This is a genomic window from Cryomorphaceae bacterium 1068, from assembly GCA_027214385.1.
Classification (GTDB): domain Bacteria; phylum Bacteroidota; class Bacteroidia; order Flavobacteriales_D; family Cryomorphaceae; genus JAKVAV01.
Window position 1 is genome coordinate 57,672 of record JAPVXR010000012.1, and the last position, 57,671, is coordinate 115,342.

The 57,671-nt window shown below is 43.5% G+C and carries 54 protein-coding genes and 1 tRNA gene (2 of these 55 cut by a window edge); 22 read left to right on the plus strand and 33 right to left on the minus strand.

The window, feature by feature from the left end:
- Both mutL and O3Q51_13965 read right to left on the minus strand, forming a co-directional pair.
- Nucleotides 1–375: the 5' end (the start) of a DNA mismatch repair endonuclease MutL gene (gene mutL / locus O3Q51_13960; protein MCZ4409922.1), read on the minus strand. Its footprint begins 1,482 nt before the window's first position; 375 of the gene's 1,857 nt are visible here — the first part of the coding sequence; its start codon is at nt 373–375; its stop codon lies off the left edge, out of view.
- Between the two features lie 17 nt (nt 376–392).
- On the minus strand, nt 393–698 hold the full coding sequence (locus O3Q51_13965) for a hypothetical protein (GenBank protein ID MCZ4409923.1): 306 nt from the start codon (nt 696–698) through the stop codon (nt 393–395).
- A 328-nt stretch (nt 699–1,026) separates the two neighbouring features.
- Here O3Q51_13965 and O3Q51_13970 point away from each other — a divergent pair, with 328 nt between their 5' ends.
- Nucleotides 1,027–3,984: a serine hydrolase gene (locus tag O3Q51_13970; protein MCZ4409924.1), complete on the plus strand. Its 2,958-nt coding sequence runs from the start codon at nt 1,027–1,029 to the stop codon at nt 3,982–3,984.
- Here the strand turns inward: O3Q51_13970 and O3Q51_13975 are convergent, their stop codons facing one another.
- The 8 genes from O3Q51_13975 to O3Q51_14010 form a co-directional block, all read right to left on the minus strand.
- A complete protein-coding gene (locus O3Q51_13975) occupies nt 3,985–4,632 on the minus strand; it encodes a T9SS type A sorting domain-containing protein (protein MCZ4409925.1) in 648 nt (215 codons plus the stop codon).
- 39 nt (nt 4,633–4,671) lie between these two features.
- Nucleotides 4,672–5,340 (minus strand): hypothetical protein, encoded by a 669-nt coding sequence (locus O3Q51_13980; GenBank protein MCZ4409926.1) that lies wholly within the window; start codon nt 5,338–5,340, stop codon nt 4,672–4,674.
- Between the two features lie 125 nt (nt 5,341–5,465).
- Nucleotides 5,466–5,588 carry a hypothetical protein gene (locus tag O3Q51_13985; protein MCZ4409927.1) on the minus strand — a complete coding sequence of 41 codons (123 nt, stop codon included), beginning with the start codon at nt 5,586–5,588 and terminating at the stop codon, nt 5,466–5,468.
- 117 nt (nt 5,589–5,705) lie between these two features.
- A complete protein-coding gene (locus tag O3Q51_13990) occupies nt 5,706–7,265 on the minus strand; it encodes a hypothetical protein (protein ID MCZ4409928.1) in 1,560 nt (519 codons plus the stop codon).
- Nucleotides 7,265–7,831 carry an RNA polymerase sigma factor gene (locus O3Q51_13995; protein ID MCZ4409929.1) on the minus strand — a complete coding sequence of 189 codons (567 nt, stop codon included), beginning with the start codon at nt 7,829–7,831 and terminating at the stop codon, nt 7,265–7,267. The genes O3Q51_13990 and O3Q51_13995 overlap by 1 nt, the downstream gene beginning before the upstream one ends.
- A gap of 36 nt (nt 7,832–7,867) precedes the next feature.
- Nucleotides 7,868–9,169, minus strand: coding sequence for an MATE family efflux transporter (locus tag O3Q51_14000; protein ID MCZ4409930.1), 1,302 nt, complete (start codon nt 9,167–9,169; stop codon nt 7,868–7,870).
- 200 nt (nt 9,170–9,369) lie between these two features.
- Entirely contained in the window at nt 9,370–11,040 is a 1,671-nt protein-coding gene (locus tag O3Q51_14005; protein ID MCZ4409931.1) for a T9SS type A sorting domain-containing protein, read from the minus strand.
- A 138-nt stretch (nt 11,041–11,178) separates the two neighbouring features.
- The gene (locus O3Q51_14010) at nt 11,179–14,139 is read right to left on the minus strand and encodes an insulinase family protein (GenBank protein MCZ4409932.1); all 2,961 of its coding nucleotides are present in this window, start codon (nt 14,137–14,139) and stop codon (nt 11,179–11,181) included.
- Nucleotides 14,140–14,326: 187 nt separating this feature from the next.
- Here O3Q51_14010 and O3Q51_14015 point away from each other — a divergent pair, with 187 nt between their 5' ends.
- The 3 genes from O3Q51_14015 (at nt 14,327) to O3Q51_14025 (ending at nt 17,093) form a co-directional block, all read left to right on the plus strand.
- A complete protein-coding gene (locus O3Q51_14015; protein ID MCZ4409933.1) occupies nt 14,327–15,217 on the plus strand; it encodes a hypothetical protein in 891 nt (296 codons plus the stop codon).
- Nucleotides 15,218–15,372: 155 nt separating this feature from the next.
- Nucleotides 15,373–16,515, plus strand: coding sequence for an N-acetyl-alpha-D-glucosaminyl L-malate synthase BshA (gene bshA / locus O3Q51_14020; GenBank protein ID MCZ4409934.1), 1,143 nt, complete (start codon nt 15,373–15,375; stop codon nt 16,513–16,515).
- Between the two features lie 2 nt (nt 16,516–16,517).
- A complete protein-coding gene (locus tag O3Q51_14025) occupies nt 16,518–17,093 on the plus strand; it encodes a hypothetical protein (GenBank protein ID MCZ4409935.1) in 576 nt (191 codons plus the stop codon).
- Here O3Q51_14025 and O3Q51_14030 read toward each other — a convergent pair.
- Complete coding sequence (locus O3Q51_14030; protein MCZ4409936.1) at nt 17,077–18,144, minus strand: CoA transferase; 1,068 nt, start codon at nt 18,142–18,144, stop codon at nt 17,077–17,079. The genes O3Q51_14025 and O3Q51_14030 overlap by 17 nt on opposite strands.
- On the opposite strand from O3Q51_14030, the gene O3Q51_14035 reads away from it, so the two are divergent.
- Complete coding sequence (locus O3Q51_14035; GenBank protein ID MCZ4409937.1) at nt 18,143–19,291, plus strand: right-handed parallel beta-helix repeat-containing protein; 1,149 nt, start codon at nt 18,143–18,145, stop codon at nt 19,289–19,291. The two genes, O3Q51_14030 and O3Q51_14035, sit on opposite strands and share 2 nt — an antisense overlap.
- Nucleotides 19,292–19,346: 55 nt before the next feature.
- On the opposite strand, the gene O3Q51_14040 is transcribed toward O3Q51_14035, so the two are convergent.
- Entirely contained in the window at nt 19,347–20,006 is a 660-nt protein-coding gene (locus tag O3Q51_14040) for a sterol desaturase family protein (protein ID MCZ4409938.1), read from the minus strand.
- A gap of 175 nt (nt 20,007–20,181) precedes the next feature.
- Between O3Q51_14040 and O3Q51_14045 the strand changes: the two genes are divergently transcribed.
- From O3Q51_14045 to O3Q51_14065, 5 genes are all read left to right on the plus strand, one after another.
- Nucleotides 20,182–20,265: transfer RNA gene (locus O3Q51_14045), tRNA-Leu, on the plus strand.
- A 93-nt stretch (nt 20,266–20,358) separates the two neighbouring features.
- Nucleotides 20,359–22,371 carry a DUF3857 domain-containing protein gene (locus O3Q51_14050; GenBank protein MCZ4409939.1) on the plus strand — a complete coding sequence of 671 codons (2,013 nt, stop codon included), beginning with the start codon at nt 20,359–20,361 and terminating at the stop codon, nt 22,369–22,371.
- Complete coding sequence (locus O3Q51_14055) at nt 22,371–24,218, plus strand: DUF3857 domain-containing protein (protein ID MCZ4409940.1); 1,848 nt, start codon at nt 22,371–22,373, stop codon at nt 24,216–24,218. Before O3Q51_14050 ends, O3Q51_14055 begins: the two co-directional genes overlap by 1 nt.
- 102 nt (nt 24,219–24,320) lie before the next feature.
- Complete coding sequence (locus O3Q51_14060; GenBank protein MCZ4409941.1) at nt 24,321–25,382, plus strand: AI-2E family transporter; 1,062 nt, start codon at nt 24,321–24,323, stop codon at nt 25,380–25,382.
- Nucleotides 25,383–25,577: 195 nt separating this feature from the next.
- The gene (locus O3Q51_14065; GenBank protein ID MCZ4409942.1) at nt 25,578–26,468 is read left to right on the plus strand and encodes a mechanosensitive ion channel family protein; all 891 of its coding nucleotides are present in this window, start codon (nt 25,578–25,580) and stop codon (nt 26,466–26,468) included.
- A 32-nt stretch (nt 26,469–26,500) separates the two neighbouring features.
- Here O3Q51_14065 and O3Q51_14070 read toward each other — a convergent pair whose 3' ends face one another.
- Complete coding sequence (locus O3Q51_14070) at nt 26,501–27,463, minus strand: sodium-dependent bicarbonate transport family permease (GenBank protein ID MCZ4409943.1); 963 nt, start codon at nt 27,461–27,463, stop codon at nt 26,501–26,503.
- A 149-nt stretch (nt 27,464–27,612) separates the two neighbouring features.
- Here O3Q51_14070 and O3Q51_14075 point away from each other — a divergent pair, with 149 nt between their 5' ends.
- The 4 genes from O3Q51_14075 (at nt 27,613) to O3Q51_14090 (ending at nt 29,507) form a co-directional block, all read left to right on the plus strand.
- The gene (locus O3Q51_14075; protein MCZ4409944.1) at nt 27,613–27,837 is read left to right on the plus strand and encodes a hypothetical protein; all 225 of its coding nucleotides are present in this window, start codon (nt 27,613–27,615) and stop codon (nt 27,835–27,837) included.
- 30 nt (nt 27,838–27,867) lie between these two features.
- The gene (locus tag O3Q51_14080; GenBank protein ID MCZ4409945.1) at nt 27,868–28,032 is read left to right on the plus strand and encodes a YqaE/Pmp3 family membrane protein; all 165 of its coding nucleotides are present in this window, start codon (nt 27,868–27,870) and stop codon (nt 28,030–28,032) included.
- Nucleotides 28,033–28,194: 162 nt separating this feature from the next.
- Nucleotides 28,195–28,794, plus strand: a complete 600-nt coding sequence (locus tag O3Q51_14085) for a SatD family protein (protein ID MCZ4409946.1) — start codon at nt 28,195–28,197, stop codon at nt 28,792–28,794.
- Nucleotides 28,791–29,507: a DUF3307 domain-containing protein gene (locus O3Q51_14090; GenBank protein MCZ4409947.1), complete on the plus strand. Its 717-nt coding sequence runs from the start codon at nt 28,791–28,793 to the stop codon at nt 29,505–29,507. Before O3Q51_14085 ends, O3Q51_14090 begins: the two co-directional genes overlap by 4 nt.
- A gap of 3 nt (nt 29,508–29,510) precedes the next feature.
- On the opposite strand, the gene O3Q51_14095 is transcribed toward O3Q51_14090, so the two are convergent.
- Both O3Q51_14095 and O3Q51_14100 read right to left on the minus strand, forming a co-directional pair.
- The gene (locus O3Q51_14095; GenBank protein MCZ4409948.1) at nt 29,511–30,347 is read right to left on the minus strand and encodes a 5'-nucleotidase, lipoprotein e(P4) family; all 837 of its coding nucleotides are present in this window, start codon (nt 30,345–30,347) and stop codon (nt 29,511–29,513) included.
- 5 nt (nt 30,348–30,352) lie between these two features.
- On the minus strand, nt 30,353–31,726 hold the full coding sequence (locus O3Q51_14100; GenBank protein ID MCZ4409949.1) for a PAS domain-containing protein: 1,374 nt from the start codon (nt 31,724–31,726) through the stop codon (nt 30,353–30,355).
- 265 nt (nt 31,727–31,991) lie between these two features.
- Here O3Q51_14100 and acs point away from each other — a divergent pair, with 265 nt between their 5' ends.
- Together acs and O3Q51_14110 are read left to right on the plus strand one after the other, a co-directional pair.
- Nucleotides 31,992–33,893, plus strand: coding sequence for an acetate--CoA ligase (acs, locus tag O3Q51_14105; GenBank protein ID MCZ4409950.1), 1,902 nt, complete (start codon nt 31,992–31,994; stop codon nt 33,891–33,893).
- Between the two features lie 63 nt (nt 33,894–33,956).
- Complete coding sequence (locus O3Q51_14110; GenBank protein ID MCZ4409951.1) at nt 33,957–34,463, plus strand: DUF4442 domain-containing protein; 507 nt, start codon at nt 33,957–33,959, stop codon at nt 34,461–34,463.
- A gap of 21 nt (nt 34,464–34,484) precedes the next feature.
- Here O3Q51_14110 and O3Q51_14115 read toward each other — a convergent pair whose 3' ends face one another.
- Entirely contained in the window at nt 34,485–35,276 is a 792-nt protein-coding gene (locus O3Q51_14115) for a DUF6503 family protein (GenBank protein ID MCZ4409952.1), read from the minus strand.
- A gap of 146 nt (nt 35,277–35,422) precedes the next feature.
- On the opposite strand from O3Q51_14115, the gene O3Q51_14120 reads away from it, so the two are divergent.
- Complete coding sequence (locus O3Q51_14120; GenBank protein MCZ4409953.1) at nt 35,423–36,013, plus strand: hypothetical protein; 591 nt, start codon at nt 35,423–35,425, stop codon at nt 36,011–36,013.
- A 30-nt stretch (nt 36,014–36,043) separates the two neighbouring features.
- On the opposite strand, the gene O3Q51_14125 is transcribed toward O3Q51_14120, so the two are convergent.
- The 5 genes from O3Q51_14125 to O3Q51_14145 form a co-directional block, all read right to left on the minus strand.
- Nucleotides 36,044–36,667, minus strand: a complete 624-nt coding sequence (locus O3Q51_14125) for a hypothetical protein (GenBank protein ID MCZ4409954.1) — start codon at nt 36,665–36,667, stop codon at nt 36,044–36,046.
- A gap of 51 nt (nt 36,668–36,718) precedes the next feature.
- Entirely contained in the window at nt 36,719–37,120 is a 402-nt protein-coding gene (locus O3Q51_14130) for a response regulator (protein MCZ4409955.1), read from the minus strand.
- Nucleotides 37,121–37,271: 151 nt separating this feature from the next.
- Nucleotides 37,272–40,001, minus strand: coding sequence for a phosphoenolpyruvate carboxylase (locus O3Q51_14135; protein MCZ4409956.1), 2,730 nt, complete (start codon nt 39,999–40,001; stop codon nt 37,272–37,274).
- A gap of 190 nt (nt 40,002–40,191) precedes the next feature.
- Nucleotides 40,192–40,860, minus strand: a complete 669-nt coding sequence (locus O3Q51_14140; GenBank protein MCZ4409957.1) for a metal-dependent transcriptional regulator — start codon at nt 40,858–40,860, stop codon at nt 40,192–40,194.
- Between the two features lie 2 nt (nt 40,861–40,862).
- The gene (locus tag O3Q51_14145) at nt 40,863–41,837 is read right to left on the minus strand and encodes an acyl-ACP desaturase (GenBank protein ID MCZ4409958.1); all 975 of its coding nucleotides are present in this window, start codon (nt 41,835–41,837) and stop codon (nt 40,863–40,865) included.
- 340 nt (nt 41,838–42,177) lie between these two features.
- On the opposite strand from O3Q51_14145, the gene O3Q51_14150 reads away from it, so the two are divergent.
- The 5 genes from O3Q51_14150 to O3Q51_14170 all read left to right on the plus strand — a co-directional run bounded on the left by O3Q51_14150 (nt 42,178) and on the right by O3Q51_14170 (nt 46,730).
- Nucleotides 42,178–42,690 carry a rhodanese-like domain-containing protein gene (locus O3Q51_14150; GenBank protein ID MCZ4409959.1) on the plus strand — a complete coding sequence of 171 codons (513 nt, stop codon included), beginning with the start codon at nt 42,178–42,180 and terminating at the stop codon, nt 42,688–42,690.
- Nucleotides 42,677–43,282: a TIGR04282 family arsenosugar biosynthesis glycosyltransferase gene (locus O3Q51_14155; protein ID MCZ4409960.1), complete on the plus strand. Its 606-nt coding sequence runs from the start codon at nt 42,677–42,679 to the stop codon at nt 43,280–43,282. The genes O3Q51_14150 and O3Q51_14155 overlap by 14 nt, the downstream gene beginning before the upstream one ends.
- 112 nt (nt 43,283–43,394) lie before the next feature.
- The gene (locus tag O3Q51_14160) at nt 43,395–44,681 is read left to right on the plus strand and encodes an NAD(P)/FAD-dependent oxidoreductase (GenBank protein ID MCZ4409961.1); all 1,287 of its coding nucleotides are present in this window, start codon (nt 43,395–43,397) and stop codon (nt 44,679–44,681) included.
- Nucleotides 44,682–45,037: 356 nt separating this feature from the next.
- Nucleotides 45,038–45,634, plus strand: a complete 597-nt coding sequence (locus O3Q51_14165) for a sigma-70 family RNA polymerase sigma factor (GenBank protein ID MCZ4409962.1) — start codon at nt 45,038–45,040, stop codon at nt 45,632–45,634.
- Nucleotides 45,627–46,730 carry a gliding motility-associated C-terminal domain-containing protein gene (locus O3Q51_14170; protein ID MCZ4409963.1) on the plus strand — a complete coding sequence of 368 codons (1,104 nt, stop codon included), beginning with the start codon at nt 45,627–45,629 and terminating at the stop codon, nt 46,728–46,730. Before O3Q51_14165 ends, O3Q51_14170 begins: the two co-directional genes overlap by 8 nt.
- Here the strand turns inward: O3Q51_14170 and O3Q51_14175 are convergent.
- The 12 genes from O3Q51_14175 to O3Q51_14230 form a co-directional block, all read right to left on the minus strand.
- Complete coding sequence (locus tag O3Q51_14175; protein MCZ4409964.1) at nt 46,720–47,787, minus strand: DUF3810 family protein; 1,068 nt, start codon at nt 47,785–47,787, stop codon at nt 46,720–46,722. The two genes, O3Q51_14170 and O3Q51_14175, sit on opposite strands and share 11 nt — an antisense overlap.
- A complete protein-coding gene (locus tag O3Q51_14180; GenBank protein MCZ4409965.1) occupies nt 47,784–49,931 on the minus strand; it encodes a prolyl oligopeptidase family serine peptidase in 2,148 nt (715 codons plus the stop codon). The genes O3Q51_14175 and O3Q51_14180 overlap by 4 nt, the downstream gene beginning before the upstream one ends.
- Before the next feature lie 117 nt (nt 49,932–50,048).
- Nucleotides 50,049–50,393 carry a tetratricopeptide repeat protein gene (locus O3Q51_14185; protein ID MCZ4409966.1) on the minus strand — a complete coding sequence of 115 codons (345 nt, stop codon included), beginning with the start codon at nt 50,391–50,393 and terminating at the stop codon, nt 50,049–50,051.
- A gap of 112 nt (nt 50,394–50,505) precedes the next feature.
- Nucleotides 50,506–51,429, minus strand: a complete 924-nt coding sequence (gene miaA / locus O3Q51_14190) for a tRNA (adenosine(37)-N6)-dimethylallyltransferase MiaA (protein ID MCZ4409967.1) — start codon at nt 51,427–51,429, stop codon at nt 50,506–50,508.
- Nucleotides 51,407–51,928 (minus strand): hypothetical protein, encoded by a 522-nt coding sequence (locus tag O3Q51_14195; protein MCZ4409968.1) that lies wholly within the window; start codon nt 51,926–51,928, stop codon nt 51,407–51,409. Before O3Q51_14195 ends, miaA begins: the two co-directional genes overlap by 23 nt.
- Nucleotides 51,929–51,969: 41 nt before the next feature.
- Nucleotides 51,970–52,782, minus strand: coding sequence for a DUF481 domain-containing protein (locus O3Q51_14200; GenBank protein MCZ4409969.1), 813 nt, complete (start codon nt 52,780–52,782; stop codon nt 51,970–51,972).
- Nucleotides 52,783–52,789: 7 nt separating this feature from the next.
- Nucleotides 52,790–53,701 carry a DUF6263 family protein gene (locus tag O3Q51_14205; protein MCZ4409970.1) on the minus strand — a complete coding sequence of 304 codons (912 nt, stop codon included), beginning with the start codon at nt 53,699–53,701 and terminating at the stop codon, nt 52,790–52,792.
- 160 nt (nt 53,702–53,861) lie between these two features.
- Entirely contained in the window at nt 53,862–54,473 is a 612-nt protein-coding gene (locus tag O3Q51_14210) for a porin family protein (protein ID MCZ4409971.1), read from the minus strand.
- 53 nt (nt 54,474–54,526) lie between these two features.
- On the minus strand, nt 54,527–55,774 hold the full coding sequence (locus tag O3Q51_14215) for an FAD-dependent oxidoreductase (GenBank protein MCZ4409972.1): 1,248 nt from the start codon (nt 55,772–55,774) through the stop codon (nt 54,527–54,529).
- Between the two features lie 51 nt (nt 55,775–55,825).
- On the minus strand, nt 55,826–56,065 hold the full coding sequence (locus O3Q51_14220) for a hypothetical protein (GenBank protein ID MCZ4409973.1): 240 nt from the start codon (nt 56,063–56,065) through the stop codon (nt 55,826–55,828).
- A 33-nt stretch (nt 56,066–56,098) separates the two neighbouring features.
- Nucleotides 56,099–57,256, minus strand: coding sequence for a tetratricopeptide repeat protein (locus O3Q51_14225; protein MCZ4409974.1), 1,158 nt, complete (start codon nt 57,254–57,256; stop codon nt 56,099–56,101).
- Between the two features lie 73 nt (nt 57,257–57,329).
- Nucleotides 57,330–57,671, minus strand: the 3' portion of a protein-coding gene (locus O3Q51_14230; protein MCZ4409975.1) for a fibronectin type III domain-containing protein. The gene runs 150 nt beyond the window's last position; the window shows 342 of its 492 coding nt (coding positions 151–492); its start codon lies off the right edge, out of view; the stop codon is at nt 57,330–57,332.

Consider the following 57,671-nt stretch of genomic DNA (forward strand, 5'->3'; position numbering starts at 1 on the left):
GATTTTTGTTCCTATTTCGTTTTCGCGCAAACGCGATCTCATTTCCATATGAGATATCGCGGCAATTGATGCCAAAGCCTCTCCGCGAAAGCCTTTCGTGCGAATCTGCCAAAGCTCTTCGGCTTTTTTGATTTTTGAAGTAGCGTGGCGTTCCAAGCTCATTCGAGCGTCTGTTTCGCTCATGCCACAGCCATCGTCTATAACCTGAATCAGTGTCTTGCCCGCATCCTTGATGATAAGCTGAATATTTTCAGCACCTGCATCCACGGCATTTTCCAGCAGTTCTTTCACTGCCGAGGCAGGTCGTTGAACTACCTCACCCGCCGCTATTTGATTAGCGACGGCATCCGGAAGAAGTTGAATAATATCGGGCATTAGCGAATGGAGAAGGTTTAAGCCAATAAGAAGTAATAAACAACAGCCATAAGGGCCGCCAAAATTAGCAAAAGTCTCAAGCCTGAGTTGCGTTGAACACGTCTTGTTTCTTTCCGAGACCAAGATTCGCTAATTCGCTCCCTAAGGTGCTCTTCGTATTTCTTTCCAAGCTTCTGTTCCAGCGCCAGTTCCTTCTCTATTTCCTTCTTTCGTTTTGCCAATCGCTCCTTTCGCTCATCGAAGGTGCGCGGCTCATAGTTGAAACTCTTGTAGCGGTTGTGCTCAGTTAGTTTAAATACAGATGGTAATCTCGGTGGTCTCATCGATCGAGGTTTTTTACACTTTCCAATTCCAAATTTCGTTCTACCTAAAGGATTGGCAAAGTGATGTGAATAAAAATACTGCCTTTCTTCGGCGATGGTTGACAAGCATACTACATTCGTCATGATTTGTGTGAAGAGAAAATTCTGTCAATTCGAGTGAATTTCCCGAGTGTAAGGAGGGAAATTTGTATCGAGAATCAGAATTTTCGTGTGCAAGGCTGTTCTCGATACTATTCGCTTGGCGCGAATCACTCGAACTGACATTGCCGCCATTCATGTTCAATTGACTTAATGAGTTCATTCAATATTGTTTAACAAATATCCATTGATGAGAATTGCCTTGAGGACACTTTTTTTCTTCTTTTTTATTGCATTTGCCTTGTCGGCGAAAGCCCAACCGATATTCGATAAGTCTGAAACACCTTGGGCTGACAGCCTGTTGGCTACACTTTCCGTGGAAGAAAAAATCGGGCAACTCTTCATGGTAGCTGCTTATAGCAATCGCGATGCCAAGCACGAAAAGGAGCTTCTCGAGTTGGTGGAAAGATACAAAATCGGCGGCTTGATCTTTTTTCAAGGTGGCCCCGTGCGTGAAACCAAAATGTACAATCGACTTCAATCTGCTGCTGAAATCCCCTTGCTTATTGGGATGGACGCCGAGTGGGGACTGGGCATGCGGCTCGATAGCACCATCAGCTTTCCCCGACAAATGACCTTGGGCGCTATCAGAAATGATTCGCTGATTTATGCCATGGGAAAGGAAATAGCCCGCCAAAGCAGACGAATTGGCATACACGTCAACTTTGCACCCGTCGTGGATGTAAATAATAATCCGAACAATCCCGTAATCAACAACCGCTCTTTTGGTGAGGACAAAGAAAATGTCGAAAGAAAGGGACTGGCCTACATGCATGGAATGCAAGACAATGGCGTATTGGCCAATGCAAAGCACTTTCCCGGGCACGGAGACACCGATACCGATTCGCACTACAATCTACCCGTGATCAAACACGATATGAATCGATTGAGAAGTGTCGAGCTCTATCCTTATTCTAAAATGTTCAAGGAAGGTCTTGGCTCCATAATGGTAGCGCACTTATCGATCCCGTCATTGGATTCTACTCCCAATCGGGCTAGCACGCTTTCGCCGAATGTGGTAACGGGGCTGCTCCAAGAAGAAATGGGTTTTGACGGATTAATCTTTACTGATGCTCTCAATATGAAAGGAGTCTCCAAATTTTACGATCCCGGTGAGGTGGACTTGCTTGCCGCGAAAGCAGGAAATGACGTATTGCTTTTTGCGGAAGATGTACCCAAAGCCCTCGACAAGATTAGAGACGCAATCGCCGATGGGTCTTATTCTGAGGCTGATTTGAATCGCAGTGTTGCCAAGATTTTGAAGGCTAAGGAATGGGCTGGAATTCACCGTGGGGAAGTGGTATCGGAGTCCAATATCTTTGAAGATCTGAATACTCCCGAAGCTGATTTTCTCAAACAGAAGCTGAGCGATGCCGCCATGACCTTGGTGCAGAATAAGAATGGCATTTTGCCCCTCGGCGACTTGGACAGCCGAACCATCTCGGTGGTGACCATTGGCGGAGACGGCCAAATTTTCAAGAACCGATTGGCCAAATACACCGATTTCAAATCGGTGGAAACAGTGACTTCTCCCGAGCCTGTCGAAGCTCTGCGCGTTCGCGATTTTGCGCTGAAGAGCAATACCGTCATCATCAACGTCGAGGGAACGTCTAATTCACCATCGAAGAACTTCGGGCTATCAGGTGATGCCATTAATTTAATCGAAACCATCGCCGCTGAGCGAGAGGTCATTTTGGTATTTATGGGCAATCCATACGCTTTGGCCAAGCTGAATCATCCCGAGCGTCTTAAGGCTATACTCGTGGGTTATCAAGATGATGCGCATCTCAATCGAGCGGCGGCCGAAGCCATTATGGGAGCCATTCCCGTAACGGGAAAACTGCCTGTTTCGGTAGGAGAGTACTTTAAGGTGAAGGAGGGAATAGAGTTGGCCGAGGCCACTCGACTTCACTACACCTCACCGATGGAGTTCGGTTTATCGCCCGAGGCTTTCGCCAAAATAGATTCCATTGCCATGGATGGCATCCAAAAACGCGCCTATCCTGGAGCGCAAATTCTCATTGCTAAAAAGGGAAAAGTCATCTTCAATCAGAATTATGGGTTCCATACTTACGATGATCAAACTCCCGTGAGAAGCACTGACTTGTACGATCTGGCATCGATTACCAAGATTGTGGCTTCTACCATCAGTCTGATGAAACTCGATGACTTGGGCAAGTTTGATCTCGATGCCCCATTGAGTAATTATTTCCCTGAGATTCGGGCCGATAGTCCCTACTATACCATGCAGCCGCGGCGGATGCTGGCGCACGTGGCGGGCTTGAAAGCTTGGATTCCGTTTTATGTGGAAACCATGAACGAGGGGGAGCCCAAGTGGGATGTGTATTCCAAGAGCGAATCGGCCTTGTACTCGCGTGAAGTAGCGCGGCAGATGTACATCAATAATGTGGTGAGTGACTCGCTCATGTTCCGCATTCTGGCATCTCCCTTGAGGCCCAATAGAGATTACAAGTACAGCGATTTAGGTTACTACTTTATGCGCGAAATCGTAAAGCGACAAAGCGGTTTACGATTGGATAGTTTTGCTGCATCCAATTTCTATGAGCCAATGGGATTGCAAACAATGGGCTATCAGCCCTTGGAGCGTTTTCCAAAAGAGCGAATCGTTCCGACTGAGTACGACACCTATTTCCGAGGTCAGCTGGTTCACGGTTATGTGCACGATCCCGGTGCGGCGATGCAAGGAGGCGTTGGCGGTCACGCAGGGGTGTTTAGCAATGCTGAAGACCTAGCGGCTATTATGCAAATGCTCATCAACAAAGGCGAGTACGGCGGAGAGCGCTTTTTAAGTGAAGCGGTGGTGAGCGAGTATACCCGCTGTCAGTTTTGCGATTCGGAACTCGATGAGGAAAGGAGGGGAGCGGGGTTTGACAAACCTGTGATTCCAGATGGTCCCGGCCCAACGTGCAAATGTGTGAGTTTCGACTCTTTCGGTCACTCTGGATTTACAGGTACCATTGCTTGGGCTGATCCTGTAGAAGACATTGTTTATGTCTTCCTCTCAAATCGTGTTTACCCCAGCGCTGAGAACAAGAAATTGGCTCGGATGGATATCCGCACGAATATTCAAGAAGAGATTTATCGGGTGCTGAGCGAAGAGAAGATTGGAGAGGGTGAAGCACCCTAATCACCTCACAACAAACTTCCCACCTTCAAAAGCCCTCCCATCAAAGGGCCTCATGATATAAACGCCGGGAGCCAATCTAGCCGTCGAAAAATGAAACGGGCTTCGGTCGATTCTGAACTTCTTAAGTTCTTTTCCCAGTAAGTCATAAACGGCAGATTCGCCGCGCCAATCGGTCTCGACAAAAAGGTCTCCATTACTTGGATTGGGATAAATCTTGAGCGCTGAAAGAGTTTCGTGACCATTTGTTGAATTTACTCCTTGGACGGAAAATTCGGTGTAAGCCGTGTCGGCGATGCCAACCTCTCCGAAAACGCCCGAGATCATCACATACTCGACTTTGTAGGTTCCGGGTGCATAAGTTCCCATTGAGGTGGTATCTATGGAATTGCATATAGCCGTGGCCAAGCCTAGCTCGTGTTCCACCACGATGGTAATGGTGTCTTGACTGTAGAAAAATTCCGTTTCTACTATCGGGCAGCCTTGGCTGGGATGCCAGGCCGTGGCTATTACAGAAACTACATCATCTGTGGTGATGGGGGCTCCGGGTATGATTTCAAGTTCTTCAATACCTTGCCCAATAGCTGTAATGGTGCTCAAGGCAAATATGAGGATCAGAAAGGGTCGGGTGAATGGGGTATTTCTATACATGATTGGTCGATTAGGTAATGCTAAATTAAGTATTGATAATTACCGAAGTAGCGTGTATCCATCAATGGAAAATGAAGTACCCATATCTCGAAGCGTGTGACTCATCTTAAGCTGACTTTCGTCATAGATCAGGTAGGCATCCAGATTTAAAATAATGGGAGGCACACAAGACACGATTCGGTTATTTTGGTAATCAATGTCTTGATAGTTAAAAGTGGGCAGAAATCCGATTTCCTCACCGATAAAGGGCTCTCCATTTTCGTACTCAATAAAGCAGGTACCTTGATTGAGGTTGAGGTCTTCGGGTTTGGTCAAGTAGATGGTGTCATTGCCGTAAAAGAAGAAGAGTTGGGAGAATTGCCTTTCGGGAATTAAAATATAGCCTTCACGAGAAATAACGCGGGTTTCGGATGGTTCCAATCCGCCAAAGTTGGTCGATCCTTCAGTGAACTCTTCGTAAAAGACGAGCCCTTCGGTTGTCGAGTGGATTTCGACTACTAAAGTGTCACCGCTGTAGGCGAAACTTCCTTCGGGGTCGGAACAGTCTGCCGTGTAGCGCAGATAGCGATTGATTTGGCCTTCTTGGATGTTATCGAGTTCGATGGTGTTCTTTGGAGTTGGATCCGCAGGAGAATTTGAATCCTTGTCGTCGGAATTGCATGAAATAGCGAAAAAAGGGATGAGGAATAATGCAAGATATTTTTTCATGTCGGTAGGTTTAATCGTTTGGTAATAGAGTGCCGAAAATTGGAAATGGTTACAGGGTGTTGTGTTTTTTTCGGTGAGCCGAAAGCGGTCTGCAAGTCTCCAGTGGTTAAGTCTGCAGTGCGTTTTTAAACGCAGAGCACTCCGAGACGGCGCGGAGATCGCTGAGAGATCCCGTTGAATTCAACTTGGTTTTTTCGGTTGTAGAGATTGTCCTTTATGGCCATTTCTTCGCGCGCTTTGCGCCTCATGAGTGCACTTTGCGGTTAGACAAGTCAAACAGATGCGGGCCACTAGCATTTTACCTAAAAATCGGTTGATCGAGTGCGGTCAGTGAGCAAAGCCAGACCGGAGCCGAGATAACCGGCTTAATCACTCAACCGATAAATCAATCCCGCTCTCACGGCTACCCCAAATGGCAGCGTTCTGATTTGCTCATTTTCGAAAATTGGTGTCATCCAACCGCGGTAACTTGGGTTGAGGCGCAGCGACATGCGTTCCGAGATGCCATATTCCACCGCTACACCTGCTTGAAAGGCCAGGTAGGTTCCTTCTATCTTTTTCATCGGTGCTATCTCCAAATCAGGTGAGCCATCTTCAAGTGTGTAGTCCATGCTTGAACCAAGGATGTGATTTACTGAGAGCCCGCCGCCTGCGGTAAACGTGAAAGGGTATAGGTTGTAGACATACTCCAAACTGATTGGAATAGAAAGATAGTTGATCTGTTGACGCGCTTGAATATTGAATTCAACAGGATCGGCATCAGGAGAAAGCGTCTCAAAACCAATTCCAAATGGGTTTTCACCCGAAGTTGAATTGTATTGTGTGCTTCCAAATGAGCTCTCGACACTACCACCGAAATCAAACTGCTCTGATCCTGTTGCCGTGTTGATCATCACTTCTACATCGCTGAATACAACCTGTGCCGAATAACTGCCTTCTTGAATCCACTGATTGTATTCCACACCTATGCTCAAGCGGAATTTTTTTCCGAGTTCGCGACTTAATTGCAATCCCGCTCCGGGAGTGATCAACCCGTTTTCAACTTTGTCGAGTTGGTTGGGAATGGCTTCGGCTCCCTCGGCTTGGGCCACAACGCGACGGTGCGTGTAATTGGCCATTCCGTATGCAAAGAGATACCAGTCTTTTCCGGGCTCGTCGAAATAATCAATTTCCCTTTCGCGACCGGTGAATTCGGGATTGACCAATGAGAAAGGAGAAATGCTCGAAAGCAGGGTGGGGTTGTATGCCAAAGATGAATGACTTCGCGAAGTCGTCGGTATCACTTCAAAATTGCCTGTTGAATTTGGTTGACTTTGAGTTGGCTCAATCGGCGTTGAAGCGTTTATGCCGAGAAAGGATTCCGAGTCACCTTTTGATTTTCCTGGATTCGGAGTTGGCTCAAAGGTGTAGCCCGCCTTTGCGGCTTGATCCGTTTTTGAGGTCGATCTATCAAGGTCGCTCGATCGATTTACCGTTGAAGCAGCTTTAGCAAAATCCTCTCCTTGCGGATTTTCAACTAAATCTTTTCCTTGATTTGATTTCTTTTCGTTTTGCTCAGCTTCACGAATTTCCTCTGAGGCATTTCCTGCAATGTTTTTCTCATTGGTCGCCGAAGCTTTCTGAGCATTTTGGTCTGAGGTTCCGGTGGATTTCTCCTGAGTTTCGGAAGTCGATTCGCTCTTCTCCGTCTTGATTTTATTTTCCAATTCAGCCACGCGTGAATCCATATCGTAAAGACGGATGCCTATAAAGGCAGCCCCACCAATGGATATGAGCAAGAGCAGCAAGAGGAGGTAGCGCTTATTCCATGCGAATCCACTTTTGGACAATTCAGAAGAGATGCCTTCCCATACGGCGGGTGGCGGCTCCTCGGTATGACCGGCCAGCTTTTCCTGAAAGTATTTATCCAAATTGTTTTCTTCCATTACCCGTCAATTTCAAAAATCAAGGCTATTTTTTCTTGCAGCATGGCTCTGGCTCTGGTGAGCCTCACTTTGCTGTTGCTCTCGCTGATCTCCAGCTTCTCGGCCACCTCTCGGTGTGAGTACCCTTCTAATGCCACCAAGTTGAAAACCAGTCGAAAGTCTTCGGGCAGGCTTTGAATCACCGCCGTCAGGTCTTTTGCATTCATCTCGGTGGAGGGATTGGTATGCGTTACCGAATCCCATGCCATCACTTCTTGCCCGCGACTTTGCGGACGTCGACTTTTTTTGCGAATATTTTCCAAAGCGGTGTTGACCATAACTCTGCGAATCCAAGCACCAAGTGGTGCATCGGGTTTGTATTGATGCAAATCGCGGTAGACCTTCAGAAAACCATCCTGTAAGATGTCCTCCGCTTCTTCTCGGGAGGACGCATAACGCAGGCACAAGGCGAACATGACACCCTTGTGGGTATCGTAGATCGCCCGCTGGGCGTTCTTTTTGCCTTTGAGGCAAGCCTTTATAAGCTGTGTTTCATTCAGGATATTAAGAGTTGCTTCTGATGGCACCTACCAGACTAGTGCCATAAATTCAGAATGGTTACTCTAATGACGTGATTTTTCTAATTTCGCTGCAAAGCGATTCAATAAAGTCCTGAAACGGAACGATAAAAGAAGAGCGGACAGGGTCAATCCTCCAGCTAAGGCATACCAAATTCCCATGGCGCCCATAGCCGTATGATGAGAGAGGAGATAGGCTACCGGCAATACCAGTATCCAATATACTCCAAAAGTAATCCAGGTGGGTACTTTTACATCGGTCAAGCCCCGCAAGGCGCCAAGTGCAACGGCTTGAATACCGTCGGAAAGTTGAAAGACTACCGCCACGATCAACATTTTGGTGGCCAAGGCCAAAACATACGGGTCGTTGGAATAGAAGCCCGCCAATTGATCACGAAAAACGAAAATGATGATTCCGGCGACAACCATGGCAATCGCGGCCATCTTGAAAATAGTCGTTCCTGCTCTTCTCAAATTGACTGAGTCGCCTGAGCCTGCCTGGTTGCCAATACGCACGGTGGCGGCCGCCCCAAGCCCAGTCACGGCCATATAGCTCACACTCGCGATATTGATAGCCACTTGGTGCGCGGCCAGTGCCGTAGCGCTGATCATTCCTGCGAATATCGCAGCAAGGGCAAAAGCGCTAACCTCAAAAATGTACTGCAAACCCATTGGAACTCCCAGCTGCAATAGCTTTCTAGCAATCTTTTTTCGAAAAGTGAATCCGACAAGCCTTAGCCCGTTGGCTCTGAATTTTTTGCTTTTCAATACATACCAACCCATCCAGAAGACCATCAGAATTCTAGCGATCAATGTGGCCCAGCCAGCACCATTTAGACCTAGTTCAGGAAAACCGAATTTCCCGTAGATTAGAACGTAGTTCAGGGCGACATTAATCAGATTGCAGACAATGATCACCTTCATGGCCTCCTTGGTGTCGGAGAGTCCTTCGGCGAATTGCTTAAAGGTTTGAAAGAGCATCAGCGGAACGATGGTAGAGCCGATAATGATAAGGTAGGGCAAGGCGAGAGGCAAGACGCCTTCGTCTTGCTTAAGCAATGGGAGCAGGGGCAAGACCGAAAGCAATCCACCGAAGAGAAGCAGGCCCACGAGTAAATTGACCCGCATGGAGTGGCGGAGCAAAGTGCCTTGAAGGTTGGTTCTTTTTTTCCCCGCTGCCTGTGCTACGAGCGGCGTGATCCCAAATGTAACTCCGATGCCGAAGACCATAAAAATAATGTAGACGCTATTGCCAAGTGCCACGGCTGCCAAAGGCAAGGTGCCGAGCTGACCTACCATAATGCTATCGGCTACGGAGACCATAATTTGACCGAGCTGGCCGATCATAACGGGTAGCGCAATTCGTAGGTTGAGACGATAATGTTCGGCGATGGTCATTGGGGCTGCGAAAGTACAGCCATTTTGAGAAGCGAAAAGAATTAGCCCTGAGTAATTTTCAAAAGGAGTCAGTAATTATGCTAGTGGCAAATTAATCTTGACCACGTCATTTTGCAACCAACCAATACGGACTCCTTATTTTTCGTAGACTAATCAATGACGATCTTCTTTGTCACTTGCCCTTGTTCTGTTTCTATTTTTAAAAGATAGAATCCAGGTATGAGGTGGGAAATGTCTAAGTGTCCTTGGCCATTGAATATCTTGGTTTCCACTATCTGACCGAGAGAATTGAACAATCTAATTTCCGAGTAGGCCAATTCTGAATCGATGCGCAAAATATTTTGGGCAGGATTAGGGTAAATTTTAATGTATTGACTAAGGTCAATGTCGTCGGTAGACAGGTAGAATATTTCGTTGATACAAATTAGGTCGTTCGAATTGACTACGTCCACAGTACCTAAAGGGCTTGTCAGAAAAATGCAAATATTCAGCTGAACGCTGTCGCCTTGCAAGGGAGGGCCTACGCCAGTAATGTTTACCAGAGTAATGGAAACTTCATCTTGATTTGGAACCGATGTTTCAATAAGTTGCTTTCCATAAAAATCAAAACAGATCCCATCGCTTTGAACGTAATTGAGGTGGTATTCTGACGAGGGGAAAGTGCCATCGTTTTCCACTGTAACCGTCACAGTTGCTTCGAATGGGGTGTTTCCAATTTGATTTTCAATTTCCAATGCATCTATTGAAATATCTGTCAAGCCAAGATCGACATGCCACAGTGGCGCGGGCCCTTCCACACCGTGCATCTGCCAGGCTGCATGAAGATGCCAAACAGGAAATATGAAGTTGGGGACGATAAGTCCTTTTTCCCCTGAAAGAATAAAGAAATCATCATTTCCAGAAAATCCGCGGAATTGCAGTCCAGGTAAAAGTTGCAAAGGAGTGCTCATCTCAATTTCACCGACTTCATTCATTCGGTACATTGTACCGTCTTCGTAAAAATGAAAACCGTTGGGGCTACTGAATATGGCAAATTCATCTCCGCTATGTGAGATTGAACTCATCAATTCAAAATCATCATCGTAAAAACGCAGGAATTGGTTATCCAGAGTAGCCAAAGTATTAGCGCTAGCTGCCAATTGAACAACTCCATCTTCAAGCAGTATTGAATCCAATTCATTACCCAGCTGATCATATCGGTAGACGTTGTTTTGTTGCTCCATGACATAGTCTCCGATAAACCCTGTTACTCTGTCCCCACCTGCAGGTAAAGTATAGCTGCCAAGCAAATCTCCTTGTAAGTTGAAGTTGTAAACTGTTTTTGCATCACCATTAAAGTTGGCCGCCACAAATCCCCAAGAGGTGAGTGCTACATCAAAATCTTCATTTGTGAATGCAGTATTGAGCGCTCCTTCGGGTAAGATTTCATTTACTTCATTAATCAACGAGCCGTCTTCTAAGGACCTGACCTGATAAAACGCGATCGGTGCCGAACAATCACAGCAATCCTGACGGTAACCTAACACGCCAAAGTTGGAATCGTCAATGGGAATGAGTTCATTAAAAACAAGTACTTCAATTTCTTCCTCGGTGATGATTTCCCAATGATTCACCCCGAAAGGACTTTTGGCTGTGAGAGCGGCTCTGCGCGCTCCATTTTCTTGAATAGACTCTGAAAGGATAAAACTCGAATCGGGGTAAAGCAGAACATCAGTGTAATAATTAGACATTCCGCGATGAAATGTGCCCTGATCAATTTGCCCAAAAAGGCTCGCGGATACAAGTACGAGTATGCTGGAAAGGTAGAGATAGTTTTTCATCCTATGAAAATAACATTCTTGAACAGCATTTCAATGAAAAGAAATGACCTTTCTCGGATTTCTATTAACTAATGTGCTTCTAACAAAAAACCCCTTCCGCAATCTGCGAAAGGGGTTCATTCTTCTAAATGGTTGGCTTTATTTCTTTACCAAGACTTCTGACTTGTCCTTTTCGGGGTAACCGAAGAGTTCTTCCAAAGTAAGTTCCTCAAGAGTACCTAGTTCTTCCAAGACTTCTTGGTTTACCAATTCTTTGTTACCAATTACGCTGAACGTGTATGGCTTTCCTTTGATGTTGTTGTCAAAGAAAGCTTGGAGATCTTCAAAACTCATTGTCTGAAGGTTCTCGTATACTTTTTCGTTCAAGTCGTAGTCGAGACCACGCTTCTGAGCGCTGAGGTAACTCCAAAAGATAGAGGCACGCGAGGTGCGATTCGTTTCGATTTGCTTCATGGCGGCATCGCGAGCTGACTCGAATTGAAGATCGGCACGTGGCATATCGTTCATCAAAGTCATCATGGCGTTGGTAGCCTCCGGTAATTTATCTACCTGAGCACCAATGTAGGCACGCACGTAGTGGCTGTCGTCTTTTTCAGAAGGCATCGTAAAGTAGCTGTAGGCTGAGTAAGCCAAAGCTTTTGATTCGCGAATTTCTTGGAAAACGATCGATGACAATCCGCTGCCGAAGTACTGATTGAAGAGGTTTACTTCGGGAGCCAATTCAGCATCAAACTTAGGTCCTTTGGCAGTCATCAATAGCTCGCTTTGTACCATGTCGTAATCCACGAAGTATACTTTGTTGTCGTCAATGGCAATTTCCTCGTAAACTTTCGCTTCAGGGTAATCCTTTAATTCAGCAGGAACCTTGTGATACTCGTTGATGGTCGCCATTGCTTCCTTGTAGTCTTGCGGGCCGTAGTAGAACATCTTGTGCTTGTAAGAAGTGATTTCTTTCAAGCGGTTCACCAATTCTTCAGGCTTGATGTTTCTCAACTCTTCCTCAGACATGATGTTCTTAAGCGGATTGTCAGATCCGTACTGGGCGTATTGCGACATGGCATTGAAGAGAATCTGTCCTTTGCTTTTCATTGCATCCTGGCGCTCTTTGAGCATCCCTTCGATCATATCGTTCATCGCTTGCTCGTCAGGCTCTACATTTGCCAATACTTTCTCGAAAAGCTGAACGCCTTCTTCCAAAGACTCATTGAGTCCTGTAAGAACCACGTAAGAACGATCGCGTGAGCTGAAAACGTCGAAGCTCAATCCGAGTTTGAACAATTCCTTGCGAAGCTCTTCGGCCGTCATGTCTGACGTTCCCAAGTAGGGGAGGTACTCAACTGCCAATGGCAAAAGTTGATCATTGTCCGTTCCCATATCGAGAATGTAGTAAAGGCTGAAAAGGTCGTTGTTTTCGTTTTTGATATTGTAAAACTCAACACCATTGTCAAATGCATCTTTGGTGATGGCTTTATCGTAATCTACGAATACGGGGTCAATTCTTCCCGACTCAACGCTATCCCATGCCAAGTAAAAGTCTGACTGAGTTTCACGATCTATTTCCACGGGAGTGATTTGAGGCTTCTCAACTTTAGTGGCATTGTTCTCTCCTAAACGTTTGTTTACTTGCACGTAGTTTTCGCCAAACCATTCATTGGCAAAAGCCACGATATCTTCTTTGGTGAGCTTGGCCATATTGTCGTATTGACCAACCACGGCATCCCACTCTTCGCCGTAGATAAAGGCGTCAACCATTTTTCCTGCTCGGCTCCAGTTGCTTTCAGACTGCTTAAGCTCTCTTAGCTTCATATCGTTTACCACGGCTTCCACCATCCAGTCTTCAAATTCTCCGTTTTTGATCATCTCTACTTGGCCGCGAAGCAATTCTGCCACTTCGTTCAAGTCCTGACCATCACGTGGATTCCCGCTAAGCATCAACATGCTGTAGTCCTTTAGAATAGTAGGAGAACTGTATGCGCGAAGAACTTTTTGCTTTTGTACCAAATTAAGGTCGATCAAACCGGCTTGGCCGTTCGAAAGAATTCCATCCATGACTGAAAGCTTCATCGCTTCAGGAGTTCCGGCTCCCGGCAGGCGGTAACCGATGTTCACAAACTCGGCCTGAACACCGGTGATGTCTTTCACGATGGGTTCTGCAATCGGAGCTTCTTGAGCTACTTCGAATGCAGGAACAACTCCTTTTTCATAGTCGCCGAAGTATTTTTCGATAAGCTCAACCGTTTCGTCAGGATCGATATCTCCCGAAAGAACGATCGCCATATTGTTTGGCAAGTAACGCTCCTTGAAGTAAGCGTGAATTTTCTCCATTGAAGGATTCTTCAAATGCTCACTTGTACCAATAGTCGTTTGCGTGCCGTACTGGTGAGTTTTGAACATCTCGCCCATCATCATGTAATATGCCTGACGGTAGTCGCTATCTTGAGTTCTATTGTACTCTTCGTATACTGCTTCCAGCTCTGTGTGGAAGAGGCGAAGAACCAATTCTTTAAACCTTTCGGATTCGAGTTTGGCCCATTTTTCCAATTCATTGGCAGGCACATCGTTGATGTAAACAGTCTGCTCGTACCACGTATAGGCATTGGTTCCTTGAGCACCCAGTGAACCGATCATTTTGTCGTATTCATTAGCGATGGCGAATTTTGCCGCTTCACCTGATATGCTGTCAATCTGCGCGTAAATCGCTTTTCTTTCAGCCATGTCCGAGGTGTTTCTGTGGGCCTCGTAGAGATCAGAAACTTGCGAAATGAGCGCTTGTTCGGCATCCCAATCCTTTGTTCCGTATTCGGAAGTACCCTTGAAAAGCATGTGCTCTAAATAGTGAGCGAGTCCCGTAGCGTCGGCAGGGTCTTGCTTGCTTCCCGTGCGAACCGCAATTTGGGTGACAACGCGTGGCTCGTCTTTGTTTACAGACATGTAAACTTTGAGGCCATTGTCCAACGTGTAGATCATGGCACCGAGTGGGTCACCTTCTACCGTTTCGTAAGTGTACTTGCTGTTTTCAGCGTCATTTCCTCCCTCTTGAACACAAGAAACTAAGAAGAGAACAGGCAGAAGCCAAAGCATTTTGAGCAGATTCTTCATGGTTTTACTTTGATTTTTTCGTAAATGGATTTAGCGCGCGAAGCTAAGTGTTATCTATGAAACCGAAGCGTTTCGGCTATTAATATTCGTTAAATACCAATCAGGAATACAGGGGTAGTCATTTCTTAAATTTGCCAAGGGGTTCTAAATTTCTATTTTCCATCCCTACTTTTAATCCCATTCTACCATGAGACAGATTTTATTATGCACTGCAATATTTTTTCACTTATCATCATTCTCTCAGGAATGGGAGGGTATTTGGGAAATTGAAGAATTTGGTGATACCATCAATTTCGAAGAAGAAACATTTCAGATTCAAATTGATACCTCCTCAACCAATCTTTGGCAAATTGGTGTGCCTTCTAAACCCATCCTTGACTCAGCGTATTCGCCGGTAAACGCACTAATTACAGATACGATTAATTCATATCCTACTTCCAATCATTCTTACTTTGATGTGGTTTTTGTTTCTGAAGACCATCCTTATTTTTTAGCTGAGCAGCTACATTTTGGTTTCACTCATAAATACGATACTGACTCTTTAAGGGATGGTGGTTTTGTCACAATTTCGGTAGATAATGGAGTAAACTTCGACAATGTATTCGAATATGACGTTGCATCCTATTTTATACCACCTGCAGATAACTCTGTAAATCTTTACACTGAGACTGATACATTGTACACAGGCGAGCCCGGTTTTTCAGGTTCCAGCGATGGATGGGTAAATACAATGATGGGTTGGAGTACTCTGTATTTGTCAACAGATGAAATCGGTTCGGCCAAAGGAGGTTGGGAAATCGACACTGTTCTCGTGCGTTTTAATTTCATTTCCGATTCAATAGCAGAGTCTAAGGACGGATGGATAATTGATGATTTTTATATTTTCAAGGTAGACGTTCTTTCAAACGTCAGAAATACTACAATCGCTCAATTCAAGATTTTCCCAAATCCGGCTACGGATATGATAACGGCTGAAACAGAAAAGGATTACCAGAATTTGGAAATGAAGATTCGAAGTATTTCGGGGAGTGAAGCTGTAAGAAGGGCTTATGGAAATGGTAATAGAGTTCAATTGTAAAATTTGAGCTTGGAGTCGGGAATTTACTTGATCTCACTATACGGTGATGGTGAATTTATAGGCACTGCACGTTGTGTGATGCAACGGTGAACAAGCAAGCCCCGTTGAGAGTTGTCAAATGGAAACCTCTATCTTTGACCATCTGACACTTTGATATGAAAATAGGAATAGTACTTTACCCCACATTTGGCGGTAGCGGTGTAGTGGCGACGGAATTGGGGAAAGCGCTTGCGCAAAGAGGACACCAAGTTCATTTCGTCTCTTACAATCAACCGGTTCGGCTTGGTTCGTTTACCCAAAATCTCTTCTACCACGAGGTGATTGTTTCTGAATACCCATTGTTTGACTACCCGCCTTATGAGACGGTTTTGGCTAGCAAGCTCGTGGATGTCGTGAAGTTTGAAAAACTCGATTTGCTTCACGTACACTACGCGATACCTCATGCATCCGCAGCCTATATGGCCCAGCAGATTCTGGCTGAAGAAGGCATTCACATTCCATTTATTACGACTTTGCACGGAACAGATATCACACTGGTAGGTCGTGACAATAGCTTTGCACCTGCCATTACTTTTGCCATTAATAAGAGCAACGGTGTAACGGCAGTTTCGGAGAGTTTGAAAAACGATACTTACGAGCACTTCGACATTAAGAACGAAGTTGAAGTGATTCCCAACTTTATCTGTCCGGAACATTACCTTCCTCGTCCCGAGAAAGACTTCAGAAAGGATTATGCTCCTAATGGAGAACGCATTGTAACGCATATCTCGAATTTTCGTCCTGTAAAACGGGTAGAAGATGTAGTGCGCGTTTTCAAGAAAATACTTGATGAGGTTCCGGCTAAGTTACTTTTGGTGGGTGATGGTCCTGATCGACATCGAGTTGAACAACTTTGTCGAGAACTCGGTACTTGCAAGCATACGCACATCATTGGTAAATTGAAAAAGCCCGAAGAGGTACTTGGTATCTCAGACCTCTTCATTCTCCCTTCTGAGAAGGAGAGCTTTGGGTTGGCTGCGCTTGAGGCAATGGCTTGCGGAGTCCCCGTAATATCGACCAATACGGGAGGACTACCCGAACTAAATGTGGAGGGTCTCAGTGGACACTTAAGCCCTGTGGGTGATGTGAATGATATGGCTGTGAATGCCATTAAGATTCTGAAGGAAGATGCTGTTCTAAATGAGTTTAAAAGCAACGCTAAGGCTCGAGCATATGACTTCAGTATCGACAAAATATTGCCGCTTTACACCAACCTTTACAACCGCGTACTGGAAAAGCAAAAGGAAATGATCGCATAGAAATGGCAAAACCTTCTGTAAAAGTTCTCGACCCGAAAGTGAGTTACACAAAGACGGGGGAGCAGCTCAGAGTTATCGTATTGGGAAAGATCGAACGCTGGAAAGAGGCGCTACTCATGGCATGGGTAGCTGCTTGGATTTTCTGCGGAGGGATTGTCTTCCTTGAATGGCAAAGAGCCACAGACGATGAAACACAAGTCGCCTTTTTTGCTTTCTTGGTCTTTTGGGCCTATTTCCTTTGGCGTGCGGGGCGCACCATGCTCTATCGTATGGGTGGAAATGAGTTGATTGAAGTCAACGCGGATGAACTCATTTTGAAAAAGAGCTTCTTCACTTTTGGCAAAACCAAGTCGTACTTTTTGGAGAATATTGATGATTTCAAACCCGTTAAACTGTCGAAGACCTCATTTGTCTACACCTACGAAAACGGTTGGTGGAATCTTGGAGGCGAGAAATTGAGTTTTAGGTACCAAGGACGATACGTAAAGTTTGCCATGCAAGTCGACGAGAAAACGGTGACTACCATTTACTCATTAATCCATCGACAAATCAAAGAGAACATCAAAAGGAAGTCTTAAAGGCAATTCCGGAAAGCCTTGTCGTAGCCGTTCCCTCCTGATTTTCTTCCAATGTCAATTGACGCGCAGTCTCTCCATCCAGCACTAAATCAAGTCCTTTGATTTCTCCGAATGGTATTCCCTCCTCATTCATCTTTTGGGACAAATCGGAAAAATCAAATTGGGCAATTGCACCTCTTAAAATTTCATTCAGTTTTATACGATTTTGAACCCGCGAAGAGTTTGTCCTGAAGCGTGTATCAGCAAATATGTTGGCTAAATTCAATACTTTGGTCAGTTGACCGAAGTGTTTCTCGCTTCCGATAGCAAGGACAAATCGTACTCCGTCTTTGGTTTCAAACCAGTCGCCATATGGAGCGATGTTGGGATGTGCCGTTCCAATGGGTTGAGCCACTTTCCCCGCCATCAAATAATTGGAGGCTTGATTAGCCAATGCCGCAAGAGAAGCGGCTTCCAGAGAGCAAATCGTATAAGAGCCTTCCCCTGTTCGTTCTCGATGAAGCAAGGCCAAAAGTGCCGCTTCCTTTAGTTGGTGTCCCGCGAGTACATCGATCAGTGCCACCGGAAGTTTAGCAGGATTATCAGAGTCTGTACCCGTCATAGATATCCATCCGGTTTCAGCCTGGAGCACCACATCGTAGGCGGGCCTTTCTTGATTCTCATACCCTTTCAGGTCGAGGAAAATCACTTTTGGATTTTCATTTTGAACGGTTTGGTAGTCGAGCTTAAACTTCTTTGCTACTCGCGGCTGGAAGTTGGAAATGATGAGGTCTGCTTCTTTGACTAGATTCGATATTTCGGCTATATCTTGTTTGTCAGTGAGGTCGGCCATGAGAACATTCTTCCCATAATTCACTGAGGCGTAATAGGCCGAAGTACCGCTTTCCGATTCTCCCGTCACGCGCCACCCGCGTGTCACATCCCCTTTCGTGCGTTTATTTTCTACTTTAGTGACCTCGGCGCCAAGCTCGGCAAAGAAGGTGCCCACAGCAGGGCCTGCCAGAACGCTGGCCAATTCCACTACCTTTAATCCCTTGAAAAAATCTCTCATGAATCGAATGGTATTTCTATTTGGATTGAGCTCGGCCATTTGTCTTTTGGCTTGTGCTCCGACTAATGTTCACAAAGATGTGGAATCTGTACAAACGACTGTTCCTGTTCATGAAAAAACAGCGTCGAGTTCGCATTCTGAAGTGACCATAGGCCAAGGCGATAACGTTTCGGAGATTTTTAAAAATCTTTCCTCTGACGTGAGGACGATCAACTTCGAACCGGGTGAGTACATCGCTTGGGATACACTACATCTTCCACGCACGGGTGGACTGGTCATCATTAATGGAAATGGATCCGATCTGAAGCTTACAAGTATGGGGTTTTACTCCATGCCCAGCTCAAAAGATGAAGCAATGCTTTACAATCATACGCGCTATTTGATCAAAGACTTCTCGTCGATTTCTGGAGGAGAGAAGGGCGTTATGCTCGGATCATCGTTCAACACGGTTATCCAAAACATCGAATTTGTGGGGCAGAAAAATGCCGCTGTTGATTTGGTCTTCTGCCTGATGTGCATCGTTGAGAATATTCTGGTTACGAATAATTTCCACGACGGAATAGTGTTGCGGACGGGAAGAAATATTGACACCAAAGAGATAGAGTGGGACAGGGCAGGAGTAAACAATTCACAATGCAATCATACTGAAGTCCGCTCGTGCAGGGTCTATAATCGCAAGGGTTGCACGGGCACTTCATTTAAAATACTTCAGAGTTCAGGCGTGCGATTGGTCAATTGCATTTCTGAAGGTTGGCCCAATAAGCGAGCTGTGTACTTCGACGCCCTCGGAGCCACAACTGCTAAGTATTTTACCATTGAGAATTTTCACTTAGAGCATATTCCCGAAGAAGGCGGTCTCTGCTTTCGGAATTTCGGAAGCTTAATTGAAGTGGATGGTTTCTTCGTTCAGAAGGGAAGTGCGACTTCTCCCGTCATTAAAATTGAGAATAACGGCAGCTATGTCTTCCGCAACTTTCCGTATTGGCCGGGAAGGGCTTGGATTGCTTCCAGCAAATCACCCAGCGTAGTGATGGAAAACTGTCCTGTCGGAATGTATAAGATTGACAGCTATTGGAGGAATACCGATAAGGAAGGCGAGAAGATTTTTCAAGGGTATTTCAAAGCAGATAAAATGTTGCGGCCATAAAAAAGCCGACTCTCTCTCTGAGTCGGCTTGAAACTAGTATACTTCTTAGTTTCTTTTAAGCTGCTTGAGCCGTCTGTTTATTGACGGGCTTCTTACGTTTCTTGTAAGTTTTCTTTGGCATCGTGCGGTAAATCACATCCCAAAGTGGAGTGGATACACCAAAGGCGATGGTATCATCCTTGTAGTGGTGAATACTGTGGTTGATCCAAAGCACATTCAAGCTATTTTTTGGTGGCTTAAAGGCGTGTATCGAGTAGTGCACGAAAAGATAAAGAGCGTACCCCATGATAAAGCCCGGAAGAAAAGTGAATACGTAGGTTCCAATTGTAAAGCGAAATGCAAAGAATAGAACGGTAAGTATCATAATTGCTGCCGCGGGAGGCATGGCGAGTCTGGTTTTGTCTCTTGGGTATTCGTGGTGAACGCCATGAAACATGTATTGGATGCGTTCTTTGATCTTATTGGTTGGAAGCATGTGAAAAATATGTTTATGCATAACATATTCAAACCATGTCCAGAAAATCAGTCCGAAGAAGAAGATTCCAATTCCTTCTAAAACTCCGGTGTAACCATTTGAAAAATTGATGTACAACATAACAGCCGACCCTACAAAGTAGATTGTTAAAGGCACGGAGATATGAGTCCTAGCTAACTTCTCAAGAATGGGATTCTTAAAAAGAGCAGTAGTTCCTTGTTCCTTGGGTGAGTGTTGCATTTAAAGTAATTTTAGACAAATATATTTTGATTCTTTAAACTGTCGAAGTTTTCAATCCTGATTTTTCCTTTTAGAGCGGTTTATAACCTAAATGTGGTATAGAATTTTCCATTCTGAGAGAAGTGTTGAAAAGTTTGTGAATCCGGATTATTTCCTACTTTTGCCGCTCAATTTTGCCCGGGTGGCGAAATTGGTAGACGCGCACGCTTGAGGGGCGTGTGAGCTTACGCTCATGCTGGTTCGAGTCCAGTTCCGGGCACATCAATGAAAGTCGGTTCAGAAAGAACCGGCTTTTTTTGTTTTGAGCTCTGACTTTCTTAATCTTGCTTCACCTTTTTGATTGGCTATGAACATGAACAACCTCCTGTTTTGTAAGCGACAATACGTTAGCATTTTGCACGTCTGCATTTTGTTCTTTATTCCCTTTTTTCTCAAAGCTCAATTGGCTGAAAATTCAGAGTTTAAAGCGGTTGAAATCGAGAAAGTCACTGAGTTGGACTTCGTCGTTTCCGATTCTTTATATGAAGAAGAAGATGGTGCGATATACCTCTACAATACGGGTCGTTCAAAGTTAGAATACGACCCGAGAGGGAAGCCTGAGTTAACATTGGTAAGAAAGTTTCGCATCTTGGTATTAAATGAGAAAGGACTAAATATGGCTGACCGAGCCATTTTTCTTTACATCGGTGAAAATGATGCCCAAACCATTTCGGGTGTGCATGGAAAGGTTTATAACTTGGCAAACGGGCAGGTGGAAACGGAGAAGCTTAAAAATTCAGATTGGCAGTTACATGAATACAACGATGAGTATAAAATCGCTCGGATCACATTTAGAAATGTGAAAGTTGGCAGTATAATCGAGCTCGAATATGTGGTTTATGATCCCTTCGTATTTCGTATGGATGATTGGGATTTCCAGCTTGAAGAACCTGTGGTCTACAGTCAGTATCAAGTTTCATATCCGGGCAATTTTGGCTATAAAATCCTCAAGTTGGGTCATCACCCATTGGATCAGTCAAAGACTTTTACTAAAAGGGTTCTGCGTGGTGCTGGCGTAGCCGCTAGTTTTGATTATGATCAAGTGAACTATCTCTTTTCAGCGAAGAATATACCTGCATTAAGGTCAGAGCCTTTTATTGATTCTCCCGAAAATTACAGGGCCACTATTTTGACCGAATTGCATTACTTCGATAATGAACGGACGGGGGAACGGACGTTCTTTTACAATAATTGGCTCGACTCGGTAGATGAGTTTTATAAAAACGGTAAGAACCAATTTTACCTTGATGCAGAAGATTTAGGTGGATATTTTAAAGTCGAAAGTGATGACCTTTCCGAAAATGAAAAAATTAAAGATATATACGATCAAGTTCGTTCTGGTTTGCGCTCTTCGGGAGAAGAGGGCCGGATTACGATGGACCGTCGCCCTAAAGAAGTCGTTCTTTCAGGAACCGCTTCGGCCAATGAGATCAACATGATTTTGGTAAGTGCATTACGCAAGAATGGCATCGAAGCTTATCCCTTTCTATATGCCAAGCGAAACCGCAAAAAGGTATTGTCAGAATTTCCCATTTTCACTCAGTTTTACTCAATTATGGCCATTGCCTATGTGGACGATTCATATACTTTGCTAGATGCTTCTGATATAACCCTCACTCCCGGAGAGATTGGCGAAATGTCATACAATGGTGAAGGACTTTCGGCAAAACCGAAATCCCCTAGATGGTTTCCTCTCAAGAGCAGGCTCCCATCAAATCAAAGATGCTCTGTTGAGCTCTCGGAGGTGGACGAAACATCTGTAAATGGAGAAATGAGAGTAACCCTTTCGGGAATTTATGCAGATAGAGTAAGGCACAAATTGTCTGATACCGAGGTATCTGATCTGGGAAATTATTTTAAACTTTCAGAAGGCGTGACTTTAGAGTATGTGGATAGCAATGTAAACGAGTATGTTGACAAGCTGGAAATCAATTTTAAAATCTCAATTTCTTTGGAGACGTTTGGAGGTTCTTATGTTTTTCCTGCTGTTGTCGTAGAGCCTATCACAGATAATCCATTTGACAAAAAGAATCGAAAATACCCCGTTGTGTATCCGGACAGATGGCAAGAGTCCTACACCTGTTTGCTGCGACTTGACGCTGAAAAATACGATGTGATTGTACCGGATTCTAAGAATCTCATCCTACCCGGTGAAGAAGCAGAATTGAGTTTTGCCGCGTCATACAATTTTGGAAGCTTGGTGGTGAGAAGCACTGTAAAAATGAATGAGGATCAATACTCCTTGGATAAGTACACCTCCCTTCGAACATTCTATGACCATGTTGTAGGAGCTCAAACATCATTTATAGAAATCCAGAAAAAGTGATGCGTTTTACCATTCTCCTCGCTGCCTTAATGACTGGTCTGAATACGCAAGCAATTAGTATCAATGCGATTATTGAAAAATCGAATACAACCCTTGAGGTTCGGTCGGAGAAGAAAATTCGAGAAAGCGTCCATCGAAGAATCCGGATTATTTCCGAAAAAGGAAATGAACATGCTCAACTTGCATTTTATGAAGACGATTTTAGAGAAATGCGTCTATACGATGTCAATGTATTCAATTCAACAGGTCAGTTGGTACGCACCTTCCATAAAAAGGATTTTTCAGAACAAATGGGTCTGGAGCAGTTAAGCAGTTATGATGAATTGAGGATTTTCTATCTGGACGCTTCGCTATCGAGATATCCATATACCATAGAATACACCTACACCTTTGAAAGAGACTATATCTTCGATTACTCTTGGTCGGCAGCCATGTCTGACTACACGATAACGGTAGATCGGGATCTCACTTTTTCTTTGCCTGAGGAAATGGAAGTCAGTATGTTTTTCGACAGTACGGAAGTCATTCATAGCCAAGTATTGGATGATGGAATTGTGATTCATTCGTTTCGTGCTGACTCCGCGAGAAGCTTGGTCTATGAGCCCTACTCACCTCTCAACGAAAAAGGCAGGGTTCAATTAATTTTTAACACGTTCAATTTCAACGGTTACAAGGGGTCTTTTGAATCGTGGAGTACTTTCGGGCTCTGGATGAATGATTTGTGGGCGGATCGCAATCAGCTTTCTCGCAGTGCATTCGATGCTGTTTATCCAAGTGGCTATGAACACTTGTCTCCTAAAGAACGGGCAAGAGTGGCTTATCGCTATATCCAGAAGAATATGAGGTATGTGGCTATTACTTATGGTATGGGTGGATTTCAGACCATGGAAGCCAATGATACCTTTAAGAAAGGCTACGGCGACTGCAAAGCACTCACCAATTTTATGCATTCGGTTCTGGCTTATGCCGATGTTGAATCTTTTCCTGCACTGGCTTATGCAGGTAGCAACCCGGTTAAAATCTATCCGGATCGTCCCACCAACTCATTTAATCATGTGATTCTTTGCATTCCCTTGGATGGTGATACCCTTTGGACTGAATGCACGAGCAACAGGTCACCATTTAATTATTTGTCTGATTTCACCGATGACCGCTACGTGATGTTGATGACACCTACAGGCGGAAAGCTTGTGAGAACTCCTAATTATTCAGAGATGGATAATTCACAAGAAAGAAATGTACTAATCGATATCTCCGCAAATGGTTCGGCAATGGTGAACTTTGAAGGTACTTATAGAAATTTGGCTATTGATCGTTCTCCCTTTTATAGAAAAGAAATGGCCGGATTTAAAAATGAGCGAGCAATGGAGTTAGCTTCCATTATGAAGTCATTTGATGTGGAGGAAATTGAAGTTGATCTGTTTCCACAAGACCAGCCCATTATGAATGTCAATGCTCAAGTGAAGGATCGGTTGTTTGCGAAGCGAATGGGGAGTAAAATGCTGGTCAAACCTTTTCTTTTCAAAGATCGTTTTCCTGTTTTTGAAGATGATGCCCGAGAAAATGATATCTACTTTCGCAGGGGATACTCATCCATAGATACCATTCAAGTTCTTTTTCCTGAGCACTTGCATCTGAACGGCCCCATTGAAAACCAATCCATACACACGGAGTTCGGTGAGCTTGAATTAACAGCAGTAGAGAGTGATCAAAAAGATGGGGTCATGCTCATTCGAAGGTTCTCTTTTCCGTCAGGATTATACGCCAAGGATGAATATGCCAAAGTCAAAGAATTCTTTGAAGCCATGGAGCGAACCAACACGATAAGCCTTGTTTTAGTTCCTTAATTGATTCACTTACATCAGTCTTTGTTGGCAGAGGACTTTGATTCGACTATCTTTATGGAGTGGTAAAATTGCTGTGCAGTTTTAATTCAAAATCTTGCTTCCATGCCTGCCAAATCACGCCCAATCAACATACTTTTTGCCGTCACGATCATTCTGGCGTTAATGTTTTTCGGGAGGTCTGTTTTAGTACCATTGGCATTTTCGGTTCTCATCGCTTTTGTGATATATCCAATTTGCCTGAGGTTAGAACGATTTGGCCTTGGTAGAGTCGGCTCTATCCTAATTGGCGAGTTGCTGGTTTTTATACTCTTCGGAGGATTGGTGCTTCTATTGATCTGGCAGTTTAGTGAATTCCTTGATCAATGGCCTATGATCAATGCCAAGTTGCAGGCAGCTATCAATCGAGTAAACGAAATTGCAGTCGAACAATATGCCGTTCCTGCAGACGAGCAGCTGGGCTATTTGCAGTCTCTGCTATTTGAAAACACCAATCGTCTTTTCGCTTTTTTGCAAAATCTTCTTTTTGTTTCTGCTACAGGATTGGTGATGCTGGTACTTATTCCATTTTATACCGCTTTAATCCTTTACTACAGAGGTTTATGGATCAAGTCTCTGGTAGCTGCCACCGGTGAGCAACATCGACAAAAAGTACTTCGGCTGGTGAAAGGCTCCATTCAGAAGTATTTCGATTTCGTAAAAGGAATGCTTTTGGTTTATCTCATTGTGGGTATTTTGAATAGTTTCGGACTAGCCATTCTTGGTGTTCCCCACCCAATTCTTTTTGGTGTGATTGCCTCCTTACTCACTTTCATTCCCTATTTCGGAATAGTGGTCGGCGCGCTCTTGCCAATGGCCGTGTCATGGGTGACTTTCGACAGTATATGGTATCCCATCGGTGTAGCTGCCATATTCACCATAGTTCAGTACTTGGAGGCCAATTTCATTTTTCCTCTGGCGGTGAGCGTAAAGCTGAAGGTCAATACTTTGGTCAGCATAGTGGCTATTTTTGCGGGAGCCCTTATCTGGGGTCCTGCGGGTATGATTCTATTCGTTCCCTTTCTGGGCATTCTCAAGCTTATTGCTAAGGAGGTGGAAGGCTGGGAGCCACTGGCTATTTTTCTGGGAGATGGAAGCGAAGACAATCTTGAAGAACTTTCGGAATAGATTCTGAGCAAAGTCTTTCATCATCATCTTTTCGATCTGCTTTAAGTGGTGATTCACTCCTTCTCAGTTTCTCTCACAAGCAGGTAGAGAGCATTGATTTGCCTTAACTGAGAAGAATGGAATTGGTTGATTCTTTGACCAATATTTTTCTACATCAGTTTGTGTTGCTTTCCAAAAATTGCAGACTTTCGTCCCATGGAGCATCTTAAAGATTTTATGGAGTACCTCAAGGTGGTTTGGTTTGCCAATAGCTACGCAAGGATGATCGTGGCTGTGGGTATACTCATCCTCACGATAGTGGTGAATATGCTGTTCGTAAAGGTTTTCAACAGCTTTATCCGTCGAAGGACAGATGATATGCACAATGACCCCACCAATTATAAATTTTTACGGCATGCTATTGTGGCCCTTATATATGTCGTCGGAGTGAGTGCAGCGATTTATTCCATACCTAGTTTAAGGACACTTGCCAGTTCGCTTTTGGCAGGTGCAGGAATTTTGGCAGTAGCAGTAGGTTTTGCTTCGCAACAGGCTTTGAGCAATATGGTAAGCGGTATTTTCCTCATTATGTTTAAGCCTTTTCGGGTAAACGATCGAATTACTATTCAGAGTAATATATCGGGCGTGGTTGAGGATATTTCACTTCGACACACTGTCATCCGTAATTTTGAAAACCGACGAGTCATCATACCTAATTCCATTATTGGAAATGAAGTTTTGGTGAATGCCGATTATGAAGAGGCACTCATTTGTAAGTGGATTGATATGGGGATTGGCTATGGAGCAGATTATAAATTGGCCAAAAAGATCATCCAGGAAGAGGCGATGAAGCATCCCTTTTTTATCGACAACCGCACTCCTGAAGAAAAGGAAGAAGGTGTTGATGCCGTTCGTGTACGTGTATTGAATTGGGGCGATTTCTCCATAAATATCCGCGCTTGGGTTTGGACGGCCGATAACGGTGCCGCTTTTCAATTGGGCTGCGACTTATACGAGAGCGTCAAGGAGCGTTTTGACGCCGAAGGAGTGGAGATTCCTTATCCGTACAGAAATGTGGTGCATCACAATTTGCCAAAAGACGAATAACCTCATTCCAAAAAAAATGCGAAGTGTCGACCTTATGTACTCTGAGCGATGTATAGATAAAGCGGCATTCCCAAAGTGATGTTAAATGGGAAAGTAATGGCCAGAGCCATTGGTAAGTACAAGCTTGGGTTAGCCTTAGGCGCAGCCAGGCGCATGGCTGCAGGTACGGCGATATAAGAAGCACTCGCCGCCAAAATCGCGAAGAGTAATCTGTTTCCCAAACTTTCGGTAAAAGTACCGCTGAATACGGCTACTGCACATCCATTGATCACAGGTATAACAATGGCAAATATCAGCGCAAACCAACCTTTTTTCATAAAAGAGGAAAGCTCCTTTCCGCTGGTAATTCCCATATCCAGTAGGAATACCGCCAAGAACCCTTTGAAAATATCGGTAGTAAATGGCTTGATTCCTTCGGCTTGGGCATCACTGGCCAGATAGCCTATCACCAAACTTCCGATGATGAGTAATACACTTCCATTGGTGACTGAGTGTTTTAATACCTTTCCCAGTGGTGGCTTATCGGTATTGTCTTTATTAAACAGGCTAATGAGCAGTACACCGATAATAATCGAAGGAGCCTCCATTAGTGCCATTACGGCTACCATATGTCCGTCAAATGGTATTTTTTCCAACTCCAAAAAAGAGATAGCCGTCACAAATGTCACCGCACTCACAGATCCATAGGCGGCGGCAATAGCGCCTGAGTTCCACACATTGAACTTGCGGCGGAGAATGAAATACGCGTAAATCGGTACGACCAGAGCCAAGAGAATTCCAAAAAGGAGTGAATAAGCTATTTCCGTGTCAAAGTGGCTGTGTGAAAGTTCTTGTCCACCTTTGAAGCCGATGGATAGGATGAGGTACATCGAGATAAACTTCGAAGAGTTGGGAGGTATCGCTAAATCGCTTTTCAGCTGAACGGCTATAATGCCTAAGAAGAAAAATAGTAGTGCCGGATTGGTGAGATTGTCGGCTAGTAAATGCAGGTCCATAACTACTCTGAATTTCCCCGAAGTTAAACTTGGAAGGAAGTTGTGCGATAGGTTTTAGGCTGCAGTTATCAACGACCTTTGTTAGGAATTTCTGTTTTCGTTCAACCACATGATTCTCTGCACCTGTATACATGTATATATTTGTTCTCATGTCTGAGAAATCGAATAGAGCGAAGTTTTACATCATTCCATGGGCCCTGAGTGCTGCTTTTCTCATCCGAGCCATGATACTTCGCGATAGCGCGGCGACTTATGCTACGGATAATCTGAGTATTTGGCAATCGACTTCTTTTTACTTTGTGCTCTCTTCAGTTGGTTTCATTTTGGGGCTCTATTTTCTCACACGGAAAGGTGGGAAATCAGAATCAGATTAAATCCGATATCAACCGTATTAAACTATGTTCATGAGTATTGTAAGAATCATTTTCGCCATCATTTTGCCACCACTGGGAGTATTTCTCACGGTAGGATTGGGTAAGCATTTCTGGATTAATGTGCTTTTGACCATTCTGGGCTTTGTACCGGGCATTGTGCATGCCGTCTGGATTATTGCCAAGAATGATGCATAGATTTCGTCATTGCAGGCCAACTGTATCATTTCAAATGACAAACAGGAGTATCGGTCTGAGAACCGATAACATGAAATATCGCCTCTAGAACCGATATTTGGTATTATCGGCTTTAGAGCCGATAAATTAGATTATCTGCTGAGAAGCCGATATATTCGTGATATGATTGCAATCATCACAGGAGATATTATAAACTCCACCGAAGACGATTCGACTCAATGGCTGTCGCTCCTTAAGAAGGTTCTGAATCGCTATGGGAAAAGTCCCGAACGATGGGAGATTTTCAGAGGAGACAGTTTTCAGTTGGAGGTTGAACCCAAAAATGCCTTGCTCACAGCCTTTCATATCAAGGCGTGTATCAAGCAAACGGGTAGCAGAGATGTCAGGATGGCCATTGGCATTGGTGAGGCCACCCACAAGGCAGCGCGCATTTCAGAATCCAATGGTTCGGCCTACGTACGATCGGGAGAAAGCTTCGAGGAATTGAAAAAACAAACCCTTGCCATTCGCACAGAGAACGAAGACATTGATGAAACCATCAACCTTATGTTGCAACTGGCTCTGCTCATCGCAGATAATTGGAGCTCGGCGGTGGCGACAATAGTCAATGCATCCATCGAGAACCCCGACAAGCCGCAAAAAGAACTCGCGAAGCTTTTGAATAAATCTCAAAGTAGTGTGAGTGAAGCCATGTCGCGCGGAGGATATGGTGAGATGATGAAAGTGCATCAATATTATTCCAAACGAATCGATAGGCTATGACTCTCCTCTTTATAAAAATGCTTTTGGCCCATGTCTTGGGAGATTTTGTTTTTCAGCCAAAGGGGTGGGTAGAGCATAAGCTAAAACGGCGGCATAAATCCAAGTATCTATACTTCCATATACTGATTCACCTGGCCGCCCTATTAGTCGTATTTCGTTTTGACTTCAGTTATTGGCCTGTCTTTGTGGTTGTCCCGATCAGTCATCTCGTTATCGATTTGATTAAAATAAACCTAAATAAAAAGGTGAATATCCGTAGGCTGTTTGTGTCTGATCAACTCGCTCATATCGGGGTGATTTTGGCCCTGACATTCTATTATTTTCCTGATTTTTCAATTTCACAAGAACTGTTTTCTGAGGGAGCTCTTCTTCTATTGTTGTGTCTAATTGTTCTCACTTCCGTGGGATCAATACTTATACAGGTGTTGATGAGTCGATGGGTAGTTGCCGAGGACAAAGAAAATCAGTCGCTTCCTGCAGCAGGAAAGTACATTGGCATTTTAGAGCGACTCTTTATATTCGTTTTTGTGATACTAAATCAATGGTCAGCCATCGGATTTTTAATCACTGCAAAATCCGTTTTTCGGTTTGGCGATCTGTCTCGGGCTAAGGACCGAAAACTAACCGAGTATATCCTCATCGGGACACTTCTCAGTTTTGGCTTAGCAATTCTGACGGGGTTGGTATTCAACCGATTTTATGAAGGACTTTAAGGCTTAAAGAGCATCAGCTCCCCATGGGTCTAAATAGATTCTCCTTAAGGAATCTCGCTCCGTGTTGTTAAACGAACGATCGTAATTGTAAACAGCCCCTTCCCAGGTGCCGTAAAGAGAATTTGGCAAAACGATGAAATTCACTCCCATTTCGTCTCGGTGGACTTGCACATTATTTAGTCGTTCTTTGACATTGGCAGGTTTGTCCCATACCTCTGAGTAGTCACCCAAATTATCTCCAATGTAGAGGATGATGTCTGCCGATCCTGCTTTCACTTTCGCCCTTCTTTCAGATTTATCTGAGGTATTCGTTTTTAGAAAAATATGACTTGAATCGGCTTGAGGTACTCCGAGACTTTGGAGATTTTTAATGGTCGCTTTCAAACCATCGGTGCTACGGTTGCTGATATAGTAAAGCTCAACTCCGTGGCTATGCGCCCACGTTAAAAATTCGATTGACCCGGGCACAGCTTCCGCACTGGCATCTTCCACCCATTTTGCCCAAGTATCAGGCGAGTAGGGGTTGTTGGTTACTATTTGCCAAGCTGTGTATGGACTATTGTCCAAAACCGTTTCATCCAAATCGAGAATGACAGTCGGCTTTTTAACCCCTTTGGCCAAAGCCCTCTCGAGCTGAATTCCTGCAAGCTCATAAGCTTGGTAGCAGAGGGCTTTATACTCTGCAGCGCTTTGGGCGTAGAGCGTAGAGTGGATGAGGTAATCTTGCGATTTTATTTCTGTAGAGTCTTTTCTCGCAGGCTCTGTTTGCTGGACGGCTATTTCTTCACAGGCCGTCAGGGCAATGAAAATTGAAAGAGCAATGGCGCTGATCTTATTCATTTTTACTACGCGTTCAGAGTTTTAAGAAATTCAAAGAGCCCGTGATGGTCATCAGATTTTAGAATGATACCATGTACACAGGTATTTCTGTTGAGACGGTCTATGAGGCTGATATCAAATCGTGAAGCCAAAATATAAACCGGAGTATGCGGGTGAGCGGCCTCAAAATCAGTTAAAAAAGACCAGAGGTCGTCGCAAGAATCTTCGTCGAGAATGACGACTTCCGCTATACCCGTATCTTCATTGGTAGAGAGATATTCATCAAGATCTTTATTCAGATCAAAATTCATTTCGAGTGCAATGTCCTCTACTGTGTTTTTGAGGATCATACTCTGCAAGCTATCCTTGCAAATAAGGCTAACCTTTTGAATATGTGCGCTTATGATTCCACTTTCCTCTTCAGTAGATTCTATCATATTATTAATCTCGTGGATTCTCTCATCCAGCTTAATAGCCGTTTCTTTTAAATGTTTAAGATTGTCGGCACTGTATTCCTCAGAAAGCAAGTCTACTAAGCCGATAACGGAAGAGGCAGGGCCTCTCAATAAATGTGAATTCATAAACGCATAGTCAATTAATTTTTGCGTTTGTTCCATGATGATCTGTTCTTTCTTCTTTTGCTCATCGATGTTGCGAATTATTCCCGATATTCTGAGTGGACTTCTTTTGGAGTCGCGCTCCATCACCTTACCATCTGAGTGCACCCAGATGTACTCGTTATGATTATTGAGAACTCTATACTCGATGGAGTAATCGTCGTTTTGGCTTTCCAGTACATTGAGCCAATTGAGCTTAACTCGTTGGCGGTCGGTAGGGTGTACTTTCGAAAGGAAATATTCTTGATCGAACTCAACCACTGTCATTTCTTTTTCGAAGATACCGACATGTGCGTCATAGACGGAAACTTTTTCAATGGATGAATACCACTCCCAAACTGCTTGATTTGAAGCTTCAAGGGAATTTTTAAGCTTCGTGATCATGTCTGAGAAAATCTCTGCATCAAGATTTCCTTTGCCCATCGATCGCATCACTCCATAGTAATAATCAGTCTTTTCTTCAAATGGCAATTTGGTCAATCGAAGTTCGTAAACACCGGTCTGACCATCTTTGCTCTGCATGTGCCAGGTCACGATTTTCGCTTCCCTTGGCTCAAGACCTTTGTGAATTTCTGTTAGTGTATTGAAATTGTTTTGATCCATGCTGAGATCATCAAATCCAACATTGAGAAGATCATCTCGATCATACCCGGATAATGCCAGAAATGCTTCATTGAACATCACAAATTTTGATGAGTTACACCAAAACATGGGGATGAGAGACTTATTAAATGTCTCGTTGAAGAGCTCGATTTTAGAATGATCGGATAATGGCCCTGTCATTGATGGTTGGTTTGATTAGCCTTTGCTCAATATCTGATGGGGGTGAGTCATATCCATCAGCCAATGTTATTTTTTACAAAACTATTCTAATTCTCGAAAGATAAGCGCTTTCGAGGTTTTTGGCCTCTCATCAACTAAACTCGAATGTTTCTTTTAACTTCACTTCATCTCATTTATATTCCTTTTTTTTAGAGCCCCACATTTCTGATTCTTTTTTAAATTGCCTGTTTTCACCATCACCAACAATGTGATAGATTAAAATATTATGATGGATTTCCAAGTAAAGAGTTTTGATGATTACAAAGCCACGTATGCCAAAAGTGTCGAACAACCTGAAGAATTTTGGAACGGAATAGCCGATCAATATTCTTGGATAAAAAAATGGGATAAAACACTCGACTGGGAGTTTGAAACTCCCTCGGTTAAGTGGTTTTTAAATGGTCAGCTCAACATTACTGAAAATTGTCTGGATCGCCATTTAGAAAAAAGAGGAAATAAACTGGCGCTTATTTGGGAGCCAAATGATCCCAAAGAGCGATTCATCAGATATACGTACCGGGAGCTTCATGAGAAAGTCTGCAAGTTTGCCAACGTCCTAAAAGCAAAGGGAATTCAAAAAGGAGATCGTATTGCGCTCTACATGCCGATGATCCCTGAATTGACAATCGCTGTTTTGGCTTGCGCCAGGATTGGAGCTGTTCATTCGGTCGTTTTCGCGGGCTTTTCGGCCAATGCCCTAGCCGATCGAATCAACGATTCAGAATGCAAAATGGTAATCACCGCTGACGGACTTTACCGCGGTACAAAGGAGATTCCCGTTAAACTGGTGGTGAATGAAGCACTGAAGGAATGTTCGTGTGTGGAGTCTGTTTTGGTAGTCGAAAGAACTCAATGGTCTGTGAAAATGGAAGAAGGGAGAGACTTTTGGCTTCATGAAGAATTGGAAAAAGTTGATGCCGACTGTCCCGCAGAACCAATGGATTCGGAGGATATGCTATTCATTCTTTACACTTCGGGAAGTACCGGGAAACCCAAGGGAGTGGTTCATACTTGTGGTGGATACATGGTATATGCGGGTTATAGTTTTGCCAATGTGTTTCAACCTGAAGAGAGTGATGTGTACTGGTGTACGGCCGATGTGGGTTGGATTACCGGTCACACTTACATTATCTACGGACCGCTTCTCAATGGAACGACTACGGTTATGTTTGAAGGTGTACCTACTTATCCGGGGCCTGGTCGTTTTTGGCAAGTATGCGACAAGCATGGAGTCAATCAATTCTACACCGCACCCACCGCGATTCGCGCTTTGATGGCCCATGGAGAGGATCACGTATTAAGTTATGGCCTGTATACTTTGAAAGTACTTGGAACGGTGGGAGAGCCCATCAATCAAGAGGCATGGGAATGGTACCACATTCACGTAGGAAAAGAAAAATGTCCTGTTGTAGATACTTGGTGGCAAACCGAGACAGGGGGGATTATGATTTCGGGATTGGGAAATCACAGTCCGATGAAACCGACTTATGCGGGGTACCCCTTACCCGGAATTCAGCCGGTCCTGCTCGATCAAGAAGGGAATGAGATTGAAGGCAATGGAGAAGAAGGTTACTTAGCGGTAAAATTCCCTTGGCCAAGCATGCTAAGAACGACCTACGGTGATCACGAGCGCTGCAAGAACACTTACTTCTCACATTACAAGGGATACTACTTCACTGGCGATGGAGCGCGTAGAGAAGAAAATGGTATGTATCGAATCATTGGAAGAGTAGACGATGTGATCAATGTATCAGGCCATCGATTCGGAACAGCCGAAATCGAAAACGCGATTAATGCCAACGATCATTTGGTGGCTGAAAGCGCGGTGGTAGGTTATCCTCACGATATCAAAGGGCAGGGTATTTATGCCTATGTCATCACCAAAGAGAAGCCCGAAAACCCGGATAAGCTGCGTGCTGAGATTATAGAAACGGTGGTTGCTCAGATTGGGAAGATTGCCAAACCGGACAAAATCCAATTTGTGAGCGGTCTGCCAAAAACCCGAAGCGGAAAAATCATGAGGCGAATTCTACGAAAAGTAGCTGAAGGAGACACGAGTAATTTGGGCGATACCTCCACGCTGCTCGATCCGGACGTGGTAGAAGAAATCAAGACAGGAGCTCTCTGATTTCTTAATCAAATGAAAAAATGATGGAATAGGTTACTTTTAGTTTATATTTTGAATTCACCTATGGAACCTGAGGTAACCGTGCCAATACTCAACAAAGAAGCTAAAGACTACATTCGTAAGGCTTCCAATCCTTTCCTCTTCAAATTGGGTTTGGGACTTAAGCTTCCTTCGGCATTGTTCTGGAGCTTACGCATAAAATCACTAAGTCTCGAAAAATGCGAGGTTACGATTCCATTTAAATGGCGCACTCAAAATCCGTTTAGGTCCATCTACTTTGCAGCTATGGCTGGCGCGGCTGAACTCTCGACGGGTGCGCTTTGTCAATTGAGTCAGGCAGGAAAGGGAAGGTACAGTATGTTGGTCGTTGATTTTCGTGCCGAGTATTATAAAAAGGCCAACCAAAAAATCACCTTTACTTGCAATCAGGGATTGGAATTAAATGCCTTGGTCGACTCCCTCGAAATAGGCAGTTCCGATAAACTTACTATGATCTCTGCAGGCACCAATCCCGACGGAGAGGAGGTGGCCAAGTTTTTTGTTACGTGGTCTTTTAAAAGAAAGAAATAGTCTGGGATCAACGTTTTTGATCTACTTGATTTTTACCATTCCCTCAAGTGCCGAGAAATCAAACTCATCTTCCGTCATAAATTTTAATCCGCTTAGCCGGGCTTTACCTAACTGTCTTGTTAGTCCGGAGTCTTTCCTCCATTCCCAAAATTTCCAAGAGTGAGCCAAGGCAACACCATCCACATCCTTGTAGTCATGATACGAAATCGCATGCGGATCTTCCTCGGCTTCTTCTATAGTGGAACCTCCTGCGGTTACGATGTAAGCGGCCACTTCCATAAGGTGCGTTTCAGTATCTGAATAAGTGATGTACCAATCGTCGGGAGCATCGCCTACGCCTTCTCCGAATGTAAGCTTTTGGGAGTTGTAGGTTTCGCCATTTAGGGTAGTTTGTTCTTCATCAGACCAATTGGTACCGGGATCACTTAGTTTGTATGGAAACAAGAAGAAGTAGGACCAGGTGTAAGCAGCAAATCGTGCAGAACCGTGATTGTTAAAGCTCGTGTCTGCATAGACCAGGTCTTCGTCGTAATACAATTCACGACCATCTTTATAAACTATTTTTCCTTTTGAAGAATTGGTAGCTAGGATCATGCTTCCGTTAAGTCGCTCCGTTCCACCAAACTCTAAGACGATATCAAATTGAACAATCTCATTTGAGAGAAAAGCCGTTTTGGAATGAGCGGCTTCGATTCTTTGAGTTGCACTTAGTTCAACAACAGTTGATGGATTATCTGTTGTTTGTTGTTTCGAATCGTACTGAGTACATGAGATCATAGCTACAGCGGACAGTATATAAAGTATTTCTTTCATGGTGGCGAATGTATGAATAAGGCATAGCAAATAATACGCGGTAAGGCGACATATTATCTGAATTCAGTTGGCGTCCAATTATTACTTTCTAGAACTAGCGGTAGAATACAAGTTTTGATTTTTAGTTTTGTGGCGAATATAGATCGATGAAAAGAGCTGAAATCATTCTAACATCCTTGGTCGTTATAGCCATGACGATGAACTATCTTAAGCTTCCTTTTAACGGGGTGCTGTCCGTGCTTTCCATAACAGGTTTGGCCGTTTATTATTACCCGTTTTTCCCGCTAATGGTGACGGGAAACTCTCTGAAAACTCTTTTTTCAGGAACTAAATCAAAGTCTGTGCTCTTTATGGCTTTTGTTACCGGAATCGGACTTTCTACTCTTTTGGTGGGCCTTCTCTTCAAAATACAGCTTTGGCCAATGGGCGATACATTGCTGACTGTTGGGTTGTTTTCTACCGTTGTGCTCATGGCAGTCAATGCCTTCCGATTTAAGAAAACGGCTGAAGATTTGTTTAAGGGCCTGTTGATACGCTGCGCTGTTGCTTTCTTTGTGGGGGCATTAGCCTACCTGATTTCAAACGATGCTTTGCTGGAACACCATTTTGGGGATAATCCCGAATACATGGAAGCTTATAAAGAATGGACAGAGAATCCTGATGACGCCGAAGCTATTGAGAGACTTCAGCGAGAGCAGATGAAGCTTCAAGAAGTGGAGCGTAAATCTGCAAATTAATTTGGATCAACTAAATAGGTGATGCAGCGATCAATCCATACGGATCCCTGACTGGTCTCTGACGCGATAGATGTACAGTTCGGGTACGAAGGGTCTGATTACCTCAATCTGATTAAGTCCTTCGTTAGGTGAGTAAATGTAAGTGCTTACACTTCTTTCGCTTCCATTTTCAGAGAGAGCATACTTTTGAACACCTTGAATGTCTAGCTCCTTTATTTCTCCTTCTGTTTCCGAAAGACTTATTTCCTCGCCAATAGGTTCATGAAAATAGAGCTTGGCTGAGCTCGACCTGATTTCACCGGCGTAGATTTTACTCTCGCGGCCATCCTTTTCGATAGTGTAGAATCCATTTCCTTTTTTAATCCTGGTGTCAGAATAGATGCTTCCATTCACATAAAGTATAGCCGTTGAGTATTGAAGCACTCCGTCTTCAAAAACAGCCAGAATCTTATTGGTCATTTGTACCTTAAATAAAACGCGAATAGTGACGTCCGAAGAAATTTCAAACTTAGTCACGTTGCCATCATGTCTTTTGGTGGCAGTGAGGTATCCTACATCTTTTTTGTCTGATGTGATCTTGTAATGCCTCTTATACACTTGTCCATTGGCCAAGCCTACAATCAGCAACAGGAAGATGATTAAGCTTTTTTTCATGTTTACACCCGGTATGACATGTTCTGATTTTAATGTTACGTATTGAGTTGCCTAAAGGTTAAGGTTTTCAATATCTTCTTTTGATAAAGGTTTCTGTAGATAAGCTTTGATAGAGGCGTATGAAAAGGCCCTTGTTTTATCCTTAGGGTTAATACTCGAGCTCAATAATACCATGTGACTTTTGTTGAATGAAATGCTCTTGCTATTAATGAAGTCCAATACTTCCCATCCATCTTTTTGAGGCATATTGATATCTAATAAAATCAAATCAGGTTCTTCGAACCCTATATTCTCCTGTTCTGTAAGTTCCAAGATGAAGTCTGATCCATCGTGAAATTCTCTGTAAGAACCGAATAGATTTGTGCGTTCCAGAGTCTTCTTAATCAATAATCGTGATATCGGATCATCATCTACAATCCAGACTGTTTTTGATATCTCATATGATTCTGTCATGAATGACTAACTTTTATCTGAATATCTTACGTGTAAGGTATAAAAATTTGAATGTGATGAATTTTAAGGATGTGCTTGCCTAGCGGATTATTTTTATTTCAATGCCAGTATCATTTTTCAAAAAATTAAAATAGACAGATTAGAGCTTTTGCTATCCCGTATATCCCATCACCCCCGAAATAGCATTAATGCTAAGCAAGAGTGAGAGCAATAATTCCTCTTCTTTTTCTCCATAACCATACTCTTTTTGCTCCCGCCAAGTTTTTAAAAGTCCAATCTGTTTTCGCTGCAGCGGAATTAGTAACTGTTCTCGGATAGAGTCGAGCTTAAAGAGCTCATCATCTTCATCTACTTCAAAAATTGCCGCAAATTCCTTTACTGTTTTATTTCGTTCTGCTTCGAACATAGAATGAAAGCGATTTCTGATTTCATCATTTTCTACGAGCGAAGAGTATTCTTTCATCATGATAGGATCGCTGAAGGATACTCCTGTTGCCGAGATGCTAAAGAGGTATGAAACGAATGGATCTTTACTCGCAGCTTTTTTTATTTCTGCATATTCTGCACCTCTTTCTTTTCTTAGGCTCTCCAATGTTGAGCCTAACCCATACCACGAGGTCATATTAAATCTTGACTGTGCCCAAGAGAATACCCAAGGTATAGCGCGCAGATCGCTCAGTGAATTGGCCCCCGTTCTTCTGGCGGGTCTGGAACCTATTCGGCCTGCTTCTATAGCATCTATGGGAGTGGCGCTGCGGTAAAATAGCATGAAATCCTTGCTAAGAATCAGTTCTTCATACACCGATCTGCTTTTCTTCGCCATCCATTCAAGCGTGTCAAATAAGTAGTGTTTCTCATTTTTTGATTTGGAGGAAAGAACTGTCTTTGCCAAGGTGCCTGCCATGAGCAATTCCAAATTGTAGACGGCGTTCACTCGGTTGGCATATTTTTGTTCTATGGTTTCCCCTTGTTCAGTCAAGCGGATATCACCTTTCAGGCTGTTTGGTGGCAGAGCATTGATAAAATCCTTTGTAGGTCCACCGCCGCGACTTATAGAGCCCCCTTTACCGTGAAAGAATCGAATGGTCACACCATGTTTTTCGCCAATCTCGGCAAGTTCTTGCTGCCCGCGATGCAATCCCCATTGGCTCGCCAGAATCCCGCCGTCCTTATTGCTGTCGCTGTAGCCTACCATCACCTGTTGCACTAAGTAGTCATCGTCACGTAATCTCTTTTGGTAGGCGAGGGTATTTTTAGTGATGGAGTGGGAGAGAAACTCATCGAGAATCTGAGGGCCTGCCACTAAGTCATCAATTGTTTCAAATAGAGGAACCACAGGTAGTTTGCAAACCACACCCTCTTGTTCTTTAACAAGTAGCCCTGCTTCTCTTGCTAATATGTATACAGCGAGCAAGTCAGAAACATGCCTTGTCATGCTAACGATAAGAGAACCTAAGCCTCTGCTTCCATAATTCTCCATAAAGCCTTCTAGCACTTTATAGACTTCAACTACGGCTTTTGCTTGTTCACCTTCAAGATCATTACCTCCTGTGAAGGGCCTCAGAGTTTCAAGTTCGTTTTGAATGAATTCTGTTCTCGCTTTAAATTCACAGCTTACATAATGATCTCCGTCCAGATCAGCTGTATTAATCAATTGAGCAATTGCTTTTTCGTGAAATACTGAATTCTGACGAATGTCCAGTTCAGCGAGGTGAAACCCAAAGGTCTCAACCAAGCGAAGCACATCGTGAATTTCTTCCTGAGCGACAGTTTTTGCACCGTAGGCCAGTAGAGATTTTTGAAGGATTCGTAAATCTTCAATTAGCTCTCGCCTTAGTCGATAATCTGTATGGTCCTTTCGAAGGGTAGTAGAGTGCCCTCTCTCAATATTAAGCGGGACTTTGCTCAGAACTAAGCCTAGAAATTGACGAAAGGCTTCTCCTTTGTTGCGAGAAAGTATTGAATCAGCTTTGCCACCCAATTCTTCCTTCATCTCCTTCACTCGAACCTGAAGGACATCAGGTGCTTTGTTCATATGAAGCTGAAAGCTGAGTGATTTAATGAGGTTTAGGAGGCTTCTACGAATTACCACAAACGCATAAAGACGAAACATCATGAGTGTTTCTTGGGTGATTTCTGCCGTTACAAATGGATGGCCATCTCGATCTCCACCTACCCAATCGCCGAAACGGTACCTGGGAAAAGCATTTTCCTTTTTCAAGTCTTTTGAGTCGAACCCATTGGCTTCGAGAGCGTACTTCAATCTTCTATCCAATACAGGCACAACTTCAGGGAAAACTTCTGAAAAATAGTGAAGTACATTTCTTCGTTCAGAGGGTACATCGGGCTTTTCAATAAAAATTTCTCCTGTGTGCCATAGCTTATATAGATTGCGACGCAATCTCGCTTCAGCACTCTTTTTTTCACTAGCCGAGAGCTGAGAGCTCAGCAAAGCTTTAAAGCTCAAGAATACAGACCTATGGTGCTCTAGAACGGTTGCACGTTTAGCTTCAGTGGGGTGAGCAGTAAGCACAGGCTCAATACGAAGCGAAGGAAGAGTATCAAGAATTTCGGATTTGCTAAAGCCATTCTCCAGAAGAATTTGAATGTTTTTGGCGAATAGCCCCTCCACTTTTCTCATATCGGGGTTCTCCTTTTGGCGGCGGTCTTCTACGCTAGCTTTCACTTCTACCATGTTTAGCAAGTGCGCCACTATGCTAAAGAGTTGAATATGCTTGTCTTCAAAGGTCTCTCCTCGGTAGTCTTTTATTTCGCCTACAAGAGGAAGCTGCATCGCAGTGTCTCGTTCTCCGTTTTCTTCTAGACTAATCTTGAAGTTTTTCAATAAATCGATAAAGACCATTTCTCTTTCAAAACCCATCTGTTTTTATTTTTTCCGTAGATGACGAATATAAATGAAAGTCAATAAACTTTATTAAAATCTAATATTAATTCACTGTTCCATCATTTTATCTTATGTGATGCTAGCCTGGTTCATAAATCTTACTTATGAATTCAACGAAGATAGTAACTAGCTGAAAGCGGATTTATTAGAATTAATACCGCTCAATTCAAGGTAGAGGACTAACCAAAAGCCTTTTTGTAGCCTCTGGGCTAAGGACTAGCGTCTTGTTTTCGGAATGGCCTATTTCCATGGTTTTGTCAAAGGGTTCCACCTTGAAAATCTCCAAAAGACTGCCTAGCTCTATTCCCTTGCTATTTAGGTACTCCAAAAACTCTTTGGAGCTGTCATTTAATCCTTTGATTACAACTCTCTGTCCTGCTTTCATTGAAGAAAGCGGGCTGTAGTTATGTTGATGGATTTTTCCATTCTTGTCTGGTATAGGCGAGCCATGGGGATCTGTTATGGGAGAGCCAAGAATCTCATCCATTCGATTGAAAAAGGTGGGCGAATGAATGTGTTCAATTTGTTCGGCTATTTCATGTACTTCTTCCCATCCGAACCCCATTTTCTCAACGAGATACATTTCTGTAAGCCGGTGCTTTCTGATGATGGATGCGGCCAACTCCATTCCTTTTGCGGTAATTCTGATAGGGCGGTACTTCTTGTAATCTACCCACTCTTTTTCACTGAGTCTCTTTACCATACTATTGGTGGTAGGATTACTCACATTCAAAGCTTGACTGAGATCCGAAACACTCACTTCATTTTTCTCATTTGCCAATGAGAAAAGGGCTTTAAGGTAGTTTTCTTCGGTAGGAGAAGCTTTCTTTTTCATGATTAGCGGAGCCACTTAAACTGATGCCTTTCCGTAGGTATTTTCGACCGTCGAATCACCGCATCCAGCCTTTTTGGTAGTTTTAATAAGTAGTCTCTCACCCGCTCAGCATTATCGTCCAATCCTCTGCGGTTTTCTATATCCCAGCGGTCAAGAAGCTTCTGTAGTAAATATACATAGTCTTGGCCCGTATATATTTCTAATCTGGTTGCTGCATTTGAGAAGTGTTCAAAAAGCTCACCTTGCGGCGCGCCTGACTCTCGCATCATATGTCCCGGCATAAGTATGCCATGTTTCATCATCGCACCAAAGGCACGCATTACTTCAGAAGGGTCATATTCAAAAAGCAAACTGATAAAATCCATGTATGCATTGGCATGACGCATTTCGTCTGATGCGATGGCTCCACAAATCTTTGCTAAATGTGCATTTCCCTGCTTTTTACAAGCAGTAGCAACCCTCCTGTGTGTAATATTTGTCGCCAGCTCTTGGAAGGAGGTGTAAACGAAACTCTTATACGGACTATGTTCCATTCCGACGAAAAAACCATCCTGCAAAAGATAATTAATGGTCAGTTGAAATTCCCTCATGTCTACCCTTCCGGAAAGGTATAAATACGTGTTCAGCAAATCACCGTGTCTGTTTTCTTCTGCAGTCCAACCACGCAGCCATTGGGCCCATGAGTTGGAGTTCTGCTGGTCAAAACCCTCTGTCTGCATCAACCATGATTGATAGGTAGGGAGAGCTTCTTCAGTAACGGTATCTCCAACAAGTACAGAGAAAAGATCGTAATCGAGGGCTTGCGACAATTCTTGAATCTCTTCTACTTGAAATTGAAAGTTATCACTCTGGCTATCTGGCAGAAAATCTGCCGGTTGCCACAGATCTTCTGGTTTTGGGAGGTATTGATCGACAATGCGGAGCGCCCTGGGTTCCGCGTCCTTCATGATTTCGAGTACCTCGAGGATTTCGGTCATGCCCAAAGATGCTGTTATTCCTGAAATCTGACAAAAGAAATGGCGCTCAATATTTAGTGGCTAGTGCAAATCAATCGTTTTCAGATGGTCGAACGTGCATTGAAAAGGTTTGGATATTCTGCTTTCAAACCATTTGAATAGTTAAGAATGTAGTCCACAATATAGCAGGTCTTTCAAGTTTAGCACGAAGGCGACGAGAATTGCACGCTCTGTGATAATCCAATTGAAAATTCAATTAAATAAGACCGCTCACGAGTTTTTTCGAATAATTCGGATTGGTCAACTTTTCAAATCCAATTTCTCTTGATTTTGAAATCTTCATACCTTGGCGCAAACAATGATGAGAACCAAGTACCTTCTGATGCTTATGGCCTTTTTTATAATATCGCTTTCGAAAGGCCAGAACAAATGGGGTTTCGAGACCATGGTCAATACTATGTTGACAAATGTGGTTGATACCATCTCTTCTCAGGAGCTTTCAGAGATGCTAAAAAATGAGGATGTACTTCTATTGGATTCCAGAGAGTTGAGCGAGTATGAAGTCAGTCATTTGGAAGGAGCGAAGTTCATAGGGTATGACAATCCCGAGTACGAGGTATTGGAGGGCATAGATAAATCAACGCCCATAGTGGTATACTGCTCCATCGGTAAGAGGAGTGAAAATATCGGGATCGAGCTTGAAAAACTCGGGTTTACCAATGTTTTCAATCTTTTTGGAGGAATTTTCGATTGGACGAATCGAGGATTTCCCGTTTTGGATTCCGAAGGGAATGAAGTTAAAAAAGTACATCCGTACAGCACCACATGGGGCGTTTGGGTAAATAATTACGATAAAGAGTATGGTACAGAATAACTTGTTGATGGTTTTTGCAAAGAATCCTGAATTGGGTAAGGTGAAAACCAGGCTGGCAAAGACAGTAGGCGAACACAAAGCACTTGAGATTTACCTCAAATTGCTCGAGCATACCTATGCAGTAGCTGATAAGACGTTCGCCGATAAGGCCGTTTTCTACTCGGATAAAATAGAGGAGTTTGATATTCTGGATTATTACAAGTTTCCCAAATTTCTTCAGAAAGGAGATGACCTGGGGGAGAGAATGGACCGTGCTTTCGGGGAGGCGTTTGCTCAGAACTATGAAAAAGTGGTGATCATCGGTTCAGACTGTTACGATCTAACTCCTGAGATTATTGAGGATGCATTCAGATTATTGAGCGACCATAATGTTGTAATAGGACCTGCCTTTGATGGAGGATATTATCTCTTGGGAATGGACAGACATTACTCGCACCTTTTCAAGGACAAAAAGTGGTCTACACCTGATGTGCTTTTAGATACCATTTTAGATACTAAGAAGCTCAAGCTGAGTTATACCTTATTGCCCACTCTGACGGATGTTGACGAGGAGAAAGATCTTGGTTCCTTAAGGGGTGTGATTACCAATTAAATGAGATATTTCATCGTATTGATAAAATATATGAGAGTGATATTCTCTTATTAATCAATGCGATAATGAGGTTATACAAAGTATTTTATAATCTTTAAAATTTCCTTAAGCTATGAGTTCATTTATGAATATTTCCGATACCGCTGCTCCTCGAATTGTGATAGTTGGAGGTGGTTTTGGGGGACTTCAGCTCATTAAAAACTTACCGCAGGGGAAATTCCAAATTGTCTTGATTGACAAACACAATTACCATGCTTTCCAGCCTTTGCTGTATCAGGTAGCAACTGCAGGTCTAGAGCCTGACAGTATAGCATACCCATTGCGAAAGATTTTCAAGAATCGTGGAGATTTTTTCTTCCGTTTGGCCGAGGTGAAATCAATTGACTCTGATAAAAAGGAGATCCATACATCTCTTGGCACACTGGGGTATGATCACCTCATATTGGCAACGGGAACCGTTACCAATTTCTTTGGAAATGAGACAATCGCTGCGAAGAGTATGGGGATGAAGACGGTGCCTGAAGCGCTGAATATCCGATCCTTGCTTTTGGAGAACTTCGAAGCAGCTTTGATTACCGATGATTTGAAGGAGAGGGAAAGCCTGATGAACGTAGTGATTGTAGGGGCTGGTCCTACCGGTGTCGAGTTGGCGGGAGCTATCGCTGAACTGAGGGCCCATGTGCTTCCAAAAGACTATCCGGATTTAGACTTTCGGCGGATGAGTATTCATTTGGTAGAGGGAATGGGTAAAGTTCTTCCCCCAATGTCTGATGTGTCTTCTAGGAAAGCCCAGGATTTTCTGGAGGAATTGGGAGTCCAGGTTTGGCTGAATACAAAGGTAGAGGGATATGATGGAAGGACGATCACCACATCGGGCAAGCCTATGCTGACGCAAACCCTGATATGGGCTGCAGGAGTGCAATGCAAGCCGCCTGAAGGGATTTCAGGAGATGATCTCGTACGTGGAAATCGTATTCGTGTCAATCGATTCAATCAGGTTGAGGGAAAGGAGGGGCTCTACGCCATTGGGGATCTGGCCTATATGGAGACGGAAAACTTTCCCAAAGGTCATCCGCAAGTAGCGCAGCCTGCAATTCAGCAGGGAAAACTTCTGGCTAAGAATCTTAACCGAATGAGAACAGGGCAAGACATGAAGCCTTTTGAATACACCGATCTGGGTTCTATGGCTACTATAGGTCGCTCTAAAGCGGTAGCCGACCTCCCGAAATTCAAAACGCAAGGCTTTTTAGCTTGGCTTATCTGGATGTTCGTACACTTAATGTCGCTTGTCGGCTTTAGAAATAGAGTGGTGGTCTTTGTGAATTGGACTTACAATTTCTTCAATTACAATAGAGATATTCGATTGATCATAAGGCCCTTCAAGAATCGTGGGCAATAGGCATTTGCTTTAGTTTCAGTTTAATTTCAACTAGCGCACTCCCTTCGGTAGCTTGCTAGGAATGTCGTCTTGTAAATTTTGAATTTGCATCAAGTCATAATTATATATTTAGTTGATTAATTGATTTTAGTTGGCAGAAAGACCAATTTTGAGGTTCTCTATTCTTGATTTCGAACCCTGGGTTAAGAGATATTTTACTACATATTCATCAAGATTTTGGGTATGGAGGTTTCTAAAGTGATTTCGTGAAATGCCATTATTGCGCCGATGTTTTTACAATTCTGCTCCACTTGATTAGCTCTTCTCCCTACAAAATTCGAAATTCAAGGATGGTTTAGACAACTATTTCAAACCGGATGAGTCAATCAAGCAAAAGAGAAAGTAAAGAAGTGGATGACCAAGAATTGGCCAAAGCCTGTATGGAAGGAAATACCAAAGCACAGGCATTGCTTTATGAAAGGCATTCAGGACAAATGATGGCGCTCTGTTTGAGATACGGAAAAGACTACGAGGAGGCTCAAGATATGTTCCAAGACGGATTTATTAAAGTCTTTAATAAGCTGGATAAGTACGACGGAAAAGGCCCATTGGGCGCTTGGATCAGAAGAACCATCGCAAATAATGCCTTGGACCACCTTAGACGGACGAAGCGAGAGCAAAGAAATATTTCTCTTTTTGAAGTAGACTATAAAATTGACGCGGATATGGAGGTGCATCCTATGGAAGAGGATGAGCCGATGATAACTGCAGATAAATTGACAGAATTGATTGGCCAAATGCCGGATGGTTATAGAACGGTTTTCAACCTTTACGCGGTTGAAGAGTATACGCACAAGGAAATCGCCGAACAACTCGGAATTACCGAAAGCACTTCTAAAACCCAGTACCGCAAGGCAAAGGCTTACATGAGAAAATTGATTTCAAACGAAATAAAACAACCTATCCGTGAGTAAGGATTTATTTGAACAGCAAATAGGTGAGACTTTGCGAAATGCAGAATCCACTCCACCTACCGGCGCTTGGGATTTTATCAAATCGCAAATTGCCAAGCCATATGCGCCACCTTTCAAGTTTCCAACTTGGGCAGTGGTAGCCGTATCTGTCGCTCTTTTGGGCGGTATGGCCTTGAGTGATCATAGTTCTGAGATCGTCATTTCTGGTCAAGTAGTTGCAACCACCTCCGCAGAAAAGGAGGAAAGGGTGCAGTCATCTGAGGCATATGCTAACCGTGAGAATGAAGTATTTGCCGATGACAAAGTATCAGTAGAGAATCAATTGATTGCATCGAAGACGACCGTTGATGCTAACACGGAAGAGGAGCAGGCTAAAGTTGAAAACGGCCAATCGACACTTGCAGATGAGTCGAAATCTCAAGAGAGTTTGACTAATCAAGAGGTCGAGCAAGAAGAGTCAAGTTCAACCTTTCCAATTCAAGTGCAAGCGGTTCAGCCATTGGAGGCCTTGGTTGAACATTCAGATGAAGACACGAGAGATCCCGAATTTTTTGAGAAAAACAATACATCCACAGTTCAAAAGACCAAACCCGCACTTACCGTTGAAGGGATAAATTCTTGTTTCACTCCTTGTGAGTTAGTACTAAGTGCAAAGGGAAATGCTGTTGAATATAGCTGGGATGCGGCTTCTTTTGGACTTATCCAAGGAAAAGCTTTGAACTTAACAATCAACGAACCGCAATCATTGACGATTTATGCGATAGCCCGATACGAAGATGGATCAGAGCGCACATTGCCAAGAATTATCGAAGTAAAGCAGGGATCGGAGCTTTTCGTTCCAAATTCATTTACGCCAAACGGTGATGGAGTCAATGATTCTTACTTGGTGAGAGGGTCAGGTATCGAGTCTTTTAGCATGACCATTATAAACTCGAAGGGAAAGGTTGTTTTCCAAACAACCAATATTAACGAGGCATGGAATTTTGATGGTTCTTCTAACGAGCTAGTGAATGAATACTACACCGCTGTTATCCGTGCTGTTGGGGTTGATGGTCGTCAAATTACCAAGAACGAGCGCTTGACGATCAATCCATAACAGGATTGGTGTACCGCAAGTACAATCCCACGAAAGCGTCATAATCATCAGTGCCGCCCTCTACTCCTTGTATTTTCAAGTAGCTGTCGTTCACCGCTTCCGAAAATTCCGGAAAGTAGGGTGGAGCATGGCTCATTCTTTGCCAAATGGCCAAACGATCAATTTGAAGTTGCATGGGTATGGCCTCCGCCAAAATCGCCCGATCGCTCTCTTCCAATTTTCGATTGACTTCACCGGCAGTGTATCTCCACAAGGCATAGGCGGCAGAATATTCCCAAATGGGATTTCCTGAATGAATAAGAGCTATGTAGGCCACCAAGTTGGCTTCACCCTCGCTGGTTATGCCATATGCGTGCGCTATTTCATGAGCTGCCGTGAAGGTACCCGTCAAAATTCCCGCATCAGATTCTACGTTGGCCTCACCGGTATACGGGTTGTAGATCCCTCTGATTCCAATGCGTCTCAAAGCGCCTAAAGGCTTAACTCGTCTTATGGCGACATTGGTAGCAGTCGGATAGCCGAACTCGCTTAAAACGCTCTTTACAGCTGTATTCAGGTTGTCATAATCGACATACGGCTCTAAATCTTCCACGGAGGTTGTGTCGGTTGGCAGCTTAATGGCCATCCTTTTTTGGGCGGCCTCATTCATAACGTAGAGGTAGAGTTTAGCTACATCGTATTGATTTTTGGTTTCAGCCAAAGACATCCGTTCACCCAGACTCGGCCCGACGTAATTGTAGCCCCACAATAACAGAAATGCAGCAGTCAAGCCACCACAGAAATTCAAAAGTCTCCTGCCGAAAGAAAGCAACTTCCTCTTAGCTAGGGATTTTGGTACTCGCCAAATAAGCCATCCGATGGCGATCAAGATTAATAAATAATACCCCGAGTAGGGCAGAGCCGCTCCTACGGGGTACTGGATTTTCCTGATAATGGGAAAGATCCCTTGAAAATAGACCATCTCAAAAGCTTCAGGGAACGCTGCGAAGATCAGCCTAAGAATAAAGGCTATCCCCAGAAGTATTATTCCACCGAAGCGTTTGAATGCTTTTTTCATTTTTCGACAGGGGAGGTGCTGCCCAATTCCGTAATCCCCATTTCATAGAAAGTGAAGGCCCAAATATCAGCTTGCTCCTCAATGATTTTTGCCATCGGTTTTCCCGCTCCATGTCCCGCATCAGTTTCCACACGGATGAATACAGGATTATTTCCTGCGTGAGCTTCTTGTAGCGTTGCAGCATATTTGAACGAATGAGCAGGCACCACACGGTCATCGTGATCACCGGTAGTAATCATTGTTGAAGGGTAGTTGGTACCTTTTTTCAAATTGTGTAGGGGCGAGTAGGCGTACAGCGCATCAAACTCTTCTTTTGAAGCCTCTGCCGATCCATACTCAGGAATCCATCCTTTACCCACCGTAAACTTTTGGAAACGCAACATGTCCATTACTCCAACGGCTGGCAGCGCTACTGCAAACAGCTCAGGTCGTTGTGTCATAGCTGCTCCAACTAGCAAACCTCCGTTTGATCCACCTCTGATGGCTAACTGCTCTGGAGAGGTGTAGTTTTCTGCAATCAAGTATTCCGCTGCAGCGGTAAAATCGTCAAACACATTCTGTTTATCCAACTTCATTCCTTGCTTGTGCCATTCTTCGCCAAATTCACCACCACCGCGAAGGTTAGCTACTGCGTAAACTCCGCCATTTTCAAGAAAGAAAATATTGGATACGCTGAAGCTCGGGCTCAGGCTGATGTTAAAACCACCATAGCCGTATAGCAATGCAGGGTTGTTACCGTTCAGTTCAATTCCTTTTTTGTGTACGATGAACATCGGTACCTCTGTCCCGTCCTTGCTTTTGTACTTTACTTGCTTTGAAATGTACTCTTCGGGATCGAACTTTAGGTCGGGCTTGTTGAATAACGTCGACTCTCCTGTTGCGAGGTCGAGTTCAAAGATGGTGGGAGGGTAGGTGAAAGAGTAAAACGAATAGAAAACCTTCGAGTCTTCCATTTTACCTGAAAACCCGGAAGCCGAGCCAGGCGCAGGAAATTCGATTTCTCGAATGGTGTTCCCGTCGTAATCCATTTGGAAAACTTGAGAAGTAGCGCTTTTCAAATATTCGGGAAAGAGATAGCCACCTGCGGTGCTAACATTTACCAAAGTCTCATCGCGTTCAGGAATGATGTTCTTCCAGTGCTCCAAAGTGAAATTATTCGGATCGATAGAAACCACGCGATAATTGGGTGCATCGATATCGGTCAAGGCGATGAACTTACCATCCTTGTGGTCGATAATGGATGTTTTATTGGCAAAGCCTTCTCTCACTTTTGTGAGTTCCCCGTCGGTTTCTAAGTTTTTTACATAAAGCTCAAAGCCATCGGTTCCTGACGCGGCGTACATAGTAAGGTATCTATCATCTTCGGTCACGCTACACCAGTGGTAGAGATCGGGGTTCTCATCATCGCGGTAGAAGAGTTTATCTTCACTTTGAGAGGTTCCTATTTTGTGGTAGTAAATGCTGTGGTACTTGTTGTCAGCACTCAATTCCGTGCCGGGGGCAGGAGCGGGGTAGCGGCTATAGTAGAAACCGTCTTTAAACCAGCCTGCTCCTGAAAACTTAACCCATTCGAGCTCATCGTCCAGGTCTGTATTCGTAGCGATTTCTCGAATGTAAATTTTACTCCAGTCCGATCCACCTACTGACTTGGTGTAGGCCATGTACTTGTTGTCAGCTGATGCACCGATAAGATTGATACTAACCGTTCCACCTTCCGAAAGGGAGTTGGGGTCTATAAAAACCTGTGGATCTCCATCTTTTCCTTTTTGGAAATAGATGACAGCTTGATTTTGGAGGCCGTCATTCTTGTAGAAAAAGTAATAATCGCCCGCTCTGAATGGGGATGAGAGCCTAGGATAGTTGATCAGCTCTGTCAGGCGATCTTCTATTTGTTGTCGATACGGAATCTTTTCAAGGTAAGATTGGGTTACTGCGTTTTGTGCCTTCACCCAAGCTTCGGTGTCGGCTGCCGTATCGTTTTCGAGCCAGCGGTAAGGGTCTGCTACCTTCGTTCCGAAATAATCTTCAACAACATCAACCTTTTTCGTTTGTGGATAGGTAATGGCTTCTTTCTCTATCATAGGAGTTTCATTGCTACAGGCCACGGCGAGACCTGCAACTAAAATTAATATTGATCTTTTCATAATACGAGAGGGATTTATGCAAAAATAAGAGTCTAACTGAGAATTGATTTTTTAAGCATAAAAAGAGGGATGGTTTACCCATCCCGTCTTAATAATATTTCGATATTATGGTGTTTCCTACCAGGCTTCTCCGTCATCTTCGTCCAATATTAAAAGTGCTTCAGATAACTCACCTAGCGTTTTGATATCGTTCTTAATTTTCGCCAATTCTCTACCTCTTTTGTAAAAAGTAATGGCTTCAGCGGTTTTATTTTTTTCTTCCAACAGTTTACCCAACTGGTAGTAGGTGGGAAGGTAATCCGGGTCGTTATCGATAATCTTACGGAAAAACGAAATCGCTTTTGCGATCTTATTTTCCTTCTTGTATTCCAAGGCAGCTGCGTAGTTCAGAAAAGTATCGTTTGGATTCTTCTCGAGCATCTCAGCTATTAGCTCCATTCGATTGTGACTTATGCCTTCCATTTTCAATTTACTTTAAATGTAATGGATAAAATTAAACTGTTTCCGCTGCTTCTCATAGTGACAGTTTGCTAAAAATCGTGAAGTTTTCAACCGGTTTTCACAGCCAAGAAGTCTAAACCACAGTGATTTGAGCTTTGACGTACTCCTTTAACTCATCGACTTGCTCGGATTGAAACCACTTTATGCCGTCGATCTTTCTGAACCAAGTCAATTGCCGTTTGGCATAATGACGGCTATTCCGCTTGATCAGCCTTACAGCTTCATCCAAGTTGTAGTCGCCATCGAAAAAGGAAAAAAGCTCCTGGTAGCCTACCGTTTTCAATGGATCTGAATCTCGATAACGCAACAATGATCGAGCTTCCCTTTCCAATCCTGCTTCTATCATTTGATGTACGCGCCAATCGATTCGTTCGTAAAGCACCTCTCTTTCAGGTGTGATGCCGATCCAGATGGGTTCAAAGTCTTTTGGGGCTTTATTCTGACCCCTTAATTCGGCCAGTGGCCTTCCGCTGAGTTCGACCAGTTCTATGGCCCGCATCACGCGAACTTGATTCTTGTAGTCAATGCTCTTTTTTGCGTCGGGGTCAGATTTGGATAGCCTTTCCAAAAGCGATGGGAGTCCCGCACTCTTGAATTGAGCGATGAGTTCTTGCCTCAAGTTGTCATCTGAAGGTAAGTCGTCTAAGCCCTCTATTAGTGAACGGAGGAAGAGCCCCGATCCACCTACCACAACTGGCAGTTTTTTGCGGCTTAAAATCTCTTGAATTCTTTGTTCGCCTTGCCTTTCAAATTCTCCTGCCGTAACAGGACTATCGATGCTACAATGATTGATGAAATGGTGAGGAATGCCTTTCATTTCGGCGAAGGATGGCTTCGCTGTACCGATTGACATTTCGGTATAAAACTGCCTTGAATCGGCAGAGATCACTTCCCCGTTCAGAGATTGACACAGTTCAATGCCAAGGGCTGTTTTTCCCGCAGCGGTAGGCCCGCAGATCACGGGTATTTTTGGTTTAGATGATTTCGTCGTAGTCATCTATATTTTCAAAACCCTCGTCTTCTGAAGGATCTTCAAAGTCTTCGTCAAAATCTACAGGGAATGAATCTACCAACTCTTTGGAATGCTCAGCAGGAGCATCGCCTACAGTCAAGACTACCAAAGGATAGGTTTGATCTTCCTTTGCAGTTGAGACGCCGACCAGCTCCACAAAGAAAATCCACATTCTCATAAAGTCGTAGAGATAGAGCAGCTTCTCACCTTCTTCAAAAACCATCTCGTCAAGTGGTGTATCCTTCATGGTTTTAATGCCTTCGTCTCCAAGTCCACCCATATCCATTTGAGTGATTTCCTCGCCCTTATCCCATTCTTCATTGCTCATGTAGAAGGAAGCCATTTCATCACCTGAAAATTCAAAGGCCTCTACAATGGCCTGATGCAAGTCATCAAAAGAGTCGGAACCTTTGATTTGGATATCACGAAAGACCTCTTCCGTTTGATCAATTAGAACCCTAAAATGAAAAATATTTTCGCTCATGAGGCCGCAAATTTACGCAATACTTAAACGAATTATACGGGTCAGAAATTTAAGCTGATCCCGTTTTCGATGGAATAGATTAATTTAGTGATGGGGATAATTGGTCGATCTTCATAAGCCAGTCTAACCCCTGTTTTAAACGAGAGCTTATCGTTAATTTGAAAATTGAGATTTGAGGCGTTGGTGTACCTGTTTCTAGTGGCATCGATATCCCTGTCATAGCCCACTTGATAGTAGAAGATTGTATTGAAATCAACATGATCACTAATTGACCACCTCACAATTACGTTTGAGCTGATCTTCAGGAATTTCACTGCGATATCTTCGGGATCAACGGATGACAACCAGCGTTCATACTCGTACATCGGCCCCAGTCCGAAGGCCAGCATAACTTTGCTTTTTCTTAGGGCATTCCATCGAGCAGTACCTCCTGCAATGAATCGAGCGCTTAACCCTCTGAATTCGTCATATTGGGCTTGACCAAAGAGTTCTGGACTAAATCTTTCGCGAAAGAAAAATGTGCTCCGGACATGTAGATTGCCATAACTTAGGATTCTACTGGAATTGTTTTCTACGTATGAGACGTCCCCTAAAAGCATGTAAAAATGCTTACCCGGAGCATAAATGGAACTGATTTCGGAACCGAGTGCAATGAATTCAGCGCGCTCTTCTTCTGTTGCACTTCTATTGTAAAGGTCAAAGTTTGCTTCAAGTTTAAGCCGGAAAGGATCTTCCCGGCTTAAACTATCAAGTCTGAACTTTTCAATGTTCATGATTTGTCCTTTCACTTGAAGTGAACCAAAACAAAACAAAAAGAATGCGAACAGAATTTTTCCGCTGATGCGGATAATCATAAATAACTTAGTTCGAAATAGTGATGTTATTGATCATTTCGATAGGGACCGTCATTCCATCAGGAATTTGAGGGTTTGGTGCTAATGTGATGCTTCCTACTATATCGTCTTTGAGTGTACCTGAAGTAACCCAACCACTTGCGACTTCAACATTTAAAGTACCTGATCTTTCTCCTTCGTAATATTGGGTAGCATCCATGCCTTGCATGCTAGTGCTGGCATTTGCAGGATCGGTTTCCAATGTTGCTTTTACATCTACAACGGCCATTCCACCTTCTACTGACTTTAACGTGTAAGTCGTTTTTGAAATAATGGGAAGTCCTGTAGATGTGAATTGTTCTTTGGTCCAAGAAGCCCCAACCTTTACAGGTTTTTCAGGAAAGATGTCAGTAGTCATTTCCAGATTTTTTGCAAGACCGTCATCACCGAAGCTACTAGCTACTTGTTCGGCCATCGCAGGACCTCCGGCCATTCCTTCAGTTGCGGTTTTAACCATTTCTTCGAGCCCCATCACTTCTTCTACCATTCCTTTCTCGGTGATCTTTGCATCGAATTTTTTGTCTGTCAAGCTTGCAAGCACTTTTGACATGGGATCGACGGTTTCAAGTGAAGCAGTGTCAGAAGTAAACGTTTGTGTCTGCCCCATTCCTGTCATGGACATACCTACGTTGCCGTACCAGATTTTGTATGTATCTGATTTTCCGTTATCCTCGGTCAATTCCATGTAAGTAGTTGAAGAGGCTGTTGTATTGATTTCCATCACTTGGCCCATCATAGTTTGTTTGGTCACGTTTTCAACTTCCGTCTTTTGCGTGTATTTTTTTCCCTTTTCAAGGTTTAGTTTCATGTCCACCTTTTGAGCGAGGACAATAGATGGAGCAATAAGAGCTACCCCGATTAAAGCTTTCGTAAATTTCATTGTCTGATTTATTTGAGTCCAAAGAACGCAAAAAAAGAGCCACGATTTATCTAGCTCATCCCATTATACTGCCGCTCATGTATGACCGGCTAAATTGGAATTCGTTCTCTTCTTTTTCTTTAGCCTGCAATGACTCTTCTTGTTGAAGAGGCTGATCGGACTATTTCGAAAAACTGAGCCTCACACCGGCATTGACGATAAAGGTATTTTGCTTAAACTCGGTGAAGTTATCAAAGATGCCGTCTTGCTCTTTAAGTCCATCGTTTGTGTTGGTTAAACCAAATTCATAAGTAACGTCTACGAAGAAAATGGAAACATCCAATCCTGCACCGACTTGTGCACCCCATTGGCTATCATTCCAATCCACGGCGTCATTGATTTCTCCATTGTCGTATTTGGTGGTCGTTAGAAACATAAGTGAAGGCCCTGCAAATGCACGAAAGTTTAAGAAAGGCTCAGTAGTCGGATCTACAAATCGGTATCCCACTAAAATTGGAATAGTAACTCCCTCAACGGTTTGATCTACGTTTACGTTTCCTGAAGAGCTGTATTCGGTAGACCTTGAAAAATAGGCAATACCGGGATTAAGGTGGAATCTATTTCCGATCATTAAGCTAGCACCTATCTGGCTGCCTATTTTTGCCTGAGTGCTTGTGCCGTCAGGCGAATCGGAGACATTGCTAAAATTCATTCCTATAAACGGACGAATTTCTACTTGTGAATGTGCCACAAAAAAGAAAGCGAGAAAAGTGAAAGTGATTAAGTATTTCATAGTAGATAGATTTGATAATAAAGTTACGGGTTTCTTGCAAGCATTTTTGATTCTCAGACAATAACTTCAAGAGTTTCTGTGATTGCTTTTGCAGCATTTTCCCCCGCACGCATAGCACCATCAATAGATGCGTTGGTAAGGTAGTCACCGGCCAAATGGATATGCTCGGTTATTTGGGTTTGTTCAGCCGGGATTGACAATGCAGGACGATCAACTGTGGGTAAAGCTTGTTTAATTTTATACTCTTTAAGAAATTCCAATTGAGATTCGTCTATATTCAAGTTCTTTGCCAAATCTGTCTTTACAACTTGTGGACTTTCGTTACCCCGAACGGTTACAGACCAGAGAGACCGATTGGGAGGAGCTGATTGAGGAACGACTTCATCATGCCGTGCATAGTTATTTACAGAGCTACTCGGACGAGCATCTAGCCCAATGGTTCTTGTCATGGATGGTAGACTATTTTCCCCACTAAAGTACATGGTTGTGGTATGTTTCCACGAAATGGGATTATCCATTTGAGTGAGCAGTTTGTCGGGGCTTGAGGCAATAATGATCTTTTTCGTTTTAAAAAGCGACCCATCCTCTAACTCAACAGAAGGATCTTGGTTGACCTTTATAACTTTGGTGTTCAATCTGATTTCAGTTGATTTCAATTTAGCCTTTATTTGCTTCGGAATTTCTCCCATCCCTTTGGCAGGAATACATGCACTGCCTTTCGAGAAGTTTCTAAAAACAAATCGAAACATAGCTGCATCTGTCACTAAATCTCTCTCGAGAAAGATTCCACCAAAAAAAGGTCGAAAGAAGTTTTTGATAATTCTAGCTGAAAAGCCATAATCCTTTAGGTAATCCAAAGTTGTTTGTCGATCTCCTTCAAATATTTCCTTCAGCTTTTTTGTCTGAAGTTGTTTGGAAAGGTTGAGCATTTTAATCTTGTCAGAAAGAGACCCGACGCGTGAAAGAGCTGTAGAAGGTAGAGCCGCAATTTTTCTGGTAGGGTCTGCTATCGAAAAGCTTCCTCTATCGTCAAAAATTTTTGCACCAGGTTCGAAGCGTTTTAGCTCCAATGCTTCAAAGTCAAGTATCTCTTTTGCCTTTTCGTAAGTATCGATAAGTACTTGAAAACCCCTTTCCAGCGTATACCCATCAACTGTATCTGTTTGAACTCGTCCACCCACCTCAGTATCCGATTCTATGATCAAGACAGAGCATCCAGCTTCTTCACATTTCATTGCGGCTACAAGCCCGGCAACACCAGCGCCAACAATTATGACATCGTATTGAGTTTCATTTTTCATGTTGGCCGAAAATAAAAAAAGCAGCTTGAAGGAGGCTGCTTATAAATAAATTTAAACTTCTTGTTTGCCTAATTCGGGTCGGTCCATATAACCGAACTCCTGCTCATCTTCCAATTCTTCTCCATTGTACTCACCGTATTTGAGCACTACCCAAACCATCCAAATGATAAGAACAGGTGACGCTGCAAAGATGAAGGCAACCCAATTTAAGAGGATTCCTGTACTGGCGAACATTGTATAAAGGAGCAGAATCATTGATACTCCCCCAACTGCTATGGACTCGTGTTTCATAGTGTTAAAACACAGATTAAAGCAGATGGTTCATCATTCACTTTCGAAATGGCGATCCTTTATTAACTGAGATACGCGATTTTCAGCATAAGTCTTTTCGGGACTCTTGAGGGTATCTTCTTGAGATATGTATAGCTCGAACATCTCCAGAGCTGCTTTGGAGTCTTGGTAGTAGATGTCATAGCTCTTCGCTAAATGATAATTGAGGATATTTCGTGCAGAAAATTTCTTTGCCATCCGAAAGGACTCAATGGCCTCTTGATGATCGTCGCCTTCTTGCTGCATTAATCCAAGTCTCTCGTAATAGGTGCCTAAGTTGCCTGAGATGGCCTTATTTAGAGCCTGTCCATACTGAACGGTGGCCATATCAATCTGTCCTAGCTTCTCCATGGACAAACCCATATAATAGTGTGGATAGTCAAGTTCGTTGAGAGTGTTGGACAAGGTCCTTAATATTTCAATTGCCTCTTCGTACCTACCCAGGTGATACAGAGATATTCCTGTATACCGCATTGCCAACAAAGGAGGATCATCCTTCATCAGAGGGTCCAACCACCCAATTGCATCTTCCCATTTCTCTGAGTCAAAGGCAAGCTTGGCTTTGGTGAGTAAGCTAAATCTATTTAAAGGATCTAGGTCCAAAGCACGATTTAACAGGCTGTCCGCATCATCATATTGCCTGAAATCAAGTAATAGCTTGGCGAACCCGGTTATGGTTATTAAATCAAGGCTGTCGTTTTGATATGCCAGGGAATAATAAGCCAATGCTTTATCCAATTTCATGGACTGCACGGCACTTTCGGCAGCTTCTCGGTAGAAATAAGCGTTGGTAGGATTGATGATAATCAGCTGCTCGTAAAGTTCCAAGGCATCACTATTCGAAGCTTTTAAGAGTTCTGCCGATGCTAGCAAGGAGGGCACATGGGTGCTATCTATCTGTAAAGCCTTATTGAGATTTTCGATCGCTTCTTTTTTTCGTCCTTTTTTAATCAAGGCTTTAGCGGTCAGGTAGTATGCATTAATGTTCCCGTTGTTATTCAGTTTCCATTTTTCACCAATGTTTATGGCTGTCTGGATTTGCCCGTTTTCCATGGCAGTGCTGAATTGGCTATAAAAGTCTGAGTCTTCTTGCTGTGCAAGAAGAGAGGTGAGCAAAAAGGAGAACAACAAAAGAGTGAATAGTTTCTTCATGCCCCGAAGATAAGAGACCGGAGGCAGATCAACTAATTATTTAGTTTAAAGATGGGTTCAATGGTTTACCCTTTTACATGGCTGTCGCCAATGCAGAAATTCGGAACCAGTACGCCTGGCCTTTTTGAAGGCCTCTAACTGTAAATGATGTCGACCGAGTTTTACTATAAACCTGCCATTCTGGTTTATTAGCCTCTTCGAAATTTGCATACTCAATGACGAATAGCGAATTAGGGTCATGATAGTTCCATTCAAGGTGAATGGGCAATATGTTATTCGCTGTAGCAACTTGTAAACCTATCGGACGCATAGGTGTAGATTCAGTTGGGAAACTTTTTTCCATTCCTTTCAAGATAAAAATCAAATCAATGTAGCATTCCAACAAAAAGCCTGGACTTCCCTGTTCAGCCGAAAA

What these genes read in the sequence shown, in the direction of transcription:
- O3Q51_13965 (MCZ4409923.1), bottom strand. Translation starts at nt 698, where the DNA reads ATGAGACCACCGAGATTACCATCTGTATTTAAACTAACTGAGCACAAC.
- O3Q51_13970 (MCZ4409924.1), top strand. Translation starts at nt 1,027, where the DNA reads ATGAGAATTGCCTTGAGGACACTTTTTTTCTTCTTTTTTATTGCATTT.
- O3Q51_13975 (MCZ4409925.1), bottom strand. Translation starts at nt 4,632, where the DNA reads ATGTATAGAAATACCCCATTCACCCGACCCTTTCTGATCCTCATATTT.
- O3Q51_13980 (MCZ4409926.1), bottom strand. Translation starts at nt 5,340, where the DNA reads ATGAAAAAATATCTTGCATTATTCCTCATCCCTTTTTTCGCTATTTCA.
- O3Q51_13985 (MCZ4409927.1), bottom strand. Translation starts at nt 5,588, where the DNA reads ATGAGGCGCAAAGCGCGCGAAGAAATGGCCATAAAGGACAATCTCTAC.
- O3Q51_13990 (MCZ4409928.1), bottom strand. Translation starts at nt 7,265, where the DNA reads ATGGAAGAAAACAATTTGGATAAATACTTTCAGGAAAAGCTGGCCGGT.
- O3Q51_14000 (MCZ4409930.1), bottom strand. Translation starts at nt 9,169, where the DNA reads ATGATCGGCCAGCTCGGTCAAATTATGGTCTCCGTAGCCGATAGCATT.
- O3Q51_14005 (MCZ4409931.1), bottom strand. Translation starts at nt 11,040, where the DNA reads ATGAAAAACTATCTCTACCTTTCCAGCATACTCGTACTTGTATCCGCG.
- O3Q51_14010 (MCZ4409932.1), bottom strand. Translation starts at nt 14,139, where the DNA reads ATGAAGAATCTGCTCAAAATGCTTTGGCTTCTGCCTGTTCTCTTCTTA.
- O3Q51_14015 (MCZ4409933.1), top strand. Translation starts at nt 14,327, where the DNA reads ATGAGACAGATTTTATTATGCACTGCAATATTTTTTCACTTATCATCA.
- bshA (MCZ4409934.1), top strand. Translation starts at nt 15,373, where the DNA reads ATGAAAATAGGAATAGTACTTTACCCCACATTTGGCGGTAGCGGTGTA.
- O3Q51_14025 (MCZ4409935.1), top strand. Translation starts at nt 16,518, where the DNA reads ATGGCAAAACCTTCTGTAAAAGTTCTCGACCCGAAAGTGAGTTACACA.
- O3Q51_14035 (MCZ4409937.1), top strand. Translation starts at nt 18,143, where the DNA reads ATGAATCGAATGGTATTTCTATTTGGATTGAGCTCGGCCATTTGTCTT.
- O3Q51_14030 (MCZ4409936.1), bottom strand. Translation starts at nt 18,144, where the DNA reads ATGAGAGATTTTTTCAAGGGATTAAAGGTAGTGGAATTGGCCAGCGTT.
- O3Q51_14040 (MCZ4409938.1), bottom strand. Translation starts at nt 20,006, where the DNA reads ATGCAACACTCACCCAAGGAACAAGGAACTACTGCTCTTTTTAAGAAT.
- O3Q51_14050 (MCZ4409939.1), top strand. Translation starts at nt 20,359, where the DNA reads ATGAACAACCTCCTGTTTTGTAAGCGACAATACGTTAGCATTTTGCAC.
- O3Q51_14055 (MCZ4409940.1), top strand. Translation starts at nt 22,371, where the DNA reads ATGCGTTTTACCATTCTCCTCGCTGCCTTAATGACTGGTCTGAATACG.
- O3Q51_14060 (MCZ4409941.1), top strand. Translation starts at nt 24,321, where the DNA reads ATGCCTGCCAAATCACGCCCAATCAACATACTTTTTGCCGTCACGATC.
- O3Q51_14065 (MCZ4409942.1), top strand. Translation starts at nt 25,578, where the DNA reads ATGGAGCATCTTAAAGATTTTATGGAGTACCTCAAGGTGGTTTGGTTT.
- O3Q51_14070 (MCZ4409943.1), bottom strand. Translation starts at nt 27,463, where the DNA reads ATGGACCTGCATTTACTAGCCGACAATCTCACCAATCCGGCACTACTA.
- O3Q51_14075 (MCZ4409944.1), top strand. Translation starts at nt 27,613, where the DNA reads ATGTCTGAGAAATCGAATAGAGCGAAGTTTTACATCATTCCATGGGCC.
- O3Q51_14080 (MCZ4409945.1), top strand. Translation starts at nt 27,868, where the DNA reads ATGAGTATTGTAAGAATCATTTTCGCCATCATTTTGCCACCACTGGGA.
- O3Q51_14085 (MCZ4409946.1), top strand. Translation starts at nt 28,195, where the DNA reads ATGATTGCAATCATCACAGGAGATATTATAAACTCCACCGAAGACGAT.
- O3Q51_14090 (MCZ4409947.1), top strand. Translation starts at nt 28,791, where the DNA reads ATGACTCTCCTCTTTATAAAAATGCTTTTGGCCCATGTCTTGGGAGAT.
- O3Q51_14095 (MCZ4409948.1), bottom strand. Translation starts at nt 30,347, where the DNA reads ATGAATAAGATCAGCGCCATTGCTCTTTCAATTTTCATTGCCCTGACG.
- O3Q51_14100 (MCZ4409949.1), bottom strand. Translation starts at nt 31,726, where the DNA reads ATGACAGGGCCATTATCCGATCATTCTAAAATCGAGCTCTTCAACGAG.
- acs (MCZ4409950.1), top strand. Translation starts at nt 31,992, where the DNA reads ATGATGGATTTCCAAGTAAAGAGTTTTGATGATTACAAAGCCACGTAT.
- O3Q51_14110 (MCZ4409951.1), top strand. Translation starts at nt 33,957, where the DNA reads ATGGAACCTGAGGTAACCGTGCCAATACTCAACAAAGAAGCTAAAGAC.
- O3Q51_14115 (MCZ4409952.1), bottom strand. Translation starts at nt 35,276, where the DNA reads ATGAAAGAAATACTTTATATACTGTCCGCTGTAGCTATGATCTCATGT.
- O3Q51_14120 (MCZ4409953.1), top strand. Translation starts at nt 35,423, where the DNA reads ATGAAAAGAGCTGAAATCATTCTAACATCCTTGGTCGTTATAGCCATG.
- O3Q51_14125 (MCZ4409954.1), bottom strand. Translation starts at nt 36,667, where the DNA reads ATGAAAAAAAGCTTAATCATCTTCCTGTTGCTGATTGTAGGCTTGGCC.
- O3Q51_14130 (MCZ4409955.1), bottom strand. Translation starts at nt 37,120, where the DNA reads ATGACAGAATCATATGAGATATCAAAAACAGTCTGGATTGTAGATGAT.
- O3Q51_14135 (MCZ4409956.1), bottom strand. Translation starts at nt 40,001, where the DNA reads ATGGGTTTTGAAAGAGAAATGGTCTTTATCGATTTATTGAAAAACTTC.
- O3Q51_14140 (MCZ4409957.1), bottom strand. Translation starts at nt 40,860, where the DNA reads ATGAAAAAGAAAGCTTCTCCTACCGAAGAAAACTACCTTAAAGCCCTT.
- O3Q51_14145 (MCZ4409958.1), bottom strand. Translation starts at nt 41,837, where the DNA reads ATGACCGAAATCCTCGAGGTACTCGAAATCATGAAGGACGCGGAACCC.
- O3Q51_14150 (MCZ4409959.1), top strand. Translation starts at nt 42,178, where the DNA reads ATGAGAACCAAGTACCTTCTGATGCTTATGGCCTTTTTTATAATATCG.
- O3Q51_14155 (MCZ4409960.1), top strand. Translation starts at nt 42,677, where the DNA reads ATGGTACAGAATAACTTGTTGATGGTTTTTGCAAAGAATCCTGAATTG.
- O3Q51_14160 (MCZ4409961.1), top strand. Translation starts at nt 43,395, where the DNA reads ATGAGTTCATTTATGAATATTTCCGATACCGCTGCTCCTCGAATTGTG.
- O3Q51_14165 (MCZ4409962.1), top strand. Translation starts at nt 45,038, where the DNA reads ATGAGTCAATCAAGCAAAAGAGAAAGTAAAGAAGTGGATGACCAAGAA.
- O3Q51_14175 (MCZ4409964.1), bottom strand. Translation starts at nt 47,787, where the DNA reads ATGAAAAAAGCATTCAAACGCTTCGGTGGAATAATACTTCTGGGGATA.
- O3Q51_14180 (MCZ4409965.1), bottom strand. Translation starts at nt 49,931, where the DNA reads ATGAAAAGATCAATATTAATTTTAGTTGCAGGTCTCGCCGTGGCCTGT.
- O3Q51_14185 (MCZ4409966.1), bottom strand. Translation starts at nt 50,393, where the DNA reads ATGGAAGGCATAAGTCACAATCGAATGGAGCTAATAGCTGAGATGCTC.
- miaA (MCZ4409967.1), bottom strand. Translation starts at nt 51,429, where the DNA reads ATGACTACGACGAAATCATCTAAACCAAAAATACCCGTGATCTGCGGG.
- O3Q51_14195 (MCZ4409968.1), bottom strand. Translation starts at nt 51,928, where the DNA reads ATGAGCGAAAATATTTTTCATTTTAGGGTTCTAATTGATCAAACGGAA.
- O3Q51_14200 (MCZ4409969.1), bottom strand. Translation starts at nt 52,782, where the DNA reads ATGATTATCCGCATCAGCGGAAAAATTCTGTTCGCATTCTTTTTGTTT.
- O3Q51_14205 (MCZ4409970.1), bottom strand. Translation starts at nt 53,701, where the DNA reads ATGAAATTTACGAAAGCTTTAATCGGGGTAGCTCTTATTGCTCCATCT.
- O3Q51_14210 (MCZ4409971.1), bottom strand. Translation starts at nt 54,473, where the DNA reads ATGAAATACTTAATCACTTTCACTTTTCTCGCTTTCTTTTTTGTGGCA.
- O3Q51_14215 (MCZ4409972.1), bottom strand. Translation starts at nt 55,774, where the DNA reads ATGAAAAATGAAACTCAATACGATGTCATAATTGTTGGCGCTGGTGTT.
- O3Q51_14220 (MCZ4409973.1), bottom strand. Translation starts at nt 56,065, where the DNA reads ATGAAACACGAGTCCATAGCAGTTGGGGGAGTATCAATGATTCTGCTC.
- O3Q51_14225 (MCZ4409974.1), bottom strand. Translation starts at nt 57,256, where the DNA reads ATGAAGAAACTATTCACTCTTTTGTTGTTCTCCTTTTTGCTCACCTCT.